The sequence below is a fragment of the Tepidicaulis marinus genome (assembly GCF_000739695.1).
GTDB lineage: Bacteria > Pseudomonadota > Alphaproteobacteria > Parvibaculales > Parvibaculaceae > Tepidicaulis > Tepidicaulis marinus.
In genome coordinates, this window is sequence record NZ_BBIO01000002.1 from 1 (window position 1) to 56,043 (window position 56,043).

A 56,043-nucleotide genomic window follows, 5' to 3' on the forward strand; every position below is an offset into this window, starting at 1 on the left:
TTCCCCTATTTCCGTTTTGACTTTCCCCTTTTTGCGTCCGCGCTGGCGGCTTTGAGAAGACGCTGGAAGGTCGGGCATTCCAGATGGCTGGGTGCGGGACACTCGGCGGCGTGGCGCAGTCCGTCCCGCATCGCGCGCAGCCGCCGGATCAACCGGTCGAGCTCGTCGGCCTTGTCATGCAGTTGGGCCCGGTCGATGCGCGGGTTGCCGTCTTGGGCGAACATGGCGCCGATTTCCTTCAGTGAAAAGCCGGCGTTGCGTCCAAGTGAAATCAGTGCGAGCCGCTCGTAAATCCCGGGATCGAAAAGCCGCCGCAATCCCTTTCGCCCGCTCGAAGTGATGAGACCGATTTCCTCATAATAGCGCAGCGTGGAAGTCGCCAGGCCGGTTTCGCGCGCGACAGCGCCGATATCGGGATCTTTCATGCTTGACCTCAAGTTCACTTGAACTCGTAAGGTGCCTTCCGGTTGATCTGAAAACAAGCCGGGAGAGATGTCATGGCGCCGTTCTGGGAATTCATTTGGGGCGCATTGGCTCTGGGCGCGGGCGCGACCTTGTGCATGGATGTGTGGGGCCTCGTTCAAAAACACATCTTGAGGATAAGTGTGCTGGACTATGCCCTGCTCGGGCGGTGGATCGGTCATCTGCCCCAAGGCCGGGCGCGCCATGAGGCGATTGCCCGCGCGGCGCCGGTGAAAGGCGAAAGAACGCTCGGCTGGGCCGCGCATTATCTGATCGGGATTGTCTTCGCCGCGCTGTTTCTTGCTGCCGCTGGGCGGTCCTATCTGGCGGCCCCTGCCCTTGCCCCGGCACTGGCCATGGGACTTGTAACGGTGGCCGCGCCCTACTTCATTCTGCAACCGGCCTTCGGGCTCGGCATTGCCGCCGCGCGAACCCCGAAGCCTTGGCTTGCCCGGCTCAAGAGCCTGTCCACGCATCTCGTTTTCGGACTGGGGCTTTATTTGAGCGCGCAGATATGGGCCGGGTTTCTGGCAACTTGAGAAGAAGCGGAAGCGCCCTTTACCTAAGAGCGCTTCCGGTGGTTTGCTAAATCGTCACGAAGCCTTCCGGGGACAGCGTCCAGTATGGGTTCCAGGCAACTTCCCAGGCATGGCCGTCCGGATCTTCGAAATAGCCTGAATAGCCGCCCCACTCCCGTTTTACGGGCTCACTGAGAATGGCGCCGCCCTCAAGTTTGCGGATCTCGCTTAAGAGCGCATCGACCGCCTCCGGGCTTTCGACGTTGTGCGCGAGCGCAATGCCGCCGCGCCGCGCGGCGATGTCACGGCCAAGTTCCTTTGCCATCTCATCCTGTTTGAACAGCGCGAAAGCGACACCGTTCATTTGAAAGAAGGCGATATTGCCGGCGGTGAAACCCGGCGTCCAGCCAAGCCCGTCCCGGTAAAAGGCGAGCGCGCGGGGAAGGTCTTCCACCGCAAGGGTGATAAGTGTCAGTGCTTGTTTCATGTGTCTTCTAAGTCCCGTTTAACTGGGGCGTAAGACGCCCGGTTGAACTGGGCGCGCCGGGCAGCAGGAATGGGGAGGAAATTTCCACGCTCCATCCCCGCCGGCCCGAGCGGCCAGCGGCAATGCCGCGGGACTGAACGAAGGCACGCCTTCGAGCGCCAGTGCATTGTCCGGAAAGAACGAGTTGCTCAACCAGATCAACGGGACGGATCAACCAGACCGGCCTGACTTTTTCGACAGGGTGAGTATGGCGCGCGCCTTGAAAAAGCGTCAAGTCCGCGCGCACTGCTTTTCGCTGCGGAAGAGCGGGCTTCCTTTGCGCAATTTTTGTGTAGAATGCCCGCCAACAAAAAGACGGATGGCCAAGGGAGAGAGCTGTGGCGGATTACGATCTGATCATCAAAGGCGGCAAGATTGTCGATGGAACGGGCGCGCCCGCCTTTACCGGCGACATTGCGGTGAAGGACGGCAAGATCGCCGCCGTGGGTCAGGTCGCAGGCACAGCCACGCGCGAGATCGATGCCGGCGGGCTTTTGGTGACGCCGGGCTTCGTCGACATTCACACGCATTACGACGCGCAGGCGACCTGGGATCCTTATCTCACCCCCTCCTCTCTCCACGGCGTGACCACCGTCGTCATGGGCAATTGCGGCGTCGGCTTTGCGCCGGTGAAGCCGGAGCAGCGGGACGATCTCATCGACCTCATGGAAGCGGTGGAGGACATTCCTGGCGTTGCCATGCATGAAGGCATCAAATGGGAATGGGAGACCTTTCCCGAATATATGGACGCGCTCGACAAACGCCGCTTCACCATGGATGTGGGCGTGCAGATGCCCCACTGCGCGCTGCGCGTTTATGTGATGGGCAAGCGCGGCGTCGATAATGAATTTGCGACCGCCGAAGACATAGAAAAGATGAGCAAGCTCACCTATGAGGCGATCAAGGCGGGCGCGCTCGGCTTTTCCACCTCGCGCACGGATTTGCACAATACGCTGGAAGGCAATCCGGTACCCGGCACCTTCGCGGCCAAGGACGAGCTTTTTGCGATCGGCGGCGCGCTGGAGAAAGCCGGGACTGGCGTCTTCCAGATTTCGGCGACACACCGCGACATGGATCAGGAATTCGAGTGGATGCTGGAAATGGCGCGCAAGACGGGCCGCACAGTGACCTTCAACCTGCAGCAGATCGACGAGCGTCCCGACCTTTACAAGAAGCTTTTAAAGATGCTGGACAAGGCGCGCGCAGAAGGCGTGACCAATCTGCGCGGCCAGCATTCGGGCCGCCCGGTCGGCATCCTGATGGGCTGGCAGACGTCGGTTCATCCCTTCATCGCGCACCGCGAATACGCAAAGCTCGCCAAGCTGCCGATCAAGGAGCGGATCGAAAAGCTGAAAGACCCGGCGGTGAAAGCCGCCATTCTGGCGGACAGCAATCCCAATCTCGGGGATTTCGGAAATTTCGTCACCGGCTCCTTCCACAAGATGTATCCGATGGGCGTCGAGGAAAATTACGAACCGGCCCAGGAAGATTCCATTGCGGCGATCGCGGCGCGCGAGGGCAAGAGCGCCAAGGAAATCGCTTACGATGCGATGATGATGAATGGCGGTGAGGCGCTGTTGTACTTCCCGCTTTTCGGCTATTCGGATAATGATTTTTCCGCCATCGAGGAACTGCTCGAACATCCGCAGACGGGGCTCAGCCTGGCGGATGCGGGCGCCCATTGCGGCGCGATCTGCGACGGGGCGACACCGACCTTCATGCTGACCCACTGGGTGCGGGACAGAAAGCGCGGGCGCCGCCTGCCGCTCGAACAGATCGTGCGTATTCAGACGAAAGATACGGCCGAGCAATATGCGCTCTTCGACCGGGGCGTCATTGCGCCGGGCATGCGGGCGGATATCAATGTCATCGATTTTGATAACCTGAGCTGCCCGCCGCCGGAAATGGTGTTCGACCTGCCGGCCTCGGGCCGCCGCCTTTTCCAGGGCGCGGAAGGTTATGTGGCGACCATCGTCAAGGGCGAGATTGTGATGGAAGACGGCAAGCCGACGGGCACCCTGCCCGGCAAATTGCTGCGCGGCCCGCAAGCTGCCGCCTGATCTTCAAAGAGGGCGAAACGAAAAAAGGGGGAGAGGCCCGGCCTCTCCCTTTTCTTTTTCAGTAGGGTCCGGTTTCAGCCGGCGTCTTTGAATTTCGCGGGGCGCTTTTCCAGGTTCGACATGATGGATTCGATCTGGTTCGGCGAGCCGATCAGTTTGTCCTGTTCGATGGATTCCATCAACAGCCCGTCCGCCGCCGTCGCATAAGGCGCGGCATTGTAAATCCGCTTCATGGCGCGGATGGCATCCGGGCTCTTGCCGGCGATTTCCTTTGCCGTTGCCAGCGCTTCGGCAAGCGGGTCTTTCGTCACACGCGTGGCGAAACCATAGTTGAAAGCTTCCTCGCCTGAGAAGATGCGGCCCGTATAGCTCAGCTCGCGGATAATATCTTCACGGGCAAGATGGCGCATGAGCTGGGAACCTGCCATGTCGGGCACGAGGCCCCATTTGACTTCCATGACGGAAAGTTTCGTGTCCGGCGCGACATAGCGGATATCCGCGCCGAGCATGACCTGAAAGCCGCCGCCAAAGGCGACGCCGTGCACGGCTGCGATCACGGGCACCGGCACCTCGCGCCAGATCCAGGCGGCATATTGCGCGTCATTGGCGATGCCCTGGGTGCGCTTTTCAAGCCGTCCTTCCCCGCTGCCTGCCGCCGGGTTCGAACCCTTGCCGCTACCGCCGTCTTTCATCTTGGCGAAATTGCCCATGTCGAGCCCGGCGCAAAAGGCCCGGCCTTCGCCCGAGATGACGGCGACGCGCACGGAAGGATCGCTTTTCAGCTTTTCACCCGTCTCCAGCAAGGCCTGAAACATGGCCGGGTCGAGCGCATTCATCTTGTCCGAACGCACGAGCCGGATATCGGCCACACCCTCTTCGATTTTCAGCGAAACGCGGTCGCTCATCTTTGTCTCCACCCTATTGAAATGGCTGTTGGCGGCAGATTAGGCGAGTGGCAAAGCTCGCGCAAATGCCGCAGCGTCGCCGCCGCTTTGCCGCCTTGAAAACTACTTGCCGATTTTGAATGTGGCACTTGCCCGCGCCACGAGCGTGCCCTCGGGCGTGAAAAGCTCGGCCTCGGCAAAGGCGATGGATTTACCCCTATGGCGCACCCAGCCTTCGCCGTGAAGCTCGCCGATCCCGGCTGCGCCTAGAAAACTGGTTTTCATTTCCAGCGTGACCTGCGGTGTACCCGGCACCTCATGGGTGCTGCGCACCGCATGGCCGCACAGCCCGTCCAGCATGGCGGCAATAAAACCGCCATAGATGCGCCCGCCCCGGTTGATGAAGTTTTCGCCTGCATAATAAGAAGCTTTCACCCGGCCAGGCTCAACCGAAATGACTTTCTTGCCGAGGGTGACGGCGGCCGGAGATTCCCATGTCTGATCTTCCGGGCGCAGCTCGCTATCGCTCACGTATCGGTTCCTTCAGGCTGCGGCAAACGGCGCCGGTAAAGATCGAAGACTTTTTCCCAAACCGCTTCCGCCGCATCGGCCTTGTAAAGCGGGCGTTCGGGAAAGCAGAAGCCGTGCTCCGTGCCGGGCCAGATGTCGAGCCGGTAAGGCACGTTGTTTTTCTCCAGGGCCTCTTTCAAATCAGGAATGACGTTGTCCGGCACCCAGGCATCGGTTTCGGCAAAACCGAAATAGAGTTCCGCTTTGATGTGGGGGCTGAGCAAATGGGGCGAGTCTTCCTTATCCGTGACGATGCCAACGCCATAAAGCGAGGCAGCGGCGGCAAAGCGGTCGGGAAACGTGCCCGCCGCGGAGACGACATATTGCCCGCTCATGCAATAGCCGATGCAGCCGGCAGGCCCGAACGCGGCGTTTACATTCGTATCGAGAAAATCGAGCAGCGCGCGGGTGTCTTCCATCACCAGCCCATTGTTGAGCGAATACATGGCATCGAACACTTCTTTGCGCACATCATCGTTCGGAATGGGGGTCGGGAAGCGTTTGCGCCCCAGCCGGTAATAAAGGTCCGGCAGGAGCACGTAATAGCCTTGCGCGGCAATGCGGCGGCAAAAGCCGTAAAGCTCCTCGCGGATGCCCGGCGCGTCCATGTAAAGAATGACGGGCGGATGGCGTTTGCCGTCTTCCGGCCAGACGGTAAAGGTTTCGATCTGGCCGCCCGGCCCTTCTATCTGCTCGATCTTTTCGTGCATGAGGCTCCTCCAGCGCGCAGCTTAAAAAGCTGCGGCCCCCTGTCAAAGAAAAAGACTGTCAAAGGAAAACACTGGCAAAGAAAAACGCCGGCGCGGGGCCGGCGTCTCATCTTCATCTCTACCGGTAGCCGAGGTCAGGCCGTCGCCTTGGCGCTGTCGCGTTCCTTCATGCGCTCATACCAGGCAAGCACATTCTTGTTTTCCGGCTTGAGCGGCTGTCCGACCGCCACACCGAAATCGAGGAAACAGAAGAGCAGAATATCGGCAAGGCTCATGCGGCTCCCGGCAAGATACTCTTTGCCTTGAAGCTGCCCATCGAGCCAGGCGAGTTTGTCCTGGGCAATGGCTTTCAGCCCGTCTGCCGCTTCCGGCAGGCAGCGCATCCGGTTCTTGAACATCTCAAGGCCTTCGGAAAAACGGAAGCCGTTCGCCAGCGGCTCGCAAATGCCAAGATCGACACGGCGTGTCCACATGCGCGTTTCGGCACGCTCTTCCGGCGTTTTGCCGATAAGGCCGGACTGGCCTTCCTTCTCATCGAGATATTCGCAAATGGCCGTCACTTCCGCGAGCACCGTGCCGTCATCGAGCTCGAGGCAAGGCAGCTGCCCGGCCGGGTTCTTTTGCAGGTAAGGTTCGGCGCGGTTCGCCGCGCCCATAATGTCCACTTCCTCGAACGGCACCTCGATGCCGCGTTCGGCCATATACATTTTGACGACCCGGGGATTGGGGCCGATCGAATTATAGAATTTCACTGCGCGCTCCTGTTGTTTGGCCATTCAGATTGGCTCTTTTGTGCAAGCCCATTTTCATAATTGGCTCTGCTCTAGGGCAAAGAAGACATGTCTGCTATGACAGGATCAATAGAAATCTTGAACGAGCAGGCCAATGTCGGAGTTGCGGGACGAGGTGCCGGGGAAACGGGCGCCCCTTTTCTATGGCTGGTACATTGTGGCCGCGGCCTTTGTCGTCATGACCGTGTCGGCGGGGCTGGGGTTTTACAATCTCGGCGTTTATCTGAAAGCCTTTGTGGCCGAGCGGGATTTTGCGGTTTCGGTGACATCGGCTGCGACCGCGAGCTTTTTCATTTCATCGGGCCTTACAGGCCTTGTCGTCGGCGCCTATATCGAAAAGCACGATCCGCGCTGGTCGGTCCTGGCGGGCGCCGTCATCGCCTCTGCCGCCATGTTCGGCGTGCGCTGGGTAGAAGAGCTCTGGCAGCTTTATGCTTTCCACATTCTCTTTGGCGCGGGTTATGCAGCCTGCGCGCTTTTGCCCTGCACGACGCTGGTGGCGCGCTGGTTCAACGAAAAACGCTCCATCGCGCTTTCTTATGCCTCCACCGGGCTTTCCGTCGGCGGCATTCTGCTCACCCCGCTTTCCGCCAAGCTCATCGATATTGGCGGCATCGGCTGGGCGGCGCAGTGGCTCGCCTTGATTTTCTTTATCGGCATCGTGCCCGTGTCTCTTCTTGTCTTCCGCCCCTCGCCTGCCTCCATGGGGCTTCGGCCGGACGGGGCGGCGGTAAGCCGGGATGAAAAAGGCAACGCGCTGCCGGAAGCGGCGGCGGAAGGCGCGGATTTCGGCGCGGCGGTGCGCTCACGGCTCTTTCTTTTCATGGTCGCGGCCTTCGTCTTTGCCATGATGGCGCAGGTCGGCACGATCGCGCATCTCTTCCGCCTCGTTGCCACGCGCACGGGCAGCGATGATACCGCCTCCCTTGCCGTGGCGCTGATGGCAGGCTCCAGCATTGCCGGGCGCCTCATTGGCGGGCAAGTGCTCACGCGTCTTCCCGCCCGGCCCTTCGTTCTCGCGCTGACGCTCGTGCAGGGAAGCGCTTTGGTTTTTTACGCTTTTGCGCAAAGCGAGGCGGCGCTCTTTGCCGTCGCGCTTTTATTCGGCACCTCCGTCGGCAATTTGCTGATGATGCAGCCGCTCATCGTGGCCGAGGCTTTCGGGCTCAAAGCCTATGGGCGGCTTTTTTCCTGGAGCCAGTTTGCCATGACGCTCGGCGTTGCCTCCGGCCCTGCAATGATTGGCTTCATCTATGAAAAGGCAGGCGGCTATCAACCGGCCTTCCTGCTGATGGCCGCCGCCTCGCTCGCCGCTTTCTTCTGCCTTCTGGCGGCAGGCTCTTTCGATGTCTTCCGCAAGAACGGCTGGCAGGCGCCAGTAAAAAAGATAAGCAGATAAGAGGAAACGCAATGTCCCGATTTGGCCCCGGCGTCACGCTCAACGATCCCGCTTTCATTCACGAGACGGCGCTTGTCTATGGCAAGGTGACGATCAGTGAAGGCGCCTCGCTTTGGCCCTATGTCGTCATCCGCTCGGAAATGCATGAAGTGCGGATCGGCAAGCGCACGAATATTCAGGACTTCGTCATGATCCATGTCGGCAATACGACGCAGACGATCATTGGCGATAATTGTTCGATCACTCACCATGTCACGGTGCATGGGGCGGAGATCGGCGACAATTGCCTCATCGGCATCAACTCGACGCTGATGGACGGGGTGAAAATCGGCAAGAACTGCATCATTGCCGGGCATTCCATTCTGACGGAGGGAACGGAAATTCCCGACAATTCTATCGTCGCGGGTGCGCCAGCCAAAGTGATCAAGACGCGGGACAATGGAGCGGCCAATATCATGAATGCCGCCTTCTATTTTGAAAACGCCAAAGCCTATGCGCGCGGCGAGCACCGGGTGACGGACTTGCCGGAATTCGGCGCGGCCATGCAGGCCGAGCTCGAAAAACTGGGTCAGAACAAGGGCTGACAAGGTTGTTATGGCAGGGCTGGCGGAGGCCGCCCGCTGCCGTTAGACTGCGCGCCAAATCACTCCCGTTTTCACACCAATGGCAGGACCGATGAAACTTCCCAGCCAATTTTACAAACCCCTCGCCATCGGCGCGCCCGCGCCTTTCCGGGAGCTTCCCGTGCGCACGGAGCGGATGATTCATTTTTTCCCGCCGCAAAACGAGAAGATGCGCGCCAAGGTGCCGGACCTGATTTCCAAGGTGGATGTGATCTTGGGCAATCTGGAAGACGCCATTCCCGCCGAGGCGAAGGAAGCGGCGCGGGCCGGGTTCATCGAAGTCGTCAAAGCCAATGATTTCGGCCAGACGGGTCTTTGGACGCGGATCAACGCCCTGAATAGCCCCTGGGTGCTTGACGATATTACCGAGATCGTCAGCGCCGTCGGCGACAAGCTCGATGTCATTATGCTGCCCAAGGTCGAGGGCGACTGGGATATTCATTATCTCGATCAGCTTCTCGCGCAGCTGGAAGCGAAGAACGGCATCAAGAAGCCCATTCTCATTCACGCCATTCTGGAAACCGCGCAAGGGGTGAAGAACGTGAACGAGATTGCCGCAGCCTCCCCGCGCATGCATGGCATGAGCCTCGGCCCGGCGGACCTTGCCGCCTCCCGCGGGATGAAAACGACGCGTGTGGGCGGCGGTCATCCTTATTACGGCGTGCTGGCGGATGCCGAGGAAGGCCAGAGTGAGCGGCCCTTCTATCAGCAGGACCTTTGGCACTACACCGTGGCGCGCATGGTGGATGCCTGTGTCGCCAACGGCCTGCGTGCCTTCTATGGCCCCTTCGGCGATTTCGGCGACGAGCGGGCCTGCGAAGCGCAGTTCCGCAATGCCTTCCTGATGGGCTGCTCCGGGGCGTGGTCGCTCCATCCCTCGCAGATCGACATTGCAAAGCGCGTCTTCAGCCCGGAAGTAAACGAAGTGCTCTTTGCCAAAAAGATTCTGGACGCGATGCCGGACGGCACGGGCGCCGTCATGATCGACGGCAAGATGCAGGACGATGCGACCTGGAAACAGGCTAAGGTGATCGTCGATCTTGCCAAGATGGTGGCGGAAAAAGACCCGGAGCTGGCGAAAGCCTACGGCTTCTGATCAGCCGGCGCGGACAAGCAGCCGGTTTAAAGCCTCTTCAACGGCGGCGATGGGCACGAGCGATGCGTCCACGCCGCCGTAATCTTTTGCATCGACGACTTCCAGCAGCCGTGCGCCGGGCGCATATTTCTTCGGATCGTGCTTGGCGAAGATAGAAACGAGCGGCGCACCGCCCACCGCAAGCATGTGTCCCGTGCCGGAATCATTGGCGACCGCCGCCTTTAGCCGCGCGGCCAGCGCCATGACGAGCAGCGGGCCTTTTACATCGCCATAAGGGTCGCGCCGGTTCCATTCGGGAAAGAGCGCGTCAGGCACAGCGGAGGCAAGCGGTGCGAGCCAGTCTTTTTCATCCGGCCCCAGAAAGAACACGGGCACGCGCCCTGCGTCTTTCTGCTTGCGGGCAAGCGCGATGAAATTATCGAGCGGCCAGCATTTGCTCTTATCCCCCGCCCCCGGCGAAAAGCCGATATAGGACGGTCCTTCCGGGAGGAGCGCGATAGCTGCCTCATGCACGCGCTCGGCAAGCGGCATGGCAAAAGCCGGGTCGGGAACGGCAGGCGGCGCGGCAAGGTCGAGCAGCTGCATTAGATAAGCGGAGAACGAGCGCGGTGAACCGTTTCCCTTCTCCGGGCGGGTATCGGAGAACATGAACCCGGCTGTGCCCGAGACGAAATGCCGGTGCGAGAGCCGTTTCAGGATGAGTGTGCGCAGGACAAGGCGCTGCGTATCGATGATGACGTCGAAATGGCGGTTGCGGACAATGGCGCGCGGCAGCAGCAATTCGCCGGGCGATTTGCCGACCCCGGCGCATTCGATCACTTCATCAACGAAAGGCGTGGCGGCATCTTTCAAAAGCCCGGCATAAACGGTCTTGCCGAGGCCGGAGAGCCAGGTGATGTGCGCGCCCGGAAAACGGGCCCGGCAGGCATGCAGGAACGGCAATTTGATAATGCCGTCGCCGATCTGGTCCTGGCCGGAATAAATTAATACCGAGCGGGCCCCGGCCGCGTTGGCCCCTTCTGAACGTTTCGCCACCCGTTTGTCCCTAATGTCCTCAGGCGTAATAAAACAATGCCCCGCCGAGCGGTAAGCACCGGCGGGGCATGGCTAATGTCGCCTATCGGCTAGGGGTTAGGCAAGCGCCGCCAGCGCTTCCTTGGTGAAGGGCACGAGGTCTTTCGAGCGGCCTTCGCGGATCTTGTTCGGCCATTCCGGATCGACCAGCAGAGCGCGGCCAACGGCCACCATGTCGAACTCGTCCTTTTCCAGCCGGTCGAGCAATTTGTCGATGCTGGTCGGCTCGGAAGATTCGCCCATGAAGGCGCCGATGAATTCCCCCGACAACCCGACGCTGCCCACGGTCATGGTGGGTTTGCCGGTCAGTTTCTTCGTCCAGCCGGCAAGGTTGAGATCGGAGCCTTCGAATTCCGGTTCCCAGAAGCGGCGGGTCGAGCAATGGAACATGTCGACACCGGCATCGGAGAGCGGCTTGAGGAAGGCGGCCAGCTCATCCGGGGTCGGCGCGATCTTGTGTTCGAAGTCCTGCTGTTTCCACTGCGAGAAGCGCAGGATGAGCGGATAGTCGTGGCCCACCTCGCGGCGCACTGCATTGATGATATCGACGGCGAATTTCGTGCGCTGAGCTGCCTGCTCGCCGCCATATTCATCGTCACGCTCATTCGTGCCGGCCCAGAAGAACTGGTCGATGAGATAGCCATGGGCGCCGTGCAGCTCGATCGCATCGAAGCCGAGCTCGCGCGCGTCTGCCGCCGCGCGGCCGAACGCGTCGACGACGCTCTGGATATGCTCTTTCGACATTGGCTCGGAAACTTTTTTGCCCGGTTTGAAGAGGCCGGAAGGCCCGGCGCTCGGCAACTCGGAACGCGGGGCTTTGCCCGGATCGCGCATCGTGCCGACGTGCCAAAGCTGCGGTGCGATGAGCCCGCCTGCATCATGGACTTCCTCCACAACGCGCTTCCAGCCTTTCAGCGCCTCTCCGTGAAAGGCGGGTACATTTTCCGCCATGGTGGCGACGGGATCGGCAACGGTCGTGCCTTCCGTGATGATGAGGCCCGTTCCCCCTTCCGCGCGGCGGCGGTAATAGGTGGCGACATCTTCGCCCGGCGTTTCGCCCGGTGAGAACTGGCGCGTCATCGGCGCCATGGCAATGCGGTTCGGAACCGTCAGGCCGTTAAAGGTGAAAGGGCTGAAAAGTTTGTCGAGTGATCCGCTCATGAAGGTCCTTTGAAATGTGATGAGGCGGCCCGAGGCCGCCCGGTTCGAATTTGAATGGCGTACATATTGAGACTAAGGCCGTAAAAGGCAACCTCTGGGCGTTCACTTTCCGCACGGCGGCTCACGCCTTTCCTTTCGGGGCCAATCGGCTAGGCTGCGGTAAAACAACGGGAAATGCGGGGAGGAAAGCATGTGGGGTCCAAATCCGGTTCTGGAGAAACTGGGATTCGGCGAAAATGACCGTGTCGCCATCATCCATACGGACGATATCGGCATGTGTCAGGCCTCGGTTTCCGCCTTTATCGACCTTTGGGAGGCAGGCCGCATCACCGCTGGGGCGGCCATGGTGCCCTGCCCTTGGTTCGGGGAAATCGCCGCTTATTGCCGGGCGAACCCGGAAGCGGATATGGGCGTTCACGCAACTTTGACCTGTGAATGGCCGACCTTCCGCTGGGGCCCGCTGAGCACGAGGGATGCAGGCACCGGCCTTCTGGATGAGGAAGGGGGACTGCACAAGACCTGCGAGGCGCTGGCCGCAAAAGGGCGCCCGCCCGCCGTGCGAGCCGAGCTTGCCGCGCAGATTGCCCGTGCCCGTGCCGCCGGTATTTCCCCTACCCATATGGACACGCATATGGGCTCCGTTATGCATGCGAAATTCTACGAAGGCTTTGCCGAGACGGCGCTGGCCGCCGGTATTCCGCCTTTTACGCTCCGGCTGGAAGAAGCCCAATGGCTGAAAGGCGGCTATGACGCGGAAAGCGCGGCGGTGCTTTTCAAACAGAGCCAGCGGCTGGAAAAACTCGGTGTGCCGCTGCTCGACCGGATCCTGAATGTTCCGCTTGCGGAGGAGGAAGACAGGTTGGAGAAGACCCGTGCCGTTTTCCGGACTATGAAACCGGGGCATTTGAGCTATTTCATTTTGCATCCGAGCCAGGATACGCCGGAGCTGCGGGCGATCTGCTCGGATTGGCGCTCACGGGTCGCCGATTATGAGATTTTCCTCTCTGGCGGCGTTGCGGAAACGATTGAGGAGGAAGGCATCCACCTCATCGGTTGCCGGGATTTGGCAAATCTGATGCCGGACTGGGCGAATGCTTGACCTGAGGGCCCGCGGTGTCCGGCAATGCTTGCCGAATATGCGGGGCGCGGGTAACAATAAGGGATAAAAATTGTTCTGTAACCGCAGGTTGAGCGGCTGATGTTAAAGCGTGATGCAAAGTTTCAGATCGGCCAGGTCGTGCGCCACCGGTTCTATCCGTTCCGGGGCGTGGTGTTCGATGTCGATCCCACTTTCAACAATACCGAGGAATGGTGGCAGTCCATTCCCGCCGAAGTGCGCCCCCGCAAGGACCAGCCCTTTTATCATCTTCTGGCGGAGAACGAGGAGACGGAATATGTCGCCTATGTTTCCGAGCAGAACCTTTTGGAAGATGAGACGGGCCGCCCGATCCGGCATCCGGAGGTCCGGCATTTTTTCGGGTCGCTGGAAAACGGTGTTTACCAGCTGCGCTCGGATATTGCACATTGACGGCACGCCATCACCGCCGGGCATAAGGACCAACGACACTGCGTAAAGATCGCCGCCCCTACCCGGTCCGCCGCATCAGAGACGGGTTAGAACGTTTTTACACGCGGCATTATCTCGCCCCTCATTTCGCGGACATCGGACCTGGGCTAGACGCTTCATACCCCTGGACCATCGAAGTCTGGGGCCCCAACGTGACGGCTGGAAAGAATCTACATATCCGCTCGGCGCGCGGCCACATGGTACGCCTTTCCACATGGGATACGGGCACACGCCAGGGCCGCATCGAGATCGGCGACAATGTGCTGATCTCGCCTTCCAATCAGATCGTCTCGTCCGTCGGCATTACCATCGGCTCCAACACGATGCTGGCGAGCGGCTGCTATATCTCCGATTCAGATTGGCACGACACCTATGACCGCACGGCGGAGCATGAAAAATATGCGCCGGTCGTTCTCAAAGACAATGTCTGGCTCGGCGTGCGCACTATCGTCGGCAAGGGTGTGACGATCGGCGAGAACAGCATTATCGGCGCAGGCTCCGTGGTGATGACGGATATTCCGGCCAATGTCATTGCCGTCGGCAATCCGGCAAAGCCCGTGCGCGAGTTGGACATGACCCGCGAGTTCCGCAAGCGCGAGGAACTCTTCCATAATCCGGAAAAGCTTGCCCGCGATATGGACCAGCTGCAGCGCTATCTTTTGCGCGAGAATACGTTCCTCAACTGGCTGCGCATCCTGGTGGCACCGCGCCGGGGTGACTGATCAGCCGTGCCCCGTCACCAGCGCAGATACTGCGTTTCGGTGAAACCGGGCATGGCTGCGATATCAAATGCTTTTCCATCTCCGTCTTTCAGCACGCCTTTGAAGAAACCGAACATCTGGTGGAAATTGCTGGCGATTTTCTCGCTCTCGCCGGTCGCGTGATAACCGCCCGCCGGTGTGAACGTCAGATCGACTTTGCCGTCCTGGGAAGAGATCCGCCAGGGCGCTTCGAGATTCTCGTCGTCGAAATCGATCATCGCATGATCGCATTTCACCATCGCGCCATTCACCCAGAAACAATTTTCCGTTTGGCCTGTCTCGTTGACGCCGTTCGAGACGTTGAGGCCGAGCAGCGCGCCATTTGCCGCGCGGCCGGAAAAACAGGCCCAGTTCCAATAGGTCTCCGGGCGCAAGAACCCTGCCGTATAATCATGATGCGCGCAGGCACCGAGCGCGGCAAAATCATAGCGCCCGAAGGGACCGGAGGCCTCCCCTTCGGCTGTAACGCCTGCAACCTTTTGCGCATAAGTCCAGCCGGCCGCCCCCGTTTGCGTACAAAGGCGCAAGGTCTCGAACCCCGGTTTGCTTTCGCTGAAGGAAAGCGAGATCGCCGTGCCGTCATCGAGGCAGACGTCCAGTTTTTTCGACAGTGTTTCCTTTTCGGCGCACATCACGATGCGGTTTTCGCCGAAGCGGAAAAGGCTCTCGCCCGCATCCGGATCGAGGGCGAAGCGGCACTCATCGCCCTGGCGCGCGCCGAAGCGGCGCTCCAGCACGAAGCGGTTTTCTGAAAAGTCGAAAATATAAAGAAAGGCGGATTTGAGCGCGGCGGAATAAGTCACCGCGCAGCCCAGCGCAAAACGGGCCGAGACGGCGCCTAGAAACTGAAAGCCCTTGAAGTCGCTCTCGCGCCGCTCTTCCGGCAGGAGCGCGCCGAGCGGTGATTTGAGCCTGTAGCCGCGGTAATGGATGGGGCCGATGGGTGCGCCGAAGAGCCCCTTCTTCACCTTCCCGTTTTCATCAATGAGCGGGCCGATTCGGGGTCTGGTGTCAGGTTTTTTCATTGATGAAGATCAATGCCCCGCCTTTTCGCCAGCGCTTTAAATTCCCTTCTGGGGAACGCGCTGAAAGGACAATAAAATGACCGACGCCGATACGCTTTATCTTGCCATCGTTCTGGGCGGCTTTGTGCTCTTTGCCGGTGTACTGGCCTATTGTTCGGCAAAAGCCTCGCACCGGTAAGGTGCGAGGACTTTTCCCAAACCAAGACGCTTACTGTTTACCGAGCCAATCGAAGGCAGCCGAAATACCCGACAGGCTGACCGGCACTTTTACCGGGCCGCGCTGGGCGTGCACGAAGGCAACCTGCATCGTATTGCCTGCCCGCATCTGCGAAATGACATCGGTTGAAAGCGCCATATGCGCTTCGCAGCCGCCGCCATGGCAGATGACGAAAGGCGCGCCGAATTCCTTGTTCTCATCGACCTTGAAGCCGACGCCCTGCGGCAGCAATGTGCCGAGCGGCGTCAAGGCGATCGCGCCGAAACCGCCATCCTTGACGTTCGGGCCGATGGCTACGGAAATGATCCGCGTTTCCGGGTCTTCTTCCGCGCGAATGTCCACATAGACATTGCACACCTTGCGGGTGCTGCCGTCATTGAGGCCCATCTGCTGGCACCGCCCCGCCCAATTGCCGAATTTTTCAACCTGGGGCGCCGCCGCGCCCGTACCGGCGCCGGCACCGAGACCTTCTTGCGCAGAGGCCGTAACCGAGCCGAAAGCAAGAGCGATCAATGCGGTGAGAACAGCGATCGGCGTGAAAATCCGCCGTTGAATCATGATAAACCTCATAAGTTGACGTCACGGGAAAGAAGCCACCACCCGGCCTCTATTTCCAATCGGGCACAATATAGACATGCTCTGCGGCATAAAAGGGGCAGAAGCATGAAGAAGCATGATTGGCTATCTTGCGGGCGCTTTGCGCCTGCGTCATGGTTGAAAAAAAGCTCTCGGGAGGGGATATGCGGCGATTCTGGGCAAAAATAACCTGTGCGGCGGTGTTTTTGGCGGCCTTTGCGGCGGGTGGTGCGGCCTTTGCCCAGCCGCAACATGCCATCGCCATGCATGGCAGCCCGCTTTATGAGCCCGGCTTTTCGCATTTTTCATATGCCAATCCGCACGCGCCGAAAGGCGGCACGCTGAAGCTGGCGGCCATCGGCTCTTTCGACAGCGTCAATCCCATGATTGTGCGGGGCACAGCAGGGCTCGGCGCGCGCGAGCACGTTTTCGAAAGCCTGATGGCGCGCTCCTATGACGAGCCCTTCTCGCTTTACGGGTTGATTGCCGAAAGTATCGAAACGCCGGACGACCGCTCCTGGGTCGCTTTCACCTTGCGGCCCGAAGCGAAATTTTCAGACGGTACGCCTATCACGGTCGAGGACGTGGTTTTCTCCATCGAAACCTTGCGGGAAAAAGGCCGGCCCAATCACCGCTATTATTATTCGAAGGTCGAAAAGATCGAGCGGCCGGATGCGCGCACCGTCAAACTGATTTTCGGCGAGGAGCGCGACCGGGAAATGCCGCTCATCATGGGGCTGATGCCGATCTTGCCCAAGCATATCTACGAGGGAAAGGATTTCGAAAAGACCACGCTCGATCCCATGATCGGTTCCGGTCCTTATGTGATGAGCGAAATCAAGCCGGGCACGCGCATCACCTATAAGCGCAATCCGGATTATTGGGGCAAGGACCTGGCGGTCAATCGCGGCCTCAATAATCCCGATGAAATCATCTACGACTATTTCCGCGATACGAACGCTTCTTTCGAAGCGTTCAAGGCGGGGCTTTACGATGCGCGGCCGGAATCCGATCCGGCGCGCTGGGTGGCGGGGTTTGACTTCACCGCCGTTCAAAAAGGCGATGTGCGCAAGCTCGCCTTCAAACCGCAAACGCCGTCCGGCATGCGCGCTTTCGTCTTCAACACCCGCCGCGCCGTTTTCCAGGAAAAGAAAGTCCGTGAAGCGCTGATCCATGCTTTCGACTTCGAATGGGTGAACAAGAACCTCTTCTACGGCGCTTATGAACGTATCCAATCTTATTATGACGGCTCGGAGCTTTCCTCCCATGGCCGCCCGGCCAGCGAGAAGGAAAAAGCCTTGCTCGCCCCATACATGGATGCCGTCGATCCCGCGATCCTGGCGAGCGGTTATCAGGCGCCGGTGAGCGACGGGACGGGTCGCAACCGGGAAAACCGGCGTAAAGCCATCATGCTGCTTCAGGAGGCGGGCTGGACGCTGCAGGACGGGCAGATGAAAAATGCCGAAGGCGAGCCGCTGCGCTTTGAGATCCTCGTTTCAAGCCCTGATGATGAGCGCCTCGCGCTCAACTATGCCCAGTCGCTGAAAGGCATCGGTGTTGCCGCCAATGTGCGCAATGTGGATTCGACGCAATATGAGCAGCGCCGCCAGACTTACGACTTCGATATGATCCTCAATTTCTGGTACGCCTCGCTCTCCCCCGGCAATGAGCAGAGCTTTTATTGGGGCTCGGACGCGGCACGCACCGACGGATCGCGCAATTATATGGGCGCGGAAAACCGGGCCATCGATGCCATGATCGAGGCCATGCTGGCCGCCCGCAGCCGGGAGGATTTCGTTGCTGCGATCCGCGCGCTCGACCGGGTGCTGCTCTCCGGCTATTACGTCGTCCCGCTCTATTACCAGCCCGAGCAATGGGTCGCGCTTTGGGACAAAGTAAAGGTGCCGGAAAAGACCTCTCTTTACGGTTACCGCAGTGATGCCTGGTGGGTGAGCGAATAATGCGCCAGAAACTGTTCCCGAACCTGCGCTTGCCGCTGATGGCTGCGCCGATGTTTCTGGTCTCGGGGCCCGATCTTGTGGTCGCCGCTTGCAAGGCGGGGATTATCGGTACCTTCCCGACTCCCAATGCCCGCACGCCGGAGATATTGGAAGAATGGCTTCAGGACATTACCGGGCGTCTTGAAGGGGATGCGGCGGCAGCGCCCTGGGCGGCCAATCTCGTCGTTCACCGCTCCAATACCCGCCTTGGCGATGATCTGGCGCTCGTCAAAAAATACCGCGCGCCGCTCGTCATCACGGCCCTCGGCAGCCCGCGCGATATCGTTTCGGAAGTTCATGCCTATGGCGGGCGCGTTTTTGCCGATGTGAATTCGGTTCCCTTCGCCCGCAAGGCGGCGGCTGCCGGCGTGGACGGGCTGGTGCTTGTCGCCTCCGGCGCGGGCGGGCATACGGGGCAGATGACGGGCTTTTCTTTCGTGCCGGCGGTGCGGGAGTTTTTCGATGGGCCCATCGTGCTCGGCGGCGGCATCACGACCGGCGGCGGCATCGCGGCGGCGGAGATGCTGGGCGCCGATTTCGCCTATATGGGCACGCGCTTCATTGCCGCAGAAGAAAGCCTCGCCTCGCCCGACTATAAGCAGATGCTGACGGAAGTGAGCGCCGAAGACTTGGTGCCGACCCGCGCGGTAACAGGCGTGCTTGCCAATTGGCTACGCCCCACGCTGGAGCGCGCAGGCTATGACGTGGCGATGTTGGAAGAAAAACCCAATATCGATTTCACCGATCCGCAAAGCGATGCCAAACGCTGGGCGAATGTCTGGTCCGCCGGGCACGGCGTCGGCGCCATCAAACAGGTCGAGCCGGTGCGCGCGATCGTGGACCGCCTGAAAGCGGAATATGACGCCGCGCGGCAGACATAAGTCATAGGGGGTTTTCTTTCGGCCATTGGGGAGGACGGGCCATGGGATACCGCGTGAGTGAGGAAGAGGCGTCGCTTTACCGCGATGCCGGGTTCTGGGGGAAAGAGACTCTCAGTACTCTTTTCCATGAGAATGTGAAAAGGACCCCGGAAGCGCTTGCCCTCTGCGACATGCCGGGCAAGGAAGCGGCCACCGGCCTTGCCGAACGCCGCTTGAGCTACGCGGCGCTTCACCGCGCCGTGCAGGGGCTGGTAAATCAGCTTACGGGCGCGGGGCTTGAGGCGGGTGATATTCTGCTCGTCCAATTGCCGAATATTGCCGAGCTTGCCGCCACGTATCTCGCGGCCTGGAAATGCGGGATCATCGTGTCGCCCGTTCCCATGCAATGGCGCCGGCATGAGCTTGAAGGTGTGCTGGAGACGACGGGCGCCAAAGCACTCATGACGCTGCCGCGCTTCAAGGAAGAAAACCACGAAGAGATTGCCCGCGCCGCTGCCGAAAAAGCGCCGGTGCGCCCTCACCTTCTCGTCTGGGGCGCGGCAGCGTCAAAGGGTGTTCAGCCGCTTGAATGGCGTGAGGTGGAACCTGCGCCAGGCAAGGCCGATGATCCGCAGCGCCTTGCCACGATCTGCTGGACCTCCGGCACGGAGGCGCGGCCCAAAGGCGTGCCGCGCCATCACGATCATTGGCGCGCCGCCGGCATGGCCATGGTGGAGGCCTGCGGGCTTGGCCAAGGCGACGTCATTCTCTGTCCCTTCCCGCTCGTCAATATGGCGGCCCTCGGCGGTACCTTCGTGCCCTGGCTTTTGACGGGCGGCACATTGGTTCTCCATCACCCGCTCGATCTGCCGGTTTTCTTAAAGCAGCTTGTTGCGGAGAAAGTGAATTACACCGTCGCTCCGCCCGCCGTGCTCAATATGCTGCTGAAGGATGAAAAGCTGCTGGCGATGCTGGACCTATCCAATTTCCGCAGCATCGGGTCCGGCTCCGCGCCGCTTGCGCCCTTTATGGTGAAAGGCTTTCAGGAGCGTTTCGCTTTGCCGATCGTCAATATTTTCGGCTCGAATGAAGGCACTTGTCTTTCCTCCGGCGCGGGCGATGTGCCGGAGCCGGAAAACCGGGCGCAATTTTTCCCGCGCATCGGTGGCGGCGGGCTGGACTGGCCATCTGTAATTTCCACCGTCACCCGCACGAAGCTCGTCGATCTTCAAACCGGCGATGAAATCCTTAAAGAAGGCGTGCCGGGCGAGCTTGTCATCAAAGGGCCGACGGTTTTTGACGGCTATTGGCAAGAAGGCAGTGAGGATGGCCCGGCCCCTGCTATCGATGCGGAAGGGTTCTTCCATACCGGAGATGTTTTTGAGATTGCGGGAAACGGCGGGCGCTACTACCGCTTCGTTGAACGGGCCAAGGACATCATCATTCGCGGCGGCATGAACATATCGCCCGGTGAGATCGACGGGCTCATGGCAGGCCATCCCGATATTGCCGAAGCCGCCGTCTTCGGGGCGCCGGATGAGAGACTGGGCGAGCGTATCTGCGCGGCACTCGTGCCGGCTAATGGCAAGGCGGTCACACTTGAAAGCCTGACGGACTATCTGAGAGCCGAAGGGATCGCCGCCTATAAGCTCCCGGAAATGATTACAGAAGTCGAAGCCCTGCCGCGCAATCCGCTCGGCAAGGTGCTGCGCCGCGTCTTGAAAGAAAGCTATCTGGCAAAAGCGTAAGGCGGGGCGTTTTAATCCGCTGCCTTGAAAAGCTCCATCCGCGCCTGCTTGATTGCTTTCGTCTTCTCCGACCACTCGGCAATGGCCTGCGCCGCCTTGCCGCCTTCTTCCCTCATGTAAACATCATGACAAGCGTCTTTGGTCGTGATCTCGCAGGCAAGGCCGTTCGGATCGAAGAAATAGAGCGAATGGCAGAAGGTGTGGTCGATGGGGCCGAAGGCGGGAACCTTCGCTTCTTCAAGAAGGGTTTTGAACGTCATGACCTCGTCCATCGTGCCGACTTCAAACGCGAAGTGATAATCGTCGATGCCGTCTTTCAGGTTGAAAGTTTCATCGCTGGCGCTTGACGGCGCATCGAAAAAGGCGATGAAATTACCGTCGCCCATCTCGAAGAAAAGATGCATGAAGGGCTTGTCCTCACCGGACGGCGTCTTGTCGAACGACAGCGCGGCGGCGGGCTTCAGGCCCAGAAGATCGACGTAGAATTTGTAAGTCTCCTCCGCATCGCGGCAGCGATAGGCGATGTGGTGAAACCCTTTGATCTGAGGCGCGGCGGTTTTCGTTTCGCCGATATGATCGACACTGCCCATCAGTTCACGGCTCATGGCTTCTCCTCCCAAAAATGCCCGGCGTGCTTGAACAAGCTTACGCCTCAAAGCGAAGCTTGAAAAGCTGCGGTTTCAGGGTGGGGGTTCAGGCAGGTTCGCGGGAGAAAATCGCCTCGAGGCTCGTCATGTTCATGCCGTGCTTGACGTAATTGTAAGGCGTGATGTTCACGGCCTTGACGATGGTGCGGGCGATTTCTGTGCCCACCTGTCCGTCTTCCTGCGGCACAATGTCGAAATCGATCATGTTGATGCAGGCGGTATCCTGCTCGAAGGCGGAGGCGGCATGAAGCCCGCCGCTGACGGCCCAGCTCAGGATAAGCCGGTTGATGCCTTCATGGGCTGCGATCAATGCCGTATGCCAGCCCGGTTCGGCCAAAAGCCGCTTGATGACGCCGAGCGCGCGGGCCTGGGCGTCAGCGAAAGGCTCGCCCCCTTCCAGCAGCGTCGCACCGGGCTCGCCCGCTTTCTCGAAGTAAAGCGTCATGATGCGGGCGACATCGTCCCGCGATTTCACGGTGCCGAAGCCGCCGCCGTGAATCTCGTAGAGGTCTTCATCGGTTTCGAGCACCGGGCGCGCTGCCTCGTCCTGCATGTCCAGAACGAGCTCGGCGGTCGAGCGCGTGCGCGGCGCGCCGGAGCAAAGTGCCCGGTCGAAACGGACATGAGAGAGTGCCTTTCCGGCCGCAATGGCTTCCTTCCGGCCGCGCGGGGTCAGCGGCACCACTTTAGTGTCGCCGCCCGCAGCCTGAATTTCCTTGCCGAAATAATCCACATGCCCGTGACGCATGAGATAGATCCGGCGGCGGCCCGTCGTGCCCGGCAATGCGCTCATCAGATGTCTTTCTGGTGAAAGCTTATATCGCTTCCGCCTTTTTCAATGCGTCGATATCGCTGCCCGAAAAGCCCCAGTCTTCCAGCGCGCTTTCCGTATGCTCGCCAATGGAAGGCGGCGGACCCTGAATTTCCGACGGCGTGCCGAAGAAACGCGGCGCGATATTGGGCTGCGCCACCCCGTCCCGCTCGACGATCGTCTCGCGCGCCTTGTTATGGGCGTGGTCTTTGGCTTCCTTGATGGAAAGAACGGGGGCAAAGCAGATATCTGTGCCTTCCATAATGGCGCACCATTCGTCGCGGGTTTTCGTTTTGAAAACCTCGATGAGCTTTTCTTTCATCTCCGGCCATTTGGCGCGGTCCATCTGCGCATCCCAGATCGCGTCCGAAAGCCCCGCCTTCTCGCGCAGGATGGCGTAGAATTGCGGTTCGATGGAGCCGATGGAGATCCACTTCCCGTCTTTCGTCTCATAGGTGTCGTAGAAATGCGCGCCGCCATCGAGCATGTTCGTGCCGTGCTCGTCCGCCCACATGCCCGACGCCGTAAAGCCGTAGAACATGGCCATCAGCGAGGTCGCGCCATCGGTCATGGCCGCATCGACCACCTGGCCTTTGCCGGAGCGGTTTGCTTCATGCAGCGCCGCCAACATGCCCATGGCAAGGTAAAGCGCGCCGCCGCCGAAATCGCCCACGAGATTGAGCGGAGGCACCGGGCGCTCGCCCGGCCGGCCGATGGCGTGGAGCGCGCCCGTCAGCGAGATATAGTTGATGTCGTGACCGGCGGCATTGGCGAGCGGGCCTTCCTGCCCCCAGCCCGTCATGCGGCCGTAAACGAGCTTCGGATTGCGCTTCAGACAGACATCGGGGCCGAGCCCGAGGCGCTCCATCACGCCGGGGCGGAAGCCTTCCTGCAGGATATCCGCCTTCTCGATGAGTTTGAGGCAGGCTTCCACGGCATCCGGCGATTTCAGGTTCATCGCCACGGAGCGGCGCCCGCGGGCGGAGATGTCGAATTTCGAGCCGCCCTGGCCGCCTTTCCGGTCGATGCGGATCACGTCCGCGCCCATATCCGACAGCAGCATGGCGCAGAACGGGCCCGGCCCGATGCCCGCGAATTCGACGACTTTCACCCCGGAAAGCGGCCCTTTGCCCGTTTTGCCCATGACAGAATCTCCCTGATTTGTGGCCTTTGGCTTTATTGGCCCCTGTTTTACCGGCTGGCCGGGAACGGGTAAACCGGCGAAAGAGGCCCCGTCGCCGTGACGTAGCGTTCCTGCGGGCGCTTGCGCGGGCGCGGCGCACGGGGTAGATGCCCACAGATGACAGACTTGAGCATGACAGAAACGCTTTCCCTCACTGCGCCCCGCTATACCGGCGCCTTGCCGCCTGCCCGTTTCAACATGGCGCAATATTGCCTGGAAGCGGCGGCCAGAGCCACGCCGGAGAAAATCGCCCTGCGCGTCGTGCATGATCTTGCCGCGCCCGCAGAGGCGGCGGAAATCTGGACCTATGGCGGGCTTGAAAAAGCGGTGCGCGCGGTTGCCGCCGGGCTTCTGGACGGCGGGCTGAAACCGGGCGAGCGGCTGATGATCCGCCTGCCCAACACAAGCGATTATGCCCTGCTCTTTTTCGGCGCGCTGGCGGCGGGCATCGTGCCGCTGCCCGCCTCCGCCCAGCTCACCGCGCGTGAGGCAAATTTCCTGCTGGCCGATTCAGGCGCCCGAGCCGTCGCGCTTGGCGAGGGCATGGAGATCGAGGCGGCGGAAACGCAAGTCCTCACGCCCGCCGATATTGCCCGGTTCAAGCAAGGCGCGCCGCTGAGCTCTTACGCGGCGACGCGGGCCGATGATCCCGCCTATCTCGTCTATACGTCCGGCACCAGCGGCAATCCGAAAGGCGTGCTCCATGCGCACCGCGCCGCCTGGGGGCGCCGGCCCATGTATCAGGGCTGGTACGGCATTGGGCCCGAAGACGTCATGCTGCATGCCGGTGCCTTCAACTGGACCTACACGCTGGGCGTCGGGCTCACCGATCCTTGGGCGAACGGGGCAAGCACCGTGCTTTATACCGGTGAGAAGAATGTGCAGGTCTGGGGCGAGCTGATGGCGCGCTATGACGCGACGCTTTTTGCCGCCGTGCCCTCGCTCTACCGGCAGATCCTGAAATATTGCGACACGGAGCTTATTCGCGGCTCCGCACTGCGCCATGGGCTGACGGCGGGTGAAGCTTTGCCGGAGCCGCTGCTCGAGGAATGGCGCGCGCGCACCGGCCGCGAGCTATACGAGGCGCTGGGGATGAGCGAATGCTCGACCTATGTGTCGACCGGCCCCGGCATGGAAATTCGCGCAGGCTCCCCCGGAAAGCCGCAGGAAGGCCGCGCCGTCGCCATTTTGCCGGTTGAAGGAGGAAGCGATCCCTTGCCGCGCGGGCAAGACGGTCTTCTTGCTGTCCACCGCTCAGATCCAGGGCTGATGCTCGGCTATTGGAACCGGCCGGAGGAAGAGGCCGAGGTGTTCCGGGGAGAGTGGTTTATCGGCGGCGACGTCGCCGCGCTCGATGAAGACGGCTATCTCTGGTACCGGGGCCGCGCGGACGATGTGATGAACGCCATGGGCTACCGCGTCTCGCCTATGGAAGTGGAAGCGGCGCTCGCCCCCCATCCCGGCATCGGGGAAGTCGCGGTTACCGAGCTTCGCGTGCGCGCTGATGTCAGCGTCATTGCGGCCTTTGTCGTTCCGGCGGAAGGCGCGGCGCGCGATGCGCAAAGCATACTGGATTTTGCGGCAGACGTTCTTGCCGGTTACAAACGCCCGCGCGAGATCATCTTCGTTGAAAGCCTGCCCCGCACGGCCAATGGCAAAGTGCAGCGCAAGGTGCTGGCTGAGCGGTACGCAAAGCATTAGAGGCAAACAACCGTCATGCCCCGCTTTATGCGGGGCATCCAGGAGCGGGTTTGTCGAGCGTTGAGTAGATATCCGTCAATGGCCCGGCTAAACTGGGCCATGACAACGTGGAAGGAAGTATGATGCGTGAGGGCATCAATCCTCGATCGCGTCCCAGGTCTCTTCCCAAAGCGCTTCGACGGCATCGTCGAGATCGATTTCGTAAGCCCAAACGCAGGCTAGAAACCCGAGCACGAAGCCCAGCAGAAATTTCGCCATCATCCCCCCTTGTGATCCTGCGTTTAGGCAGGCTTCAGTGATTGTCCGTCATCCACGGTGAAAAGGGAACCCGTGATCAGGCGGCCCTGATCTCCTGCCAGCAGCAGCAGCGTACCGTCGAGGTCGGAATCTTCGCCCAGCCGCTTGCGGGGGAAGCCGGCAATCTGCTTTTGCCCGCCCGCGCTGTCGAACCATTCGGAGTTGAGCTCGGTGCGGATATAGCCGGGGCAAATCGCGTTGACGTTGATTTCGTGTTTCGCCCATTCGCGCGCCAGCGATTTCGTCATCATGGCCGTTGCTGCTTTCGACATGCAGTAAACGGCAAGGCCCGGCAGCACGCTATGTGCGCCGATGGAGGCGATATTGATGATCCGCCCGCCTGCCCCGCGCGCGATCATCCGCCGCCCGGCGGAGGTTGCCATGAAAAACGCGCCGCGCGTATTCGTGCCCATGATCTGGTCATAGGCTTCCGGTGTGACGTCCGTCGCCATGGCCTGCACATTCATGCCGGCATTGTTGACGAGAATATCGAGGGGCCCGAGCTGCGCTTCGATCTTGTCCATCGCCGTTTCGATACCCGCGGCATCCGTCACATCGAGTGCGACGGGCAGTGCTTTGCCGCCTTCACTGGCGATTTTCTTTGCCAGTTCATCGAGCCGCTCCACGCGCCGCCCGGCAATGGCGACCGCGGCGCCCGAGGCCGCCAGCACCCGCGCGAACCGCAGGCCGAGCCCGCTCGTTGCGCCCGTCACAAGTGCAATTTTACCGCTCAAATCCTGAGATGCGATTTTCACGCCAGACATGACCCCGTCCTTACCTTTTGGTTCTGATTGGCCCGCATCCTACAAGGTGCCAAAGGGGGGTCAAGGAGACGTGTTTTGCGTAGGGGCGCAGGCTCTGTCACACTGCTCCCAAAGATTTGAAGCCGAGGAGACGCCCCATGAAACTCGATATTATTTCCGATACGGTTTGCCCCTGGTGCTATATCGGCAAGAAACGTCTGGAAAAAGCGTTGGCCGATAGCGGGCGCAGCGATGTTGAAATCAATTGGCGCCCCTTCCGCCTCGATCCTTCCATTCCGCCTGAAGGCGTGGACCGCCAGGAATATCTGGAACGCAAGTTCGGCCCGGAAAAAATGAAGGAAGCGGGCAGCGCGCTGAAAGAGATGGGCGCGCGCGAGGGCATTCCCTTCGCCTTCGACAAGATCGAGCGCTCGCCCAATACGCTGGACTCGCACCGCCTGATCCTTTGGGCCGGCAGCGCCGGTGTGCAGGACGAAGTCGTCAGCCTGCTCTTCAAAGCCTATTTCGAGGAAGGCAAGGATATCGGTGACAAGGAGGTGCTCGTTGCCGTGGCCGAGGAAGCGGGCATGGAAGGCGATGTGGTGCGCGATCTGCTCAATTCCGATGCGGACCTCAAGCGGATCGAATATGACGATTTCCAGGCCCGGCAGATGGGGATCACCGGCGTGCCCTGCTTCCTTTTTGAAAATCAGTTCGCGCTGGTCGGCGCGCAGGATGCGGACACGCTGGTGAAAGTGTTCGACCGTATCGAGATGAAGCTGAAGGAAGCGGCGGAAGCTTAAGGCACATCAGGCCGCCGCTGCCGCTTCTCCTGCAATTTCCGCAAGTTTGCGCATCATCAACCGTGTGCCATTGAGCCTGTCTTCCGGCAGCGGCCAGTTGCGCATGAAAACGAGCTTGTGATCCGGGCGCAGCTTGGCCTTATCGCGCTCGTCATTGATGAATTCGACAAGCCCGCCCGGGTTCGGAAACTCGTTATTGCGGAAAGTGAGCACCGCGCCCTTCGGCCCCGCATCGACTTTTTCTACCAAGGCCTTGCGGCAGAGACCTTTGATCTCGACGATTTTCAGCAGATGCTCGACCTCATCTGGCAGCGGGCCAAAACGGTCGATCAGCTCGGCGGCGAAACCGTCAATATCCTGCTGGTCCTCGACACTGGAAAGACGCCGGTAAAGCGCCATCCGGGCATTGAGGTCCGGCACGTAATTCTCCGGGATAAGAACCGGCGTGCCGATATTGATCTGCGGCGACCATTGGCCTTCATCGCCGCTGCCTTCTTCCCCGCGCAGCGAGGCGACGGCTTCTTCCAGCATTTCCTGGTAAAGCTCGTAGCCCACCTCTTTGATATGGCCGGACTGCTCTTCACCCAGAAGATTGCCCGCCCCGCGAATGTCGAGATCGTGCGAGGCAAGCGTGAACCCGGCGCCGAGCGAGTCGAGCGATTGCAGCACCCGCAGGCGTTTTTCCGCCGTCGGGGTCAGCTTTTTGTTCGCCGGCACGGTCATATAGGCATAGGCACGGGATTTGGAACGCCCCACCCGGCCCCGAAGCTGATAAAGCTGCGAGAGACCGAACATATCCGCCCGGTGAATGACCATGGTGTTGGCGGTCGGAATATCGATGCCCGATTCCACGATTGTCGTCGAAATCAGCACGTCATATTGACCGTCATAAAAGGCGGTCATCTTGTCTTCGATTTCCGTCGGCGCCATCTGCCCATGGGCGGTGATGAATTTCACTTCCGGCACATATTCTTTCAGAAAGTCTTCCGCTTCCTTCAGATCGGAAATGCGCGGACAGACATAAAAGCTCTGCCCGCCCCGGTAATGCTCGCGCAAAAACGCCTCGCGGATGATGACGGGATCGAACGGCGCCACATAAGTGCGCACCGCCAGCCGGTCCACGGGCGGGGTGGCGATAAGCGAGAGCTCCCGCACACCGGAAAGGGCGAGCTGCAGCGTGCGCGGAATGGGCGTTGCCGTCAGCGTCAGCACATGCACATCCGAGCGCAGCTCTTTCAAACGTTCTTTGTGTTTGACGCCGAAATGCTGTTCTTCATCGACGATCATGAGGCCGAGATTGTTGAATTTGATGGTCTTGCTGAGCAGCGCATGAGTGCCGATGACGATATCAACGTCGCCGCTTGTAAGCCCGGCCTTCGTTTCCTGCGCTTCCTTATGCGGCACGAGACGGGAGAGCTGACGGATGTTGAGCGGCAATCCGGTAAAACGCTCTCTAAAGGATTTGAAATGCTGGCGGGCAAGCAGCGTCGTCGGCACGACGACCGCCACCTGATGCCCGTCCATGGCGGCGGTAAAGGCGGCGCGCAAGGCGACTTCCGTCTTGCCGAAGCCGACATCGCCGCAAACCAGCCGGTCCATCGGCCGTCCTTTGGAAAGATCTTCCATCACCGCGTCGATGGCCTGGGCCTGATCGTCCGTTTCCTCGTAAGGAAAACGTGCGCAAAACTCGTCGTAAATGCCGTCTTGAATATTGATGGGCGGGGCGTCTTTCAGCTCGCGTGCCGCGGCGATCTTGATGAGCTGCGCCGCCATATCGCGCAGGCGTTCTTTCAGCTTCGCCTTGCGCGCTTGCCAGCCCGAGCCGCCGAGACGGTCCAGCTGCACGGCGGCATCGTCGGAGCCGAAGCGGGAAAGAAGCTCGATATTCTCGACCGGCAGATAGAGCTTGTCGCCGCCATGATAAAGAATGAGAAGGCAGTCATGGGGCGCGCCGGAAACGTCCACCGTCTGCAGCCCTTCGAAACGGCCAATGCCGTGATCGACATGCACCACCACATCGCCCGGCGTCAGGCTCGAGGCTTCGGTGAGGAAGTTGTCCGCGCGTTTCTTGCGCTGGCGGCGCACCAGCCGGTCGCCCAGCACGTCCTGCTCGCTGATGATTGCAAGCTCATCCGTTTCGAAGCCGTGCTCGAGCCCGAGCACCACGAGCTTCACGGTGGCCGCATTGCCGCTCAGCGCTTCGGCCCATGTTTCGGCCAGCGCTTCGTTCTCGATGCCGTGTTCGGCCAGCACCCCTTGCAGGCGCTCGCGCGCCCCGCCGCTCCAGCTTGCAATGACAACGCGCTTACCTGCTTTCCGGAGCCCCTGGATATGGCCGCCTAACGCATCGAAGACATTCACGCCTTCCTGCTGGCGCTCGGGGGCGAAGCTGCGCCCTTCCCGCGCGCCGAAATTGATGACGTTTTTCTGCGTTTCCGGCAGGGCGAAGGGTGAGAAGGCGCGCACCCGTTTGCCTGCGAGCTCAGCTTTCCAATCGTTCTCGGTCAGATAGAGTGCTGAAGGTTTGAGCGGTTTATACGCGGGCACATCCATGTTCTTCATGGGTTTGAGCGAAACGCGCGCGTCGAAATAATCCTGAATGAGATCGAGCCGGGCGGCGCGCGCTTCATCGACCTGATGGTCGAGCGTGATAAGCGCGCCCGGCACATAATCGAAAAGCGTTTCGAGTTTTTCGTGGAAGAGCGGCAGCCAATGCTCCATGCCCTGATGCTTGCGCCCTTCGCTCACCGCTTCATAAAGCGGATCGCCGTCATTGGCCGGGCCGAAAGTCGCGACATAGCCCGCGCGGAAACGTTTGATGGAGGCCGGGTCGAGATTGACCTCGCTCACGGAGACAAGCTCGAGGCCGGAAAGCTGACCTACAGTGCGCTGGCTTTCAGGATCGAAGGAGCGCACGGAATCGAGCGTGTCTCCGAAAAGATCGAGCCGCACCGGCTCATCGAGGCTTGGCGGGTAAATATCGACAATCCCGCCGCGCACCGCATATTCGCCAGGCTCACGCACCGTGCCCGTACGGGCAAAACCGTTCTCGGCGAGATAAAGCAGAAGCTCGTCGAGATCGATCCGGTTGCCGACATGGGCATGCCAGCCGCCCGCGGCGAGCATTTTACGCTCCGGCACCCGCTGAATTGCAGCATTGACGGTGGCCAGTACGATGAGGGGCTTTGCCGCCCCCTCGGCGCGCTTGGCCAGCCGGGTGAGCGTTGCCATGCGCCGGGCGACGATATCCGTATGGGGCGAGACCCGGTCATAAGGCAGGCAGTCCCAGGCCGGAAAGGTTGCGATTTCCACATCCGGCGCAAAGAAAGCAAGCGCCTCTCTCAAAAGGCTCATGCGCGCATCGTCCCGGGCGATGTGCAGCAGCACCTCACCCTCCAGCGCCCGGGCGAGATCGCTCAGCACCAAGGCATCGAAGCCTTCCGGCGTTTCGCCAAGGGTCAAAAGGCCATCGGTTTTAATGAGGGGGCGTATGTCGGTCACGGGAGGGGGCTCGCAGGCAAAGGGCTCGGGGTTTGGTGCGGAGGCTTATTTTTGGCGGAACATCGTTCCATCGAGATGGCTGAGATCGCATATCCGTTTGAAGAGCGCGGTATCATGGACCGGCTCCACCGGCTCACGGCCCACCACCCAGGCATAAAGCATGTCGTCCGGCACCTCGAGCAGCGCTTCCAGCGTGCCCAGCTCTTCGGCGGACAGGTTTTCCAGCTCGGCATCGATGAAAATGCCCAGAATGAGGTCCATTTCCTTCATTCCGCGGTGCCAGCCGCGGAATCGGATACGCTTGCGGCGCACGTCGAGTGGGTCGCTCACATCACTTCCTTTCCTTGTTGACCCCACGATATAGACCTAGAAAGGGACGCTGTCAGCCCGCCGGTTGTTCACGCTCCGTTGCACGCTAGAATTAGCGCTCCCGATACTCGTAAAAGGCTGAAAATGCGGCCAGAAATCCTCTTTCCCCTCTTTGCCCCCGTCACTCGCCTGCCCGGCATCGGGCCGCGGCTGGAGAAGCTTTATGAGCGGCTGGCGGGCCCGCATGTGGTGGATTTGCTCTGGCACCTGCCCACGGGAATCATCGACCGGCGCTTCCGCCCGCCCGTTTCAGAGGTCAAAGACGGGGAAATCGCTACGCTGGCGGTGACCGTGGAGCTGCATGTGCCCCCGCCGCCCCGCAACAACCGGGTGCCTTACCGGGTCTGGGTTTCGGACGGGACGGGGGAAATGTCCCTCGTTTTCTTCCGCGCGCGGGCCGATTACATCCAGAAAATGCTGCCCGAGGCGCAAAAGCGGCTGATCAGCGGCAAGGTCGATTTTTATCAGGGCCAGCCCCAAATGACCCACCCGGACCACATCGTCGCCCCTGAAAACGAAAAGGACATGCCGCTCATCGAGGCGGTTTATCCCCTCACCCAAGGGCTGACGCAAAAGCAGGTGCAAAAGGCGGCGGCAAATGCGCTGGCCAAAGCCCCCGTCCTTGCCGAATGGCTGGACCCGGCCTGGAAGGCGAAAAACGCCTGGCCGGATTGGCAAGAAGCGATCAAGGCCGCCCATGCCCCGGAAAGCGAGGCGGACCTGGCACCTGAGGCCCCTGCCCGCGCCCGCCTTGCCTATGACGAGCTTCTTTCCAATCAGCTGGCATTGGCGCTCGTGCGTCTTAGGATGCGCGCCCGGGCGGGCCGCCCGGTCAAGGGCGATGGCCGCCTGCGGGCCAAGGTCGAAAAGGTCCTGCCTTTCGCCCTTACTGGCGCCCAGAAAAACGCAATTGCCGAGATCGATGCCGATCTTGCCTCGAACCGGCGCATGCTGCGCCTCCTTCAAGGGGATGTGGGCTCGGGCAAAACGCTGGTCGGCCTCATGGCCATGCTTTCGGCCATTGAGAGCGGCGCGCAGGCTGCCCTTATGGCGCCGACCGAAATTCTCGCCCGTCAGCATGCCGCAGGCCTTGCCCCGCTCTGCGAGGCGGCGGGTGTCACCCTCGCGCTTCTCACCGGCCGGGAGAAAGGCAAGTCCCGCGAGGCGGTGCTGAGCCGCCTTCAATCCGGGGAGATCGATATTCTGGTCGGCACCCATGCGCTCTTTCAGGAAGATGTGCATTTCAAGGACCTTGCCGTTGCCGTGGTGGACGAGCAGCACCGTTTCGGTGTCCATCAGCGCATGCAGCTGCAATCGAAAGGCGGCGCGGGCACGAACGTGCTGGTGATGACGGCAACGCCTATTCCCCGCACCCTGACGCTGACGGCTTATGGGGATATGGATGTTTCCCGCCTCACTGAGAAGCCGCCCGGCCGCCAGCCCATCGACACGCGTCTTGTCTCCGCCGAGCGCCTTCACGAGGTGGTGGAAGCCGTGCGCCGGGCGATGCAGAGCGGCGCGCGTGTCTATTGGGTCTGCCGGCTCGTCGAAGAATCCGACGTCCTTGACGTTGCCGCGGCCGAGGAACGTTACGGCGCGCTCAGCCATACATTCGGGGATAAAGTTGGGATCGTGCATGGGCGCATGCGGGCGGCGGAAAAAGACGCCGTAATGGCGAAGTTCCAGTCCGGGGAGATTTCGCTGCTCGTCGCCACCACGGTGATCGAAGTCGGCGTCGATGTGCCCGAAGCCACGGTCATGGTGATCGAACATGCCGAGCGTTTCGGCCTTGCCCAGCTGCATCAGCTGCGCGGGCGCGTCGGGCGCGGCAGCGGTAAGTCCACCTGCCTTCTCCTTTATCACGGCACCTTGGGCGAGACGGCAAAGGCGCGGCTCAAGATCATGCGGGATACGGAAGACGGGTTCATCATCGCCGAAGAGGATCTGCGTCTGCGCGGCGCAGGCGAACTGCTCGGCACACGCCAAAGCGGCATGCCGGAATTCCGCCTTGCCGATATCACCGCGCACCGCGAGCTTTTAAGTGTCGCCTATGACGATGCGCGGCTGATCATGGAAACGGACCCGGAGCTTGAAGGCGCGCGCGGTGAGGCACTGCGCACCCTGCTCTATCTCTTCGAGCGGGACGAGGCGATCAGGTATCTTCGCTCGGGTTAACGTTCGTGCCGTTTTCTTGTCCCCTATCTTTTTTGGGCAGTTTCTTCACTTCCTCGGTCGGCGGGGACACGAGACCGGCGGAGATGATGAGCTTGGCCGAATCTTCGATCGACATTTCGAGCGGGTAGATTTCCTTGCGCGGCACGAACAGCAGAAAGCCCGAAGTGGGGTTGGGTGTCGTCGGCAGGAAGACGCTGACAAGGTCATCATCCGTCGGCGCTTTTTCCGCCACCTCGCCTTTCGTGCTGGTGGTGATGAAAACAAGCGCATAAAGCCCGCGCCTTGGATACTCGATGAGGGCCGCTTCCCGGAAGGACGTGTTGCTCTGGGAAATCACCGTCTCGAAAATCTGCTTCAGCGCGCCGTAGATACTGCGCACCACGGGCATCCGGTTGACCAGGCGCTCGCCCCAGACCAGCAATTGCCGGCCGAAGAAATTGGCGGTCAGCGCGCCGAGCAGGGTCAGCACGACAAGCGCAATCAGAAGCCCGACGCCTGGAATGGAAAAGGGAATGTACCTGTCCGGCTGATAGGCAGCGGGAATGAGCGGCAGGAACCAGTAATCCACAAGCTCGACGAACCAGCTTGTCAGGTAGATCGTAATGCCGATCGGCGCGGCCACGACAAGGCCGGTCAGAAAGTAGTTCCGCAACCGGGTGAGAAATCCCACGCGGGCCGCGGGCAATATAAGATGCGGTTCGCTTGAAGATTTGTCCTGCTTGTCGCTCATGTTCTTGCCATTTGACGTAGGGGGGAAAAGGCATTGCGCCGGGGGTTTTTCAACATCCCTGAAACATGCCAGAAATAGGAACCGGATTCACGAAAACAAACCCGCCCGTGGACAAAAGAGCGGCGGAACCGGGGAGGATAAAAAATGACCGGCTATGACAAACCCTATTCCGGGCGGGGCGCGCAATGAGCAAGGGCGAAGAAGAACTTGCACAGGGCCTTGCGAGGGTGATGGGCCAAAAGGCCGGCGCGCTGAAGGGCATCGAGAATCTCAACCGCCTGTCGGGCGGCGCAAGCCAGGAAACATGGGCCTTTGACGGCATAACGGCGGATGGACCCCTGCCGCTCATTCTGCGCCGCGCGCCGGGGGGAACAGCGGCTTCGAAGCGGGAAACCGCCGTGCCGCTTGCCACCGAAGCTGCCCTCATCCGGCTGGCGGAAAAGGCCGGTGTGCCAGTGCCCCCCGTGCGCTATGTGCTCGATGAGGAAGACGGGCTCGGCCCCGGTTTCGTGATGGACCGGGTGGAGGGCGAAACCATCGCCCGGAAAATCCTGCGCGATGACGCCTATAAGGCCGCCCGCCCGAAGCTCGCCCGCCAATGCGGGGAAATTCTAGCAAAGCTCCATTCCGTGCCGATGGACACGCTGCCGGAGCTGCGCCATTCCCCGGCCGCTGCCGAGATCAAGCAATATTGGGAAACCTATAAGACCCACGGCCATCCCCACCCCGTCTTCGAGCTTGCCTTCAAATGGCTCAGGGACAATGTGCCGGCGGAAGACCGCATTACCCTTGTCCATGGCGACTTCCGGAACGGCAATTTGATGATCGGGGAAGACGGCGTGCGCGCCGTGCTCGATTGGGAGCTCGCGCATACGGGCGACCCGATGGAAGATCTCGGCTGGATCTGCGTCAATTCCTGGCGCTTCGGCAATATCGACCAGCCGGTTGGCGGCTTCGGCCAGCGCGAGGAGATGTTTGCAGGCTATGAAGCGGCGGGCGGCCCGCCTGTCGATCCCGAGCGGGTGCGGTTCTGGGAAATTCTCGGTACGCTGAAATGGGGCATCATGTGCACACTGATGTATGAAGCCTTCAAGACGGGCATGGACCGCTCCGTCGAACGCGCCGCCATTGGCCGGCGCTCGTCAGAAACTGAGATCGATCTCCTTCACCTTTTGCTGCCACGGAGCTGAGCCATGCAGGACATGCCCAAATCATCAGAAATCGTGGAAGTCGTGAGTGAATTCATGCGCCAGCATGTGCTGCCTCAATTGCAGGGCCATACAGCTTTCCACGCGCTTGTCGCCGCCAATGCGCTCGATATCGTCAAGCGAGAGCTCGCCATCGCGCCGGAGGCGAATGAAGCTGAAAAGGCGCGGCTTGAAAAACTGCTGGGCCGGGAAGGCACGCTTGAAGAATTGAACCGGCTCCTTTGCGCGCGTATCGAGGCGGGCGATGTCACCGTGGAAACACCCGGCCTTGCCGATCATCTTTGGGAGACGACGCTGACGAAGCTTGCCATCGATCAGCCGAAATATTCCGGCTACCGGCGCGCCAAAGGAGAAATCTAACGGAGGGCCACATGGCGCTTGTTACGGAAAGACGCGAGAAATCCGCCGCCATCATCACCTTCGCCAATCCGCCCCGCGGCTATATGAATGCGGCGCAGGTAAGCGAACTTGGTGTGCTGATTGAGAATATCGAGACAGATGCCAGCGTGCGCACGGTAATCTTTACCGGCGGTGTGCCCGGCGTATTTATCCGCCACTACGATGTGGGAGATATTCTGGAGGCGGCAGGGGCGGTGCGTAAATCGGGCTTCGATGGCGATGCGCTTATGGAAGCGGGCAAGCGCGGCAATCCCATCTCACAGCTTTTCGACAAGATCGATCGCTTGAGCAAACCCACGATCGCCGCAATCAACGGATATTGTCAGGGCGGCGGCTTTGAATTCGCACTTTGCTGCGATATCCGCGTAGCCGAAGAAGGCGATTACCGCATCGGTTTGCCGGAAACCAATGTCGGCATCTTTCCGGGTGCAGGCGGCACGCAGCGCCTGCCCCGCGTCATCGGCGAGGCAAAGGCGCTCGAACTGATCTTAAAAGGCGAAACGCTGCCGCCGCAGGAAGCCGCTAACGTGGGGCTTGTCCATGAATTCGTGCCTGTGGGCGGCGCGCTTACCCGGGCATTGGAGCTTGCGGAAAACTTCGCCGCCAAGACCCCGCGCGCCCTGGCGGAGGCCAAACATCTGGTCAAACAGGCCGCCAGGGGACCCTTGCCGGAAGGTTGTGCCGAAGAGCGCGGGCGCTTTTCCCGGCTGCTTTTGGAAGATGACGAGGCCCTGCGCCTTATGCAAAACTTCCAAAACGGAAATCAGGATATCAACAAGGCGTAAGCGATTATGTTCAGGAAGTTTGTGTACGGGCTGGCTGCCCTTCTGGTCGTCGGCGCAATTGCCGTTCTTTATCTTTCCATGAACCCCGATGTCGCCCAGCGGCTGTTCCTGAAACCGGATGGGCCTTTCGATGTGGCGAGCGCCCCGCCCGCGCCCGATTACAAGCTGCCCGAAAGCTGGGCCTCCCTGCCCGATAGGAAAGACCCTGCCGACACGCTCATCCCCGCAAGCGGCTACCGGGACGGCCAGGCCGAAGCGCAAGTCGATGTCTTCTTCATTCATCCCACCACCTATTACAGCAAGGACAGCTGGAATGCGGCTTATGACGAGGATGGGGAGACGCGCGAACTTTTGGAGGCCGGTGTGCTGCGCTTCCAGGCCAGTGCCTTTAACGGCGATGCGCGCATCTATGCGCCGCGCTACCGCCAAGCCACACTCTATTCTTTCATGGGTGACGGGGAAGACGAACAGAAGGCGCTCGCTTTCGCCTATGAAGATGTCGCCCGCGCCTTCCGCCACTTTATCGAAACCTATAATCGGGGCCGTCCCTTTATTCTGGCTGCGCATAGCCAGGGTTCGCTGCATGGCATGAGGCTTTTGCAGGAACGTATTGCCGGCACGCCGCTCGCAAACCGCATGGTGGCGGCTTATCTTGTCGGCTATTCGATCCCCGAAGATATGGGGCGCGATGATTTGCGCCCCTGCGCAAAGGCTTACAGCACGGGCTGCTACCTCAACTGGAATTCCATCAGCGCGGAAGCGGACCGGAACGGCTGGACGCAAGACAACAAGATTTGGCTGAACGGCGAAATGACGACCATGGCCGGCCACCGGCTTACCTGCGTTAATCCCCTGACCGGAACCAAGGACGGCAAGGCCGACGCGAAGAAAAATCTGGGCGGTCTCCCCTTCGCTGAAGCAGATAAAGAGATGCCTGAACTCATTCCTAGCGTCAGCGATGCAGCCTGTGAAGACGGGGTTCTTATCGTTAATCCGGACGAAGACAGAGGTGATTTTTCCTACGGCGTCTTCGACGGAGACTTCCACATTTACGATTACAACTTGTTTTATGCGAATATTAGGCAAGACATCCGCACACGAATTGGTGCATTCTGGAAAAGATGATCGGCTGTCCGGCGTGTTTTGATGAGATGGGGGAACACAAGGATGATCCTCGATGCCTCTTCGCCCCAAAACGCTGTCGCCTTCCGATATTCATCCGGCTCATCCCGTCGGCGTATTCTTGAGCTATTACCGTGCGCTTGCCGACGAACGCGGTTTCCTGTTGCGCGAACGGTTCGATCCGTCGCGGGTATCCGGTGTGTTGGGCTGGCTTCTCGTCTTTGAAAATGTCTATGACGGACAAACCGAGAGCTATCTGTGCACTTTATGCGGCGCCAGCGCGGGCGATCTTTTCGGTTATGATTATACCGGTAACTTGCTGGGGGAAGTCATGCCCCGCCAGGCGGCGGAATGGCGCATCGAGGAATTTCGAAATGTCACTGAAACGGCGCGCCCCAGTTTGACGCGGGCTAGCCTGCCGAATGCCGAGCGCGATTTCATCACCCTTATCCGCGGCGTCTTTCCGGTTTCCAAATCCGCCACACACGTGGATGAAATTATGCTTGTCGCCGCACCGGAAGAAATACGCGTTTCGTTTTATGGAGGAACACACGGCCATTAATGACTTGGCGAAAGTTGCAACCTATACTCGTTGCAATATGCACATACAGTCAAAAAACCATGGTTCTTAATCCAGTCCCACTGGACGCGCTTGACCCCAAACACCCCGTCGCGGTCTATGCGCATTATCATAAAGCCAAACAGGGCATGGAAGATGTTCTGCTTAAGGACAATTTCGATCCGATCGATTTGCCCAGAGTGATCCCCTGGATGCTCATCCTGGATAAGATCGGCCGGCCGGAACATCCGGACTTCCTTTACCGGCTGGCAGGCACCGGGTGCCGGGAGATATTCGGGATCGATTATACGGGTAAGCTCCTGGGGGATGATTTGCCCCCTGCCGCCGCCGACGAGCGGCGCGAGGAAATTCTTGGCGTGATGGAAAGCAAAGCGCCGAGCATTACCCGAACGGAAATTCCTCTGGCAGGCCGGGAGTTCATCACCATTATTCGCGGTGTATTCGCGGTCTCTAGCAGCGGCAAGGCCGTTGACCGTATCCACATTATCATTGCTCCGGAAGATCAACGCGTCGGCAATACGTAAAAGCCGGGCGCAAGGCCCGGCTTTCACTCGCTTTAGTGCTGAGGCTTGGTTTTAGACGCCTTCGAGCCCGACAATCGCGACCGAGCAAACATTCTGCGACGGCGAGCCGCCCAGATTGTGGGTCAGGCCGATCTTCGGATTGGCAAGCTGGCGCTCACCGGCGCGGCCCTGGAGCTGCAGATACATCTCATAGGCCATGCGCAGCCCGCTCGCCCCGATCGGGTGGCCGAAACATTTCAGCCCGCCATCGATCTGGCAAGGAACCGAACCGCTGGAATCGTAAAACCCGTCCATCACGTCTTTCACCGCGCCGCCCTCGGGCGAAATGAAAAGGTCTTCCATCGTGACAAGCTCCGTGATCGAGAAACAGTCATGCACCTCGATCATGGAAACTTCCTCGCGCGGCTTTTCGATACCGGCTTCCTGATAGGCTTTCTTGGCGGCGATGCGCGCCGTGTGGAAGTAGGAGCCGTCCCAGGAATTGTGCTGGGATTCCAGACCGTTCGACACGGAAAGCTGCATGGCTTTGATCGTCACGAGGTCCTTCTTGCCCATTGCCTTGGCGATTTCCGGCGTGGTGACGATGGCCGCGGCCGCCCCGTCCGAAACGCCGCAGCAATCGAAAAGGCCGAGCGGTTCGGCGATCATCGGCGCGTTGAGCGCCTGATCTTCAGAAATCTCGTTGCGTAGATGCGCCTTAGGGTTCTTCGAGCCGTTGGCATGGCTCTTGACCGAAACATGGGCGATGGCGCGTTTCAGGTCTTCTTTCGCAATGCCGTGCTTTGCCCGGTAGGCGGAAGCAAGCTGCGCAAAATTGCCCGGCGCGGAACCGTTCGGCGCCCATTGCGGATTGAGTGTGCCAGGATTGGAAACGGGAAGCCCGCCATAACCCGTGTCCTTCAGCTTTTCGACACCGAGCGCGAGCGCGATATCCGCGGCGCCCGAGGCAACGGCATAAACCGCGCCGCGCAGAGCTTCGGAACCCGAAGCGCAGAAGTTCTCAACGCGCGTCACGGCGATATTCGGCAGGCGCAGCGCGAGCGAAAGCGGTGTGCCACCCTTGCCGGTGCCGATCTCATCGATATGGGTGGAGAACCAGGCCGCGTCGAGCTGCGTCGGCTCGATGCCGGCATCCTGCATCGCCTCCAGATAGGCTTCCACCATCAGTTCTTCCGGGCCGGTGTCCCAGCGCTCGCCGAATTTCGAGCATCCCATGCCCAGAATTGCGACCTTATCTTTGATACCACGTGCCATGTTTCTCTCCCTTTGGGTGCCAGTATTGGTAAACCGGTCGCTTATTCGGCGGCCTGGCCTGTGCTTTGGCCCGTTGCTTGACCTGTTGCGGAAGAGCGAACGGGAACCGCCTTCCAGAAATAGCGTTTGAAGCCGCGCTTCTCGTCCACGTCTTTGACGCGGAAAACCATCTTCACTTCCATGCCGGACTCAACTTCGCCCGGCGCGACATCGGTAATGTCCATGAAAATGCGCCCGCCGCCGTCGAAGACGATCATGCCGTAATGGTTGGGTGGTGACATGGAGAAAGTCAGATAGTCCGCCGACCAGGAAAGGATCGAGGCTTTCCGCTCGGCGAACTTATATGGCTCCTGCGTGTCGACGGCCGGATTGTTAGGGTTCACGGAAATGCGTGAGCGCGGAAACTGCACATTGCCCGTCTCCGTGCAGCGCCCGCCGACGAGACCGAGGATCATGTCCTCATTGCGGTAAAGCGTGGTGAGTGCGGTTTTCTTGTCCTGCTCCGCGCGCATGCCTTTTTCCCACTCGACAAGTCCGTTAAAGGTCAGGAACTTCATGTAGTTGGTTTCTTCCTGACGGTCGGCGAGCGAGCCGGTAATGCCGCGCCGGTCATCCATGCTGGAAAGCTTGTCCGTCGTCTCGAAGATGAGCGCATCCGCGCCGCCGCCGAATTGCGCCACGAGGATTTTCTCACCGGGCTTTGCTTCCTGCAGCGCATGAACCAGCATGACGAGGCCGTGGGCCGCGCCCGTTTCCCCGCAATTGGCGGCGAGATTGTCCCGCACTTTTTCCGCCGGAATGCCGAGCTTCTTGGCAACCGATTGAGGCACTTTGGGCAGGGTGCACGGCAGAATGAAGTGATCGATGTCACTGGCCTCAAGGCCTGCCTCTTTCAGCGCGCCTTCCACGGCCTGAGGGATAATTTTCAGATAGCCCTCGTCACGGATCCAGCGCTCTTCCCAATTATAGTCGAACTCTTCATGGGCGCCGCGGAAGTGGTCGACGAAATCCACGGTCAGCGAGTGCGCGCCGAGAAACTTCGCAATGACGTTCTCAGAGCCGACGCTGAGCGCCGCCGCTCCGTCGCCGAAATCAAGCTCTTGCGGGCTCACAGCCCGGGCTTTGCGCTTGTCGGAGGCAAGCACCAGTGCATTCTTGGCGGCGCCCGCCTTTGCCGCGTGAAGTGCCTGCAAGAGCGCGCTCGTCCCCGCCCGCTGAGTGGAGGTGATGTCCACAGCCTGAATGCCTTTCTCAAGGGTGAGTGCGGCGGAAATAATCCCCGCATTCAACCGGTCGGCGAAAGGCTGGGTCGTCGTGCCGAAATAAAGCGCATCGACATGAGAGCGGTCGTCATCCGGGCCCAGAAGATCGCGCGCCGCTTCCACGGCCATGGTGATCGTGTCTTCGTCCCAATTCGCCATGGACCTCTCGCCCTTACCCTTCCCGGCAAGGTTGGGCGCCACCCAGGCATTGGCCGTGGTAATTGCTTTGCGCTGCAGACGCAGGCGCGGAATATAGCCGCCCAGCGCGGTAAGCCCGATTTCTCCGCTCATGACCGTTCTTCCCTGTTGTTGTTGGCCTTTTCCGACCGCTTTTCAGCCAGTTTAGCGGCATTTACGGGCGGGCGACAATATCGGCCCCGGGCGGGGTTTCCGGGCGTTCCGGCTTTGCGTCAAAGGGAAAGGAGACGCTGCGTCAAATAGGCATCTCGCCTTGAAGGGGCGACGGGGCACTCCATTTTCAAAGGATTCGCAGACAGCCTGTCCGTACAAATCTTAGCGGTTTGGTGAGGCGGATAGGGCAAGGTAAAATGAGAGTGATGAGGGCGCTTCGAGCCCTCTAACGGCAGCGGATCGATATGGCTTACCGCAACATCTTTTTGATCGTGTTCGGCTGGATTTGCGTCGGTCTTGGCATTGTCGGCGCGGTGCTGCCCGTCATGCCGACCACGGTCTTTTTGCTGATCGCCGCCTGGGCCTTTGCCAAGGGCTCGCCCCGGCTCCACGGGTGGCTTTTGGATCATCCGCGCCTTGGCTCTTATATCCGCGACTGGGAGCTTTACGGCGCCATTCCCTTGCGCGGTAAAATAACCGCGCTGGTAATGATCAGTCTTTCGGCAAGCTGGATGGTGTTCTTTTCCACCCTGCCCGCCCTTGCCGTTGGCGGCACGCTGGCGGTTCTGGCCTGCGTGCTGGTTTTCATTTTCACCCGCCCGTCGGCAGCGCCTCAGAGCGATATTTAGGCGTTATTGGGATGCGGCGGAGGCCCGTTTGACGAAACAGTCCGTGCCTTCCGCTTTCAGCGACCGGCAAAGTCCCTCAGCCTTTGAAAAGCCGCTAAAGGCGCCGATCTGCAAGCGGTAATAAAGGCCTTTCTCGCCGAGATCCGCCTCCACGATATAAGGCTGCATGTCTTTCAAAAGCGCGGGGTGCTTGGCGGTTGCCTTCGTCCAGGAGGCGCTGGCATCGCTCGGCGAGCGGAACGAGCCGATCTGCACCCGGTAGGTTGGAAGCGCGCCAGCATCGTTCTGCACGGGCTCTTCGGCACTTGCCTGGGCATAGCGCAGCGCATCGGCCTGGGTTTGTAACGCCGCGGTTGCCGGGCGGGAGGCGGGAGGCAGGCTGCCGGTCAGCGAGCGGTCGGCGGGCACAGCCGGCTTCTTGAGGCTGATCTGCCCCTGCGGCACGCCATTGGCGGCTGCGGCATAGCGGATGACGGTTGCCTTCCAGCCGCTCAGGCTTGCAAGTTTCACGTCCCTTGCATTGGTGGCGGACCACGGGTCCTGTGCCGCAGTGGCAGCTTGAGGCGCACTTTCCTCGATCGGCGCGCGCGACGGCGCGGCCAGCGGCGAGGCGACTTCCTGGGTTTTTTCAGGTTTTACTTTTTCAGGCGCGTTCTTCGGCAGCGCCGTTTCAAGCCGCGCCACCTGCACTTGCGGGGCGCGGATTTCTTCAAGCGCCAGCGAGGGGCTGCGCGGCACAGGCGCAGCGGCAGGAGGCGTAATAGCTGCCGTGCGGGCAGGCTCTTTGGCACCTGGCTCTTGCTTCGGTTCGCTCAGCGCAGCCGAAGCACCGATGGGCGAGAGGCTTTTCACTTCCAGCGGCTTTTGCTTTTGTGCAGGAAGCACGGGCAGCGGCGCGACGGGTTTGTTTTCGGCAAGCTTCTCGGGCGTCAGTTGCGGCGCCATGGCGCTCAGCGTTTCCCGGGCCAATGTAAAGGATGGATCGAGGGCTACGGCCTTCTCAATATCCTCGACTGCGCCCAGCTTATCGCCATTTGCATCTTTCGCCATGCCGCGCCCGAAAAAGGAAAGCGCCGCGCGCTTACCCATATTGGCATCGATCGCGGCGTTGTAATCGGCAATCGCTTCGCCGTAGCGGCCCTGCTGGCGGCGGATATTGGCGCGGTTGTGATAGGCGACCGCGTAATCGGGGTTCAGCTCCAGCGCTTTGGAATAATCTTTCTCCGCGCGGGCGGCATCGCCCGTGCGCGAATAGGCGGCAGCGCGGTTGTAATAAGCGCGCGGCAGAATATCAGCGGGCAGCGCGTCGCGCCAAATGGCATTGGTGTAATCGGCAACCGCGTGACCCGGCTGACCGAGCTGCAGATTGGCGATGCCGCGATGGTGATAGGCCATCGCCTCGCCTTGCGCCGAAAGGCCGCCCGATTGCAGGGCTTTATCGAGATAGTCGAGTGCAGCGCGTGCATTGCCCGATTGCAGTGCGGCGGTGCCGGCATTCAGCGCGGCAATCGCCCCGCCCCCCGTTTCGCTGGTGCCGCCGGAAAGGCCGGTTTCGTCTGCACGCGCGCCGCTACCCGCCGGCGCCATAACCAGCGTCAGTGCGATAGCAAAAATCATGTTCAGCTTGAAAAACGAGCGCCGCATCTTGGTCCTCGAGCCTTCCCCGCAAAATAAATAGCACGAAGACGCTACCGCAAGCAGATTGCCGCGAGATTTAGCGGAAATCCGCCAATTAATTAAAGTTTTCAGGTCTCGCTTAAGGATGAGGCGCGGTTTTGCCGGAAAATAGGCGGCGTTGATTCGGCTCATTCCACCGTTACGGATTTGGCGAGGTTGCGCGGCTGGTCCACATCCGTGCCTTTGGCAAGGGCGGTGTGATAGGCCAGCAATTGCACCGGCAGGGAATAGATCAGCGGTGCCGTCAGCCTGTCGCATTCGGGAACTTCGATCACGGCAACCGCATCCTTGCCCGCCGCGCCGATCCCTTTCTTGTCGGAGATCAGGATGACCCGGCCCCCCCGGGCCATGACGACTTGCATATTGGAGACCGTCTTGTCAAAGAGAACGGTGCTGGGCGCGATGACGACGACGGGCACGTTTTCATCTACCAGCGCCACGGGGCCGTGTTTGAGTTCGCCCGCCGCATAGCCTTCCGCGTGAATGTATGAAATTTCCTTGAGCTTCAGCGCGCCTTCCAAGGCCATGGGATACATCGGCCCGCGCCCGAGATAGAGCACGTCGCGCGCCTTGGAAAGATTATGCGCAATCGCCTGAATGAGATCGTCATGGGCCAGCACGTCCGACATGAGACGCGGCACTTCCATGAGCCGGCGCACGGAAAGACGCTCTTCCGCTTTATTAAGATGGCCGCGCGCTTTGGCCGCTTCCAGTGCCAGAAGCGCCAGCACAGTAAGCTGGCAGGTGAAGGCTTTGGTGGAGGCAACGCCGATTTCCGGTCCGGCATAGGTCGGAACGATGGCATCGGATTCCCGGGCGATGGAGCTTTCCGTCACATTGACGATGGAAAGGATCTTCTGCCCCTGCTCCCGGCAATAGCGCAGTGCGGCGAGCGTGTCCGCCGTTTCGCCTGACTGGGAAACGAAGACGGCAAGGCCGTTTGCCGGCATGGGCGCTTCACGGTAGCGGAACTCAGAAGCGATATCGATTTCCACGGGCAGGCGGGCAAGCTGCTCGAACCAATACTTGGCGACATGGCCCGCATAAGATGCGGTGCCGCAGGCAACGATTGTGACTCTGCTTAGGGTTGAAAAATCCACAGGCAGGGAAGGCAGCGCCAGGCGGTTATCCATCGTGTCGATATATTCGGTCAGCGTATGACCAATCACTTCTGGCTGTTCGAAGATTTCCTTCGCCATGAAATGCCGGTGGTTGCCCTTACCGACAAGCGCCGCGCTCGCATCGGTAATCTTCACCGGCCGTTCGACTTCTTTGCCCTGCGCGTCGTAAATCGTTACGCCGCCGCGCTGGACCACGGTCCAATCGCCCTCTTCCAGAAAAGCAACGCGGTTCGTCATGGGCGCCAGCGCGAAAGCATCCGAACCCAAATACATCTCGCCATTTCCATAACCGATGGCGAGCGGGCTGCCTTTGCGCGCGCCGATCATCAAATCTTCTTCACCATGAAACAGGATGCAGAGCGCAAACGCGCCTTCAAGACGGCTCAGCGTTTGCGAGGCGGCATCCACGGCGCTGGCCCCTGCCTTCATAGCCTGAGTGATGAGATGAGCGACAATCTCCGTATCCGTTTCGCTGGTAAAGGTGACGCCATCCGCCTCGAGTTCGGCGCGCAGCTCGCGGAAATTTTCGATAATGCCGTTGTGAACCAACGCCACCTTGTCGGTGACGTGCGGGTGGGCATTGTTTTCCGAGGCAGGCCCATGCGTCGCCCAGCGCGTGTGGCCAATGCCGGCCGTACCCCCAAGCGGGTTTGCCTGGAGCACGGCATCGAGCGCGGTGAGCTTGCCGACGGCGCGGCGCCGGTCGATGCCGCCATTGACTAGCGTGGCGATCCCGGCGGAATCATAACCTCGATATTCAAGCCGCTTTAGCGCGTCCAGAATGACTGGAGCCGCAGGCTGAGTGCCAAGAACGCCGACAATGCCGCACATATTATTCCCCGGATCGTTTGGGTCTTAAGAAGATTTCGACTTTTCTTTGGAAGCGCGGAAACTCGCCGCCCATCCTTTCTTCTCGAACTGCTTGCCGCGGGCAACGGCGAGCGCGTCCGGCTCGACATTTTTCGTTACCACGCTGCCCGAGCCCACATAGGCGCCAGCCCCGATGGAAACCGGCGCGACAAGCGAGCTATTGGAGCCGACGAACGCCCCGTCGCCGATATCGGTGAAATGCTTGTCATAGCCATCGTAATTGCAGGTGATGGTGCCCGCGCCGATATTGGCGTCCACGCCGACACGCGCATCTCCGATATAAGAGAGATGGCTGATCTTCGCGCCGTCCTCGACCTTGGCCTTTTTCGTTTCGACGAAATTTCCGATCTTGGCTTTCTTGCCGACATCGGTGCCGGGACGCAGCCGGGCAAAGGGGCCGATCTGGGCGCCGGCGCCGACATGCACACCTTCAAGATGGCTGAAAGGCTTCACTTCCGCCCCGTCATCAACCTTCACACCCGGCCCGAAAACGACATTCTGCCCGATAAGCACATCGCGCCCGAGCTGCGTGTCGTGACTGAAATAGACCGTAGACGGATCGAGCAGCGTCGCTCCATTGAGCAGGGCCTGTTCGCGCATCCGGTCCTGAAAGATTTCTTCCGCCACGGCAAGATCGAGCCGGCTGTTAATGCCGAGAATTTCTTCTTCCGGGCATTCGATGACGGACATGGACAGTCCGCGTGCCCGGGCCTCTGCGGCAATATCGGTCAGGTAATATTCGCCTTGCGCGTTATCGGGCTTGAGATCGTTCAGAAGCTCGAAAAGCAGCGGCGTGCGCACTGCCATGGCGCCGCCGTTGCACAAATCGATGGCGGCTTCTTCGGGGCTTGCGTCCTTCGCTTCGACGATCTTGACGAGCGCGCCTTCACCGTTCAGCACCAAACGGCCATAGGGCGCAGGGTCTTCCGCCTGAAACCCGAGAACGACGACATCGTTCCCCGCCGCGCAAGCCTGCTTCATACGGATTAACGTCTCGGGTGTGACAAGCGGGGTGTCGCCGAAAACGACAATCGCCACGCCGTCGAGACCGGACAGCAGCTCTTCGGCCGCTTTCACCGCATCGCCCGTGCCGTTCTGTTCTTTTTGATAAGCAACATGGGTTGCTCCATGCGAAAGCGCATATTCGGCAACATCGTCCATGCCGGGCGCGAGCACAGCAACGGTTTTATCGCCCGCACAGGCTGCTGCCGAAGCCAGCACATGGCCAAGCATGGCCTTGCCGCCCAGTTCATGAAGAACTTTCGGGCGTGCCGATTTCATCCGCGTGCCCTTGCCTGCCGCAAGAACGATAATGGCTGAATTGATCACTGACATATATTTTGATCGCTAAAGAAATGAGTGCCGAATCCCCCGTAACCGGCAGCTCAACCTGTCACAGATCAGGGATATGTAAGAAATAAAATAATATTTCAGGTTTTAACAGTTGTCCCCGCCCTTAACCTAAACGGATTTTCCGGTTCAGGCAGAAGGATCCTCGCGCATGGGAAAAGCGGATGAGGCTTCCTGGTCTTCCAGCCGGTCCGCGCGGGTCGCAAAATCGGGCAGAATTCGCTCGAGAAGCTCCCGGGTGCGCTCATGGTCGGACGCGCTGGCCGCTTCGATGAGCGAATCGAGCATTTTCCCCACAAATGCCTCGTCGGGCACCCGCGGGCGGGCTAGCATGATGGCCTCGTGCGAGCTGTTGATCAGCGCCTCTTGATGCTGGAAAAGGATTTCATAGAGCCGTTCGCCGGGGCGCAAGCCCGTAAAGGTGATTTCCACGTCCTTGCCGGGTTGAAGGCCGGCCAGACGGATCATTTGCCGGGCCATATCCAGAATATTGACAGGCTCGCCCATATCCAGAACGACAATGCCTCCCCCCTCCTCCAGGGCCGTATCGCGCATGGTGGAAGCCTGAAGCACCAGTTCGACCGCCTCCCGGATGGTCATGAAATAGCGCGTCATACGCGGGTCCGTGACCGTGAGGGGGCCGCCCTGTTCCAACTGCCTCTGGAAAAGCGGCACAACGGAACCTGCCGAGCCCAGCACATTGCCGAAGCGCACCGTCACGAAGCGCGTACCGCCCTGTTCGCGCCCGCGAATGTCCTGCGTCTGGCAATAGGTTTCCGCGATGCGCTTCGAGGCGCCCATGACGCTGACGGGCTGAACGGCCTTGTCCGTGGAGACCATCACCATCATCTGGATATGATGGGCGATGCAGGCATCGGCGACATTGCGCGTGCCCATGACATTCGTGAGCACCGCTTCAGCCGGCTGCGATTCCAAAAGCGGCACGTGCTTGAGCGCGGCCGCATGGAAAACGATTTCCGGCTTTTCCCGTTCGAACATATCGAAGAGCGCTTGGCGGTCGCGCACATTCACCAATCGCGCATTGCGCTCGATACCGGGAAATGTCCGCGCCATTTCGCCGTCTATTTCGAAAAGATTGAATTCGCTGGCATCGACAAGCGTTAGCTGCGACGGCGTGAAAGCGGCAATCTGGCGGACAAGTTCGGAACCGATGCTGCCGCCCGCCCCTGTCACAAGCACGCGTTTGCTGGTGAGAAGTGCTGCCATCGCTTTCCGGTCGAGCCGGGCCTGTGGGCGGCTGAGCAGGTCTTCTACGTTGATCGGCTGAACCGCAATGCGGTTGCTGTCGGCAAGCTGCAATTGCGACATTTCCGGCAGGCGCGAGAGGCGGATCCCTTCTTCCTCGGTCAGCTCCAACAGCTTTTTGACGGGCTCGCCCTTCAATGCCGGGTCGGAAAGGATGAGATGGCCGATATGCTCGCCCTGGCTACGCAGGCGCCTGACGATCTTTGCGATCTCTTCTGATCCGCCCAGAACCTTCACGCCCCTTATGCGGCTGCCGACGGGTCTTTCCTTGTCCGCATTGATCAGACCGGAGACATGGTAAGGGGCATTGCTGCTGCGGGACATTTTCCGGATAAAGGCTTCCGCTTCGTCCGTTACCCCTACAAGAAGGACATTCAACCGCTGCCCTTTCGGAGCGCCTTTCGCAAACCCGGGTTGGCGTTCATGCCAAAGGCGGAAGACAAGCCGGCTGCCAATGAAAAGGCCGCTCAGGCAGAGAATATTAATGCCGATGAAGGATCTCGGGAAACCATCCAGACGGGTGGTTAGAAACAAAACCGCCAGAAAAACCAGATTGATGAACACGGCGGTGCGCGCCAGCAGGATTGCGTCGTCGACCGAAACCCAGCGCCAGGCAATTCGCCCATGGCGTGAGAAGAAAACCGAGACCGCCGCGATGCCGATAAAAATACCGGTGGCAAGCACTGTCAGATCGAAACGCTGCTGGACCCCGTCCACCCCGAGACGCAGGGCAAGCGAGATCGGGACCGAGAGGGCCGCCAGAAAAATATCTATGGCGAGAATAACGGCGTTTCTGAACCGGTGGGAGATCACCATGGGCGGTATCCATCATCCTTTTGCGCAGCGTTTGACCCTCTTTAGCACGTGGTCAAGCCCAGAGCTAGAATAAGGCGTTGGATCACAAATAAGACAAGGTTAGCGGGTTTTCTCGGGAAGCGCTTCTTCCCAGGCCAGGGCATGACGGACAATCTGCTTAAGATCGTCAAAACGGGGGGTCCAGCGCAGGTGCTGCTTGAGCATGTCCGAATTGGCAACGAGCGCTGCCGGGTCGCCCGCGCGGCGGGGTTCTTCAACCGCGTTAACCGGCCGTCCGGAGACCTCTTCAACCGTGTCGATGACCTCGCGGACCGAAAACCCGTGCCCATAGCCGCAATTGGCTGCGAGCGAGGCGCCCCCGCCACGCAAATATTGAAGTGCGGCCATATGGGCGGCGATCAGGTCCGTGACATGGATATAGTCCCTGACGCCCGTTCCGTCCGGCGTGTTGTAATCCGTGCCGAAAATGCCCATTTGCTCTCGCTGGCCAAGGGCCGTCTGGCAAGCAATCTTGATGAGATGGGTTGCGTTGCGCGTGGACTGGCCCGAGCGGCCCCCAGGGTCGGCGCCGGCCACATTGAAATAGCGAAGCGCCACATAAAGCAGATCATGGGCTGCGGCCGTATCGCGCAGCATCCATTCCGTCATCAATTTGGACGTGCCGTAAGGAGAAATGGGTTTAAGGTCCATGTCCTCCGTGACCGGCGACGTCTCGGGCATGCCGTAAACGGCAGCGGTCGAGGAGAAGATGAAATGTTTCACGCTGCTTTGCACGCAAGCCTCGATCAGGTCGCGCGATTTGGCGGTGTTGTTCAGATAATATTTAAGCGGGTTCTCGACGGATTCCGGCACGATGATCGAACCGGCAAAATGCACCACAGAATCGATTCCGTATTGCCGGATTAGATTGCCGACAAGGCCAGTATCGCCGACATCGCCCTGATAAAAATGCGCCCTCGGGTGGACAGCCCAGCGAAAGCCGGTGGAAAGATTGTCGAGAACGACCACTTCCTCACCGGCATCCACAAGAGCAAGAACCATGTGACTGCCGATATAACCGGCGCCGCCGGTGACAAGAACAGCCATGTACTTCCCCAGGTTAGCGTGACACGTTACGCCAACTTATACGCGAAAATTTCTCTCCACATAATTAACCAGGGTTTCCAAGCATTCTTCGAGCGGCGTTTCGGCCGTATCGATGACCAGATTCGGTGAATCCGGTTCCTCATAAGGCGCCGAAATGCCGGTAAACTCTTTGATCTCCCCGGCAATGGCTTTCTTGTAGAGCCCTTTAGGGTCGCGTTGCTTACAGGTTTCCACATCCGCTTTGACATAGATCTCATGGAAGCCGTCGCCGGCTGCGGCCCGCGCCCGGTCCCGGTCCGAGCGATAGGGAGAGATGAAGGAGGTAATGGCCAGCATCCCGGCCCGCTGGAAAAGCGCCGCGGTTTCGCCCACACGGCGGATGTTTTCCGCCCGGTCTTCCGGAGAGAATCCGAGATTGGCGTTCAGCCCGTGGCGCACATTGTCGCCGTCGAGCACATAGGAGTTGTAGCCTTTCTCGAAGAGCAGTTTTTCAAGCGCGACAGCAAGTGTCGATTTGCCTGCGCCCGAAAGGCCGGTAAACCAAAGAACGCCGCCTTTATGGCCATTGCGCCGCGCCCGTTCTTCGATCGAAACACCATGTTCGACGCGCGTGATGTTGGTCGACTTGGTCGCCATGATCATGGCGCGCTGGTCGGCATATCCTTCCATGGAAATGATGCCGCCGCCGGCAATATCGTATTTATCGACAAGCACGAAACGGCCCGTGCGGCCATTGCTAGTGAACTCGTCCAGGGCGAGCATACGGCGTGAGCGGATGGTTACTTCCGCCACCTGATTGCGTTCGACCTGTTCGGACTCGGAATTGGAAAGATCGCTCGTATCGATGATGCGGTCGACTTTCTGCACCGTAACGGGAGTGTCGAAGGTTCCCAGCTTGAGTTTGTAGCTCTTGCCGGCGGTCAAAGGTTCATGCCCCAGCCAGAACAGGCGCGCCTTGAAGACTTCCGTTTCGATCGGCGCTTCTTCAACATGGCTGATGAGTTCGCCGCGCTCGACGAAAATCTGCTCATCGAGTGTGATGCCAACGGACTGACCCGCCGCGGCTTCCGACGGGGGCGTGAAATCTTCGCGGGCCGACCAGCTTTCGATGGTTTGTACTTTGGCGGTTTTGTTCGACGGCGAGAACATCAGCGTGTCGCCGACTTTCAGCCTGCCGGACTCGATGCGCCCGGCGATGATCCGGCGCTGGTCGAATTTGTAAACGTCCTGCACCGGAAACCGCAAAGCCTGATCCACCAGCGGGGCATTCGGCAAAAAACTGTCCAGAGCTTTGACGACCGTCGGCCCCTTGTACCAAGGCATGCTTTTCGAGCCATTGGCGATATTGTCGCCTTCACGCGCGGAAACGGGAATGACGAAAGTCGGCTCCACACCGATCGAGCGCAGGTAGTCGCGGTATTCTTCCTCGATCAGATCGAACTGTTCCTGTTCATAGCCCACAAGGTCCATCTTGTTAACGGCAACGGCGACCTGGCGCACACCCATCAGATGAAGCAGATAGCCATGGCGGCGGGATTGCTCGCGCACACCTTCTGCCGCGTCGATGATCAGCAGCGCCGCATCGGACTGCGCCGCGCCCGTGATCATGTTCTTCAGGAATTCTTTGTGGCCCGGCGCATCGATGATCGTGTAATCGCGCGCTTCCGTCTTGAACCAGATCTGGCTCGTGTCGATGGTAATGCCCTGGTCGCGCTCAGCCTGCAGCGCGTCCATGAGGAAGGCATATTCGAACGGCACGCCGCGGCGTTCGCACATCGCTTTGATGGATTCATATTTACCATCGGGCAGCGAGCCCGTGTCATGGAAAAGCCGGCCGACCAGCGTCGACTTGCCGTGGTCGACGTGACCGACGATGACGATTCTGAGAAGGTCCCGGGCTTTTTGCGCATCCGGGTTGATAGAAGCCAGTTTCACGTTTGTCTCACCCATTTTCCCGGTTCCTTATAGATAGCCGTCGGCCCGAAGACGTTCAAAGGCGTCTTCGCTTTCATGGTCCATGGCGCGGCCGGACCGTTCGGAAATCTTCGTCGTGCGCAATTCCTCGATAATCTCGGGAATCGTCGTCGCATTGCTGTCGACCGGGAACGTGATGTCCTTGTCGCCCAGCGACCGGTAGCGTTTGCCGTCTTTGGCAAAGTAAAGTTCGATCGTGGGAATCTGTTCACGCAACGTGTAAGCCCAGATGTCCACTTCCGTCCAATGCAAGAGAGGATGCACGCGGATGTGCGTGCCGGGCGGGAAATCGGTTTTGTACTGATCCCAGAATTCCGGCGGCTGATCGCGGAAATCCCACTGCCCGCCCTGGCCGCGCGGCGAGAAGACGCGCTCCTTCGCGCGCGTGGCCTCTTCATCGCGCCGAATGCCCGCGAACAATGCGTTGAACTGATATTTCTCGATCGCCTTTTTAAGGCCGGCGGTCTTGCGGGCTGCGGAGCGGGCAGCCGGCGGCAGGCTCTCATCCATTTCGTCCAGCGGCGGGCACTCTTCGCGCAGGAATTTCAATCCCCACTCATCCGCATAGCGGTCGCGGAAGGCATACATTTCCGGAAACTTCTTGCCGGTATCCACATGCATGACGGGAAACGGCACATGGCCGAAAAACGCCTTGCGCGCCAGCCAGATCATGACGTTGGAGTCTTTCCCCAGCGACCACAGCATCGCGATATTCTCGATGCGGTTAAACGCTTCACGGAAAATGTAGATGCTTTGGCTTTCCAGCTGATCCAGCCGATCCATCAATGTGCTCCCGCAATTCCACTTTTTTACAAAAAAAGAATGTATTAAATTCAGTTACCCCGTGGGCGACTGTGATTTAATAGTCCGGCAAGACGAATGCAAGTGCGAATTCTGAGGATCGGACCGGATTCATGCTGTGCGCTGCCCGGCCGCCCCTGCTACGTCCGGTAGGAAGGAACCGGATGGTAGCGCGGAACGGATTGTTGGCGCCGCTTTTCCTCGCCGCGGGCGCCGGTTTTACGCAGCGGGCGGTTCATTCTCGTCAATGCCGAGTAACGTCCCTCAAGGCTAGCAGTGTCTTTAAGCCGGGTTCCGGGCAAATTTGGGGCGGCGAAGATGGAAGGCACGCTGCGCGGCGAGAGCGCCGATTGGCGGGCCTCCTTGGCAAGGCGGCGCGAGGTCACGGCCAAATGCGCCAAAAGAAGCACCAACAAGCCGCCGGCAAATCCGTAAATCCCGGCTTGCGCGCCCAGCGGCCAGGCGTCAAAAGGCAAGGCATCGAGTGTCATGAAGGGTCTCCCTTTATTTATGCCCGCCCTTACGCAAAAAGCCTGCCGGGCCGCAGCGTCCGTTTTCCAGGCATTGGCAAGGCAATTTCCTGTACCAGCCGCCGGAGCCGCTCAAGCCTTGGGCAAAATGCGTAATGGTTAATCAGTTCTGAACCGGCCTTCCCGTGTGCGTCAATTGACCGCCTATAGCGACTCGCATAACAGTCGTTAACCGGCTCTTTGAGCGCATATCGGCGAGATGCGGCATGGTCATAAAAAACGATCGGCGCTGGCTTTTTCTGAGCCTGCTTGGAGGAGCGCTCAGTCTTGGCGCCTGCGCCGGACAGGAGGCCGTCACCGGTGCCCCGCCAGCTAGCAAGCCCATTGCCGGTTATCAGCGGCTGGGTACCGAAAAGGAAACGCTTGAGGAGCGGGTCAACCGGCTGGAGCAGGATCTGGCGGAACTGCGGATCGATTATTCGGTGGTGCGCCCGGCCATGGAAAAACTGGTCTTTTCCGAAAACAGCCTCGACCGGCGCCTGGGCCGTATTGAAAACGCCTTCGGGCCCGCCACGGCCTCCCTCGTCGCGCCGGGCGGCGAGGCGGCTCAATCTTCGGCAAAACCCGCTGCAGTGGCCCGTATGGACCCGGTGCGCGACGAAACGAAGATGGCCGGGAAATCATCTTCTGCCGCCGGCTTTGGCATTCACCTGGCCTCATACAGAGGCAAGACGGCAGCAATGGAAGGCTGGCACATGCTCCAGCAAAGCTACAAGAGCGCCCTTGCCTCCTACCGGCCTATTATCCGCAGATTCGACGCGGGCAAAGACGGCACGTATCAGCGCCTGCTGGCTGGGCCTCTTTCCACGCACGCCGCTGCGGAAAGCCTGTGCGCCTCCCTTAAAAAACAAGGCGCCTGGTGCCAAGTGCTTGCCCTCGACCCCTCATCGCAGTAAAGCCGGGCCTTAAGAAAAGCGGCACACAGGTTGTTGAGGTCACAGATGGCGGACAATTCGGCAGAGATGGCACATCTTCTGGCTGGCTATAAGCGCTTCCGGGAAGGGACTTACGCGCAGAACCAGGAGCGCTTTGAGAGCCTGGCAAGCGCCCAGTCTCCGAAAGCCGCCATCGTTTGCTGCTGCGACAGCCGCGCCGATCCCTCCATGATCCTTGACGTCAATCCGGGCGAGCTTTTCGTGATCCGAAATGTCGCCAATCTCGTGCCGCCATATGAAACCGACGGGGCCTATCACGGGACCAGCGCGGCGCTGGAATTCGCTGTCGAAGGTTTGCATATCAAGGACATCATCGTGATGGGCCATGCGCGCTGCGGCGGCATCAATGCGCTTTATGAGAACGCGCCCAAAGGCCATAAGCGGGGCTTTGTCGGGCAATGGATGAACATCGCAACCGAGCTTGCGCTTTTCATCCGCCGCCAATATGCCCATGAAACACCGGAGAAACAGCGTGACCGGCTCGAGCGGGAATCCGTCCTGGCGTCCATCGACCGTCTGAAAACCTTCCCCTTCGTCGAAGCGGCGCTGAAGGAAGGCCGCTTGCGGCTTCATGCCTGGTTCTTCGATATCGGCAACGGCATTCTGCTGGCCTATGACGAGCAAGCAGAAGATTACCGCCCGGTCGATCTGCCCGGCTGAACATCTATCCCGAGTTTTTGAAGATGACGGGGAAATGGTGAGCCCGACAGGGTTCGAACCTGTGACCTACTGATTAAAAGTCAGTTGCTCTACCAGCTGAGCTACGGGCCCTAAAATTTGGGGGGAAAACAAGGCTGCTTTCCATCTGGTCTTGCACCGCTGCGAGGTGATTCCGCCATGGCGGTGCAACGGGGCGGAACCTAAGCGGGGCGGCGGCGCTGGTCAACCCGAATAATGGCCTTTTCCCGCCCAAAATGCCGCATCTGCCGCTGGCTGGCCGCCGGGGCCGCACCCTGTTAGAGCGGCGAAATATCGCCTTCCGCTTGCTCCTCCTTAAAACGCTTGTAAAAGCCCGCGAAATCCCCTGCCTCGATGGCCGCGCGCATATCCGCCATTAGGCGCTGGTAATAGGCGACATTGTTCCAGGTGAGCAGCATCATGCCGAGAATTTCACCGTTTTTGATCAGGTGATGCAGATAGGCGCGCGAGTAATCCCGCGCCGCCGGGCAGTCGAGGCTCTCATCGAGCGGCCGGGGATCGTCGGCATGGCGGGCATTCTTCAGATTAACCTTGCCGCGGCGCGTAAAGGCCTGGCCGTGACGCCCTGAGCGAGTAGGCATGACGCAGTCGAACATATCGACCCCGCGCGAGACGGCTTCGACGAGATCGTCCGGCGTGCCTACCCCCATCAGATAGCGCGGCCGGTCTTGCGGCAGCAGCGGCGCGGTATAATCGAGCACCCGCAGCATTTCCTTCTGCCCCTCCCCCACGGCGAGCCCGCCAATGGCATAGCCGTGAAAGCCCGTCTCGATGAGCCCTGCCGCGCTTTCGGCACGCAGGTCCGGATAGGTGCTGCCCTGCACAATGCCGAAAAGCGCCTGACCTTCATGGCGGCGCGGATGGGCCTCGAAGGCCTCTTTGGAGCGCACGGCCCAGCGTTGGGAAAGCTGCATGGACTCCGCCGCCTGTTTTTCGGTGGCCGGAAAGGGCGTGCATTCATCCAGCACCATTTGAATATCCGAGCCCAGAAGGCACTGAATATCGATGCTGCGTTCGGGCGAGAGCATATGGCGCGAGCCGTCGAGGTGCGATTGAAAAGTCACCCCCTCCTCCGACATCTTGCGCAGCTTGGCGAGCGACATGACCTGAAAGCCCCCGCTATCGGTCAGGATCGGCCCATCCCAATTCATGAACTTATGAAGCCCGCCGAGCGAGGCGACGCGCTCCGCGCCAGGGCGCAGCATCAGATGATAGG

52 protein-coding genes and 1 tRNA gene (1 of these 53 only partly in view) are annotated in these 56,043 nt (G+C 60.1%); 23 read left to right on the forward strand and 30 right to left on the reverse strand.

Translation table 11 applies throughout. The features are described 5' to 3' along the window. Positions 1-5: 5 nt before the first annotated feature. Positions 6-425, reverse strand: coding sequence for a helix-turn-helix domain-containing protein (locus M2A_RS02095; protein WP_045442434.1), 420 nt, complete (start codon positions 423-425; stop codon positions 6-8). Between the two features lie 72 nt (positions 426-497). Here M2A_RS02095 and M2A_RS02100 point away from each other — a divergent pair, with 72 nt between their 5' ends. Next, positions 498-1,001 (forward strand): DUF2938 family protein, encoded by a 504-nt coding sequence (locus tag M2A_RS02100; protein ID WP_045442436.1) that lies wholly within the window; start codon positions 498-500, stop codon positions 999-1,001. 46 nt (positions 1,002-1,047) lie between these two features. Here the strand turns inward: M2A_RS02100 and M2A_RS02105 are convergent, their stop codons facing one another. Further along, entirely contained in the window at positions 1,048-1,467 is a 420-nt protein-coding gene (locus M2A_RS02105) for a VOC family protein (RefSeq protein WP_045442437.1), read from the reverse strand. A 377-nt stretch (positions 1,468-1,844) separates the two neighbouring features. Between M2A_RS02105 and M2A_RS02110 the strand changes: the two genes are divergently transcribed. Continuing rightward, positions 1,845-3,566: an N-acyl-D-amino-acid deacylase family protein gene (locus M2A_RS02110; protein ID WP_045442438.1), complete on the forward strand. Its 1,722-nt coding sequence runs from the start codon at positions 1,845-1,847 to the stop codon at positions 3,564-3,566. Between the two features lie 74 nt (positions 3,567-3,640). Here the strand turns inward: M2A_RS02110 and M2A_RS02115 are convergent, their stop codons facing one another. The 4 genes from M2A_RS02115 to M2A_RS02130 form a co-directional block, all read right to left on the reverse strand. Next, positions 3,641-4,471, reverse strand: coding sequence for a crotonase/enoyl-CoA hydratase family protein (locus M2A_RS02115; protein ID WP_045442440.1), 831 nt, complete (start codon positions 4,469-4,471; stop codon positions 3,641-3,643). Between the two features lie 102 nt (positions 4,472-4,573). Then, positions 4,574-4,981 carry a PaaI family thioesterase gene (locus M2A_RS02120; RefSeq protein ID WP_045442442.1) on the reverse strand — a complete coding sequence of 136 codons (408 nt, stop codon included), beginning with the start codon at positions 4,979-4,981 and terminating at the stop codon, positions 4,574-4,576. Beyond that, on the reverse strand, positions 4,978-5,730 hold the full coding sequence (locus M2A_RS02125; RefSeq protein WP_045442445.1) for a dienelactone hydrolase family protein: 753 nt from the start codon (positions 5,728-5,730) through the stop codon (positions 4,978-4,980). The genes M2A_RS02120 and M2A_RS02125 overlap by 4 nt, the downstream gene beginning before the upstream one ends. 134 nt (positions 5,731-5,864) lie before the next feature. Further along, positions 5,865-6,506, reverse strand: a complete 642-nt coding sequence (locus tag M2A_RS02130; RefSeq protein WP_244444360.1) for a glutathione S-transferase family protein — start codon at positions 6,504-6,506, stop codon at positions 5,865-5,867. Positions 6,507-6,615: 109 nt separating this feature from the next. Here M2A_RS02130 and M2A_RS02135 point away from each other — a divergent pair, with 109 nt between their 5' ends. The 3 genes from M2A_RS02135 to M2A_RS02145 all read left to right on the forward strand — a co-directional run bounded on the left by M2A_RS02135 (position 6,616) and on the right by M2A_RS02145 (position 9,639). Further along, positions 6,616-7,920, forward strand: a complete 1,305-nt coding sequence (locus M2A_RS02135) for an MFS transporter (protein ID WP_045442447.1) — start codon at positions 6,616-6,618, stop codon at positions 7,918-7,920. 11 nt (positions 7,921-7,931) lie between these two features. After that, the gene (locus M2A_RS02140; protein ID WP_045442450.1) at positions 7,932-8,504 is read left to right on the forward strand and encodes a gamma carbonic anhydrase family protein; all 573 of its coding nucleotides are present in this window, start codon (positions 7,932-7,934) and stop codon (positions 8,502-8,504) included. 91 nt (positions 8,505-8,595) lie between these two features. Next, a complete protein-coding gene (locus M2A_RS02145; RefSeq protein ID WP_045442452.1) occupies positions 8,596-9,639 on the forward strand; it encodes an HpcH/HpaI aldolase/citrate lyase family protein in 1,044 nt (347 codons plus the stop codon). Here the strand turns inward: M2A_RS02145 and M2A_RS02150 are convergent, their stop codons facing one another. Next, complete coding sequence (locus M2A_RS02150) at positions 9,640-10,674, reverse strand: glycosyltransferase family 9 protein (protein ID WP_045442454.1); 1,035 nt, start codon at positions 10,672-10,674, stop codon at positions 9,640-9,642. Positions 10,675-10,770: 96 nt separating this feature from the next. After that, positions 10,771-11,874, reverse strand: a complete 1,104-nt coding sequence (locus M2A_RS02155; protein WP_045442455.1) for an NADH:flavin oxidoreductase — start codon at positions 11,872-11,874, stop codon at positions 10,771-10,773. 190 nt (positions 11,875-12,064) lie between these two features. Here M2A_RS02155 and M2A_RS02160 point away from each other — a divergent pair, with 190 nt between their 5' ends. From M2A_RS02160 to M2A_RS02170, 3 genes are all read left to right on the forward strand, one after another. Further along, the gene (locus tag M2A_RS02160) at positions 12,065-12,973 is read left to right on the forward strand and encodes a polysaccharide deacetylase family protein (RefSeq protein ID WP_045442456.1); all 909 of its coding nucleotides are present in this window, start codon (positions 12,065-12,067) and stop codon (positions 12,971-12,973) included. 99 nt (positions 12,974-13,072) lie between these two features. Continuing rightward, a complete protein-coding gene (hspQ, locus tag M2A_RS02165) occupies positions 13,073-13,402 on the forward strand; it encodes a heat shock protein HspQ (protein WP_045442458.1) in 330 nt (109 codons plus the stop codon). A gap of 191 nt (positions 13,403-13,593) precedes the next feature. After that, entirely contained in the window at positions 13,594-14,163 is a 570-nt protein-coding gene (locus tag M2A_RS02170; RefSeq protein WP_147446275.1) for an acyltransferase, read from the forward strand. Between the two features lie 14 nt (positions 14,164-14,177). On the opposite strand, the gene M2A_RS02175 is transcribed toward M2A_RS02170, so the two are convergent. Both M2A_RS02175 and M2A_RS02180 read right to left on the reverse strand, forming a co-directional pair. Next, positions 14,178-15,227, reverse strand: a complete 1,050-nt coding sequence (locus tag M2A_RS02175; protein ID WP_052379138.1) for a DUF2804 domain-containing protein — start codon at positions 15,225-15,227, stop codon at positions 14,178-14,180. A gap of 208 nt (positions 15,228-15,435) precedes the next feature. Then, a complete protein-coding gene (locus M2A_RS02180; protein WP_045442462.1) occupies positions 15,436-16,002 on the reverse strand; it encodes an invasion associated locus B family protein in 567 nt (188 codons plus the stop codon). Between the two features lie 182 nt (positions 16,003-16,184). Here M2A_RS02180 and M2A_RS02185 point away from each other — a divergent pair, with 182 nt between their 5' ends. The 3 genes from M2A_RS02185 to M2A_RS02195 are packed head-to-tail and all read left to right on the forward strand — an operon-like array spanning position 16,185 to position 20,628. Then, complete coding sequence (locus tag M2A_RS02185) at positions 16,185-17,981, forward strand: extracellular solute-binding protein (RefSeq protein ID WP_052379170.1); 1,797 nt, start codon at positions 16,185-16,187, stop codon at positions 17,979-17,981. Next, positions 17,981-18,901: an NAD(P)H-dependent flavin oxidoreductase gene (locus M2A_RS02190; protein ID WP_045442465.1), complete on the forward strand. Its 921-nt coding sequence runs from the start codon at positions 17,981-17,983 to the stop codon at positions 18,899-18,901. The genes M2A_RS02185 and M2A_RS02190 overlap by 1 nt, the downstream gene beginning before the upstream one ends. 41 nt (positions 18,902-18,942) lie before the next feature. Next, entirely contained in the window at positions 18,943-20,628 is a 1,686-nt protein-coding gene (locus tag M2A_RS02195) for a class I adenylate-forming enzyme family protein (RefSeq protein ID WP_045442467.1), read from the forward strand. A gap of 11 nt (positions 20,629-20,639) precedes the next feature. On the opposite strand, the gene M2A_RS02200 is transcribed toward M2A_RS02195, so the two are convergent. The 3 genes from M2A_RS02200 to M2A_RS02210 all read right to left on the reverse strand — a co-directional run bounded on the left by M2A_RS02200 (position 20,640) and on the right by M2A_RS02210 (position 23,230). Continuing rightward, on the reverse strand, positions 20,640-21,233 hold the full coding sequence (locus tag M2A_RS02200; RefSeq protein ID WP_052379139.1) for a VOC family protein: 594 nt from the start codon (positions 21,231-21,233) through the stop codon (positions 20,640-20,642). A gap of 88 nt (positions 21,234-21,321) precedes the next feature. Next, the gene (locus M2A_RS02205; RefSeq protein ID WP_045442469.1) at positions 21,322-22,068 is read right to left on the reverse strand and encodes a histidine phosphatase family protein; all 747 of its coding nucleotides are present in this window, start codon (positions 22,066-22,068) and stop codon (positions 21,322-21,324) included. 22 nt (positions 22,069-22,090) lie between these two features. After that, the gene (locus M2A_RS02210) at positions 22,091-23,230 is read right to left on the reverse strand and encodes a CaiB/BaiF CoA transferase family protein (RefSeq protein ID WP_045442472.1); all 1,140 of its coding nucleotides are present in this window, start codon (positions 23,228-23,230) and stop codon (positions 22,091-22,093) included. A gap of 171 nt (positions 23,231-23,401) precedes the next feature. Between M2A_RS02210 and M2A_RS02215 the strand changes: the two genes are divergently transcribed. Then, on the forward strand, positions 23,402-24,970 hold the full coding sequence (locus M2A_RS02215; RefSeq protein WP_045442475.1) for a class I adenylate-forming enzyme family protein: 1,569 nt from the start codon (positions 23,402-23,404) through the stop codon (positions 24,968-24,970). Between the two features lie 135 nt (positions 24,971-25,105). Here the strand turns inward: M2A_RS02215 and M2A_RS18450 are convergent, their stop codons facing one another. Together M2A_RS18450 and M2A_RS02220 are read right to left on the reverse strand one after the other, a co-directional pair. Then, a complete protein-coding gene (locus tag M2A_RS18450) occupies positions 25,106-25,228 on the reverse strand; it encodes a hypothetical protein (protein ID WP_280113597.1) in 123 nt (40 codons plus the stop codon). Between the two features lie 23 nt (positions 25,229-25,251). Beyond that, a complete protein-coding gene (locus M2A_RS02220; RefSeq protein WP_045442477.1) occupies positions 25,252-26,031 on the reverse strand; it encodes an SDR family NAD(P)-dependent oxidoreductase in 780 nt (259 codons plus the stop codon). 137 nt (positions 26,032-26,168) lie between these two features. Between M2A_RS02220 and M2A_RS02225 the strand changes: the two genes are divergently transcribed. Then, positions 26,169-26,813 carry a DsbA family oxidoreductase gene (locus M2A_RS02225; protein ID WP_045442479.1) on the forward strand — a complete coding sequence of 215 codons (645 nt, stop codon included), beginning with the start codon at positions 26,169-26,171 and terminating at the stop codon, positions 26,811-26,813. Between the two features lie 6 nt (positions 26,814-26,819). Here M2A_RS02225 and mfd read toward each other — a convergent pair whose 3' ends face one another. Both mfd and M2A_RS02235 read right to left on the reverse strand, forming a co-directional pair. Beyond that, the gene (gene mfd, locus M2A_RS02230) at positions 26,820-30,314 is read right to left on the reverse strand and encodes a transcription-repair coupling factor (RefSeq protein WP_081875328.1); all 3,495 of its coding nucleotides are present in this window, start codon (positions 30,312-30,314) and stop codon (positions 26,820-26,822) included. A gap of 45 nt (positions 30,315-30,359) precedes the next feature. Then, the gene (locus M2A_RS02235) at positions 30,360-30,644 is read right to left on the reverse strand and encodes an FAD assembly factor SdhE (RefSeq protein ID WP_439645641.1); all 285 of its coding nucleotides are present in this window, start codon (positions 30,642-30,644) and stop codon (positions 30,360-30,362) included. A 123-nt stretch (positions 30,645-30,767) separates the two neighbouring features. Between M2A_RS02235 and recG the strand changes: the two genes are divergently transcribed. Further along, complete coding sequence (gene recG, locus M2A_RS02240; RefSeq protein ID WP_045442484.1) at positions 30,768-32,858, forward strand: ATP-dependent DNA helicase RecG; 2,091 nt, start codon at positions 30,768-30,770, stop codon at positions 32,856-32,858. Here the strand turns inward: recG and M2A_RS02245 are convergent. After that, entirely contained in the window at positions 32,836-33,588 is a 753-nt protein-coding gene (locus M2A_RS02245; RefSeq protein WP_081875329.1) for a DUF502 domain-containing protein, read from the reverse strand. The two genes, recG and M2A_RS02245, sit on opposite strands and share 23 nt — an antisense overlap. A 185-nt stretch (positions 33,589-33,773) precedes the next feature. Between M2A_RS02245 and M2A_RS02250 the strand changes: the two genes are divergently transcribed. From M2A_RS02250 to M2A_RS02275, 6 genes are read left to right on the forward strand one after another with little or no spacing between them, the layout of a single operon-like run. Beyond that, the gene (locus tag M2A_RS02250) at positions 33,774-34,778 is read left to right on the forward strand and encodes a phosphotransferase family protein (RefSeq protein WP_439645642.1); all 1,005 of its coding nucleotides are present in this window, start codon (positions 33,774-33,776) and stop codon (positions 34,776-34,778) included. Between the two features lie 3 nt (positions 34,779-34,781). Then, on the forward strand, positions 34,782-35,156 hold the full coding sequence (locus tag M2A_RS02255; protein WP_045442486.1) for a DUF6285 domain-containing protein: 375 nt from the start codon (positions 34,782-34,784) through the stop codon (positions 35,154-35,156). A gap of 11 nt (positions 35,157-35,167) precedes the next feature. Further along, on the forward strand, positions 35,168-35,980 hold the full coding sequence (locus tag M2A_RS02260) for an enoyl-CoA hydratase/isomerase family protein (RefSeq protein WP_045442487.1): 813 nt from the start codon (positions 35,168-35,170) through the stop codon (positions 35,978-35,980). Between the two features lie 6 nt (positions 35,981-35,986). After that, entirely contained in the window at positions 35,987-37,105 is a 1,119-nt protein-coding gene (locus M2A_RS02265) for a DUF3089 domain-containing protein (protein ID WP_081875330.1), read from the forward strand. Positions 37,106-37,157: 52 nt separating this feature from the next. Beyond that, positions 37,158-37,664 (forward strand): PAS domain-containing protein, encoded by a 507-nt coding sequence (locus M2A_RS02270; protein WP_045442488.1) that lies wholly within the window; start codon positions 37,158-37,160, stop codon positions 37,662-37,664. Positions 37,665-37,723: 59 nt separating this feature from the next. After that, entirely contained in the window at positions 37,724-38,206 is a 483-nt protein-coding gene (locus M2A_RS02275; RefSeq protein WP_045442490.1) for a PAS domain-containing protein, read from the forward strand. A 51-nt stretch (positions 38,207-38,257) separates the two neighbouring features. Here M2A_RS02275 and M2A_RS02280 read toward each other — a convergent pair whose 3' ends face one another. Next, a complete protein-coding gene (locus M2A_RS02280) occupies positions 38,258-39,460 on the reverse strand; it encodes an acetyl-CoA acetyltransferase (RefSeq protein WP_045442492.1) in 1,203 nt (400 codons plus the stop codon). A 41-nt stretch (positions 39,461-39,501) separates the two neighbouring features. Then, the gene (locus tag M2A_RS02285) at positions 39,502-41,013 is read right to left on the reverse strand and encodes a hydroxymethylglutaryl-CoA synthase family protein (protein WP_045442495.1); all 1,512 of its coding nucleotides are present in this window, start codon (positions 41,011-41,013) and stop codon (positions 39,502-39,504) included. Positions 41,014-41,318: 305 nt separating this feature from the next. Here M2A_RS02285 and M2A_RS02290 point away from each other — a divergent pair, with 305 nt between their 5' ends. Then, entirely contained in the window at positions 41,319-41,702 is a 384-nt protein-coding gene (locus tag M2A_RS02290) for a YbaN family protein (protein WP_045442498.1), read from the forward strand. Positions 41,703-41,705: 3 nt separating this feature from the next. Here M2A_RS02290 and M2A_RS17075 read toward each other — a convergent pair whose 3' ends face one another. The 8 genes from M2A_RS17075 to M2A_RS02330 form a co-directional block, all read right to left on the reverse strand. Beyond that, positions 41,706-43,346: an SPOR domain-containing protein gene (locus M2A_RS17075; RefSeq protein WP_052379141.1), complete on the reverse strand. Its 1,641-nt coding sequence runs from the start codon at positions 43,344-43,346 to the stop codon at positions 41,706-41,708. A gap of 161 nt (positions 43,347-43,507) precedes the next feature. Further along, a complete protein-coding gene (gene glmS, locus M2A_RS02300) occupies positions 43,508-45,331 on the reverse strand; it encodes a glutamine--fructose-6-phosphate transaminase (isomerizing) (protein ID WP_045442501.1) in 1,824 nt (607 codons plus the stop codon). 24 nt (positions 45,332-45,355) lie between these two features. Then, a complete protein-coding gene (gene glmU, locus M2A_RS02305) occupies positions 45,356-46,705 on the reverse strand; it encodes a bifunctional UDP-N-acetylglucosamine diphosphorylase/glucosamine-1-phosphate N-acetyltransferase GlmU (RefSeq protein WP_045442504.1) in 1,350 nt (449 codons plus the stop codon). 144 nt (positions 46,706-46,849) lie between these two features. Further along, entirely contained in the window at positions 46,850-48,802 is a 1,953-nt protein-coding gene (locus M2A_RS02310) for a polysaccharide biosynthesis protein (protein ID WP_045442506.1), read from the reverse strand. 99 nt (positions 48,803-48,901) lie between these two features. After that, positions 48,902-49,888: a UDP-glucose 4-epimerase GalE gene (gene galE / locus M2A_RS02315; protein ID WP_045442507.1), complete on the reverse strand. Its 987-nt coding sequence runs from the start codon at positions 49,886-49,888 to the stop codon at positions 48,902-48,904. A 36-nt stretch (positions 49,889-49,924) separates the two neighbouring features. Next, a complete protein-coding gene (gene cysC, locus M2A_RS02320) occupies positions 49,925-51,838 on the reverse strand; it encodes an adenylyl-sulfate kinase (protein ID WP_045442509.1) in 1,914 nt (637 codons plus the stop codon). A gap of 12 nt (positions 51,839-51,850) precedes the next feature. Then, entirely contained in the window at positions 51,851-52,645 is a 795-nt protein-coding gene (cysD, locus tag M2A_RS02325) for a sulfate adenylyltransferase subunit CysD (RefSeq protein ID WP_045442512.1), read from the reverse strand. A gap of 158 nt (positions 52,646-52,803) precedes the next feature. After that, positions 52,804-53,154, reverse strand: coding sequence for a hypothetical protein (locus M2A_RS02330; RefSeq protein ID WP_045442514.1), 351 nt, complete (start codon positions 53,152-53,154; stop codon positions 52,804-52,806). Positions 53,155-53,399: 245 nt separating this feature from the next. Between M2A_RS02330 and M2A_RS02335 the strand changes: the two genes are divergently transcribed. Then, on the forward strand, positions 53,400-54,089 hold the full coding sequence (locus M2A_RS02335; protein WP_045442516.1) for an SPOR domain-containing protein: 690 nt from the start codon (positions 53,400-53,402) through the stop codon (positions 54,087-54,089). A gap of 45 nt (positions 54,090-54,134) precedes the next feature. Further along, entirely contained in the window at positions 54,135-54,788 is a 654-nt protein-coding gene (locus M2A_RS02340; RefSeq protein WP_045442518.1) for a carbonic anhydrase, read from the forward strand. A gap of 35 nt (positions 54,789-54,823) precedes the next feature. On the opposite strand, the gene M2A_RS02345 is transcribed toward M2A_RS02340, so the two are convergent. Continuing rightward, a tRNA-Lys gene (locus M2A_RS02345) sits at positions 54,824-54,899 on the reverse strand. 185 nt (positions 54,900-55,084) lie between these two features. Beyond that, positions 55,085-56,043, reverse strand: the 3' portion of a protein-coding gene (gene tgt, locus M2A_RS02350) for a tRNA guanosine(34) transglycosylase Tgt (RefSeq protein ID WP_045442521.1). Its footprint extends 181 nt past the window's final position; 959 of the gene's 1,140 nt are visible here — the last part of the coding sequence; the start codon falls outside the window, past its right edge; it ends in the stop codon at positions 55,085-55,087.

Coding starts and splice junctions, on each gene's coding strand:
- M2A_RS02095 (WP_045442434.1), bottom strand. CDS start 425: ATGAAAGATCCCGATATCGGCGCTGTCGCGCGCGAAACCGGCCTGGCG.
- M2A_RS02100 (WP_045442436.1), top strand. CDS start 498: ATGGCGCCGTTCTGGGAATTCATTTGGGGCGCATTGGCTCTGGGCGCG.
- M2A_RS02105 (WP_045442437.1), bottom strand. CDS start 1,467: ATGAAACAAGCACTGACACTTATCACCCTTGCGGTGGAAGACCTTCCC.
- M2A_RS02115 (WP_045442440.1), bottom strand. CDS start 4,471: ATGAGCGACCGCGTTTCGCTGAAAATCGAAGAGGGTGTGGCCGATATC.
- M2A_RS02125 (WP_045442445.1), bottom strand. CDS start 5,730: ATGCACGAAAAGATCGAGCAGATAGAAGGGCCGGGCGGCCAGATCGAA.
- M2A_RS02130 (WP_244444360.1), bottom strand. CDS start 6,506: ATGGCCAAACAACAGGAGCGCGCAGTGAAATTCTATAATTCGATCGGC.
- M2A_RS02135 (WP_045442447.1), top strand. CDS start 6,616: ATGTCGGAGTTGCGGGACGAGGTGCCGGGGAAACGGGCGCCCCTTTTC.
- M2A_RS02140 (WP_045442450.1), top strand. CDS start 7,932: ATGTCCCGATTTGGCCCCGGCGTCACGCTCAACGATCCCGCTTTCATT.
- M2A_RS02145 (WP_045442452.1), top strand. CDS start 8,596: ATGAAACTTCCCAGCCAATTTTACAAACCCCTCGCCATCGGCGCGCCC.
- M2A_RS02155 (WP_045442455.1), bottom strand. CDS start 11,874: ATGAGCGGATCACTCGACAAACTTTTCAGCCCTTTCACCTTTAACGGC.
- M2A_RS02160 (WP_045442456.1), top strand. CDS start 12,065: ATGTGGGGTCCAAATCCGGTTCTGGAGAAACTGGGATTCGGCGAAAAT.
- hspQ (WP_045442458.1), top strand. CDS start 13,073: ATGTTAAAGCGTGATGCAAAGTTTCAGATCGGCCAGGTCGTGCGCCAC.
- M2A_RS02175 (WP_052379138.1), bottom strand. CDS start 15,227: ATGAAAAAACCTGACACCAGACCCCGAATCGGCCCGCTCATTGATGAA.
- M2A_RS02180 (WP_045442462.1), bottom strand. CDS start 16,002: ATGATTCAACGGCGGATTTTCACGCCGATCGCTGTTCTCACCGCATTG.
- M2A_RS02185 (WP_052379170.1), top strand. CDS start 16,185: ATGCGGCGATTCTGGGCAAAAATAACCTGTGCGGCGGTGTTTTTGGCG.
- M2A_RS02190 (WP_045442465.1), top strand. CDS start 17,981: ATGCGCCAGAAACTGTTCCCGAACCTGCGCTTGCCGCTGATGGCTGCG.
- M2A_RS02195 (WP_045442467.1), top strand. CDS start 18,943: ATGGGATACCGCGTGAGTGAGGAAGAGGCGTCGCTTTACCGCGATGCC.
- M2A_RS02200 (WP_052379139.1), bottom strand. CDS start 21,233: ATGAGCCGTGAACTGATGGGCAGTGTCGATCATATCGGCGAAACGAAA.
- M2A_RS02205 (WP_045442469.1), bottom strand. CDS start 22,068: ATGAGCGCATTGCCGGGCACGACGGGCCGCCGCCGGATCTATCTCATG.
- M2A_RS02210 (WP_045442472.1), bottom strand. CDS start 23,230: ATGGGCAAAACGGGCAAAGGGCCGCTTTCCGGGGTGAAAGTCGTCGAA.
- M2A_RS02215 (WP_045442475.1), top strand. CDS start 23,402: ATGACAGAAACGCTTTCCCTCACTGCGCCCCGCTATACCGGCGCCTTG.
- M2A_RS18450 (WP_280113597.1), bottom strand. CDS start 25,228: ATGGCGAAATTTCTGCTGGGCTTCGTGCTCGGGTTTCTAGCCTGCGTT.
- M2A_RS02220 (WP_045442477.1), bottom strand. CDS start 26,031: ATGTCTGGCGTGAAAATCGCATCTCAGGATTTGAGCGGTAAAATTGCA.
- M2A_RS02225 (WP_045442479.1), top strand. CDS start 26,169: ATGAAACTCGATATTATTTCCGATACGGTTTGCCCCTGGTGCTATATC.
- recG (WP_045442484.1), top strand. CDS start 30,768: ATGCGGCCAGAAATCCTCTTTCCCCTCTTTGCCCCCGTCACTCGCCTG.
- M2A_RS02245 (WP_081875329.1), bottom strand. CDS start 33,588: ATGAGCGACAAGCAGGACAAATCTTCAAGCGAACCGCATCTTATATTG.
- M2A_RS02250 (WP_439645642.1), top strand. CDS start 33,774: ATGAGCAAGGGCGAAGAAGAACTTGCACAGGGCCTTGCGAGGGTGATG.
- M2A_RS02255 (WP_045442486.1), top strand. CDS start 34,782: ATGCAGGACATGCCCAAATCATCAGAAATCGTGGAAGTCGTGAGTGAA.
- M2A_RS02260 (WP_045442487.1), top strand. CDS start 35,168: ATGGCGCTTGTTACGGAAAGACGCGAGAAATCCGCCGCCATCATCACC.
- M2A_RS02265 (WP_081875330.1), top strand. CDS start 35,987: ATGTTCAGGAAGTTTGTGTACGGGCTGGCTGCCCTTCTGGTCGTCGGC.
- M2A_RS02270 (WP_045442488.1), top strand. CDS start 37,158: ATGCCTCTTCGCCCCAAAACGCTGTCGCCTTCCGATATTCATCCGGCT.
- M2A_RS02275 (WP_045442490.1), top strand. CDS start 37,724: ATGGTTCTTAATCCAGTCCCACTGGACGCGCTTGACCCCAAACACCCC.
- M2A_RS02280 (WP_045442492.1), bottom strand. CDS start 39,460: ATGGCACGTGGTATCAAAGATAAGGTCGCAATTCTGGGCATGGGATGC.
- M2A_RS02285 (WP_045442495.1), bottom strand. CDS start 41,013: ATGAGCGGAGAAATCGGGCTTACCGCGCTGGGCGGCTATATTCCGCGC.
- M2A_RS02290 (WP_045442498.1), top strand. CDS start 41,319: ATGGCTTACCGCAACATCTTTTTGATCGTGTTCGGCTGGATTTGCGTC.
- M2A_RS17075 (WP_052379141.1), bottom strand. CDS start 43,346: ATGCGGCGCTCGTTTTTCAAGCTGAACATGATTTTTGCTATCGCACTG.
- glmS (WP_045442501.1), bottom strand. CDS start 45,331: ATGTGCGGCATTGTCGGCGTTCTTGGCACTCAGCCTGCGGCTCCAGTC.
- glmU (WP_045442504.1), bottom strand. CDS start 46,705: ATGTCAGTGATCAATTCAGCCATTATCGTTCTTGCGGCAGGCAAGGGC.
- M2A_RS02310 (WP_045442506.1), bottom strand. CDS start 48,802: ATGGTGATCTCCCACCGGTTCAGAAACGCCGTTATTCTCGCCATAGAT.
- galE (WP_045442507.1), bottom strand. CDS start 49,888: ATGGCTGTTCTTGTCACCGGCGGCGCCGGTTATATCGGCAGTCACATG.
- cysC (WP_045442509.1), bottom strand. CDS start 51,838: ATGGGTGAGACAAACGTGAAACTGGCTTCTATCAACCCGGATGCGCAA.
- cysD (WP_045442512.1), bottom strand. CDS start 52,645: ATGGATCGGCTGGATCAGCTGGAAAGCCAAAGCATCTACATTTTCCGT.
- M2A_RS02330 (WP_045442514.1), bottom strand. CDS start 53,154: ATGACACTCGATGCCTTGCCTTTTGACGCCTGGCCGCTGGGCGCGCAA.
- M2A_RS02335 (WP_045442516.1), top strand. CDS start 53,400: ATGGTCATAAAAAACGATCGGCGCTGGCTTTTTCTGAGCCTGCTTGGA.
- M2A_RS02340 (WP_045442518.1), top strand. CDS start 54,135: ATGGCGGACAATTCGGCAGAGATGGCACATCTTCTGGCTGGCTATAAG.